This window comes from Bradyrhizobium sp. LjRoot220 (assembly GCF_964252915.1).
Classification (GTDB): domain Bacteria; phylum Pseudomonadota; class Alphaproteobacteria; order Rhizobiales; family Xanthobacteraceae; genus Bradyrhizobium.
This window is the reverse complement of record NZ_CAXUPS020000001.1, coordinates 1821761-1879431: the sequence shown is the minus strand read 5'-3', so window position 1 is coordinate 1879431 and position 57671 is coordinate 1821761. Positions and strand designations below refer to the sequence as shown.

Annotated in this window: 40 protein-coding genes and 1 tRNA gene (1 of these 41 cut by a window edge); 25 read left to right on the top strand and 16 right to left on the bottom strand. The window is 59.5% G+C overall.

The window, feature by feature from the left end; all coding sequences use genetic code 11:
- Positions 1 to 109 precede the first annotated feature (109 nt).
- The 11 genes from ACSQ84_RS08370 to ACSQ84_RS08320 all read left to right on the top strand — a co-directional run bounded on the left by ACSQ84_RS08370 (position 110) and on the right by ACSQ84_RS08320 (position 7175).
- A complete protein-coding gene (locus ACSQ84_RS08370; protein WP_436211127.1) occupies positions 110 to 334 on the top strand; it encodes a helix-turn-helix transcriptional regulator in 225 nt (74 codons plus the stop codon).
- On the top strand, positions 327 to 578 hold the full coding sequence (locus ACSQ84_RS08365) for a DUF6074 family protein (RefSeq protein ID WP_436211126.1): 252 nt from the start codon (positions 327 to 329) through the stop codon (positions 576 to 578). Before ACSQ84_RS08370 ends, ACSQ84_RS08365 begins: the two co-directional genes overlap by 8 nt.
- A 561-nt stretch (positions 579 to 1139) precedes the next feature.
- Positions 1140 to 1571 (top strand): hypothetical protein, encoded by a 432-nt coding sequence (locus tag ACSQ84_RS08360; protein ID WP_436211125.1) that lies wholly within the window; start codon positions 1140 to 1142, stop codon positions 1569 to 1571.
- 125 nt (positions 1572 to 1696) lie between these two features.
- Positions 1697 to 1969, top strand: a complete 273-nt coding sequence (locus ACSQ84_RS08355) for a hypothetical protein (RefSeq protein WP_436211124.1) — start codon at positions 1697 to 1699, stop codon at positions 1967 to 1969.
- Complete coding sequence (locus ACSQ84_RS08350) at positions 1966 to 2367, top strand: hypothetical protein (protein ID WP_436211123.1); 402 nt, start codon at positions 1966 to 1968, stop codon at positions 2365 to 2367. The genes ACSQ84_RS08355 and ACSQ84_RS08350 overlap by 4 nt, the downstream gene beginning before the upstream one ends.
- A 9-nt stretch (positions 2368 to 2376) precedes the next feature.
- Entirely contained in the window at positions 2377 to 2724 is a 348-nt protein-coding gene (locus ACSQ84_RS08345) for a hypothetical protein (RefSeq protein ID WP_436211122.1), read from the top strand.
- A gap of 103 nt (positions 2725 to 2827) precedes the next feature.
- Entirely contained in the window at positions 2828 to 3451 is a 624-nt protein-coding gene (locus ACSQ84_RS08340; RefSeq protein WP_436211121.1) for a hypothetical protein, read from the top strand.
- On the top strand, positions 3448 to 4401 hold the full coding sequence (locus tag ACSQ84_RS08335; RefSeq protein WP_436211120.1) for a S49 family peptidase: 954 nt from the start codon (positions 3448 to 3450) through the stop codon (positions 4399 to 4401). Before ACSQ84_RS08340 ends, ACSQ84_RS08335 begins: the two co-directional genes overlap by 4 nt.
- A complete protein-coding gene (locus ACSQ84_RS08330; protein ID WP_436211119.1) occupies positions 4398 to 4598 on the top strand; it encodes a hypothetical protein in 201 nt (66 codons plus the stop codon). Before ACSQ84_RS08335 ends, ACSQ84_RS08330 begins: the two co-directional genes overlap by 4 nt.
- Positions 4595 to 4927, top strand: coding sequence for a hypothetical protein (locus tag ACSQ84_RS08325; protein WP_436211118.1), 333 nt, complete (start codon positions 4595 to 4597; stop codon positions 4925 to 4927). Before ACSQ84_RS08330 ends, ACSQ84_RS08325 begins: the two co-directional genes overlap by 4 nt.
- Positions 4928 to 5219: 292 nt before the next feature.
- Complete coding sequence (locus ACSQ84_RS08320; protein WP_436211117.1) at positions 5220 to 7175, top strand: lipase/acyltransferase domain-containing protein; 1956 nt, start codon at positions 5220 to 5222, stop codon at positions 7173 to 7175.
- 657 nt (positions 7176 to 7832) lie between these two features.
- Here ACSQ84_RS08320 and ACSQ84_RS08315 read toward each other — a convergent pair.
- The 3 genes from ACSQ84_RS08315 to ACSQ84_RS08305 form a co-directional block, all read right to left on the bottom strand.
- Positions 7833 to 8372 carry a hypothetical protein gene (locus ACSQ84_RS08315; RefSeq protein ID WP_436211116.1) on the bottom strand — a complete coding sequence of 180 codons (540 nt, stop codon included), beginning with the start codon at positions 8370 to 8372 and terminating at the stop codon, positions 7833 to 7835.
- A 147-nt stretch (positions 8373 to 8519) separates the two neighbouring features.
- On the bottom strand, positions 8520 to 9266 hold the full coding sequence (locus ACSQ84_RS08310) for a DUF4393 domain-containing protein (protein WP_436211115.1): 747 nt from the start codon (positions 9264 to 9266) through the stop codon (positions 8520 to 8522).
- Positions 9267 to 9292: 26 nt separating this feature from the next.
- Positions 9293 to 9577 carry a hypothetical protein gene (locus ACSQ84_RS08305; RefSeq protein ID WP_436211114.1) on the bottom strand — a complete coding sequence of 95 codons (285 nt, stop codon included), beginning with the start codon at positions 9575 to 9577 and terminating at the stop codon, positions 9293 to 9295.
- Positions 9578 to 9821: 244 nt separating this feature from the next.
- On the opposite strand from ACSQ84_RS08305, the gene ACSQ84_RS08300 reads away from it, so the two are divergent.
- Positions 9822 to 10205 (top strand): hypothetical protein, encoded by a 384-nt coding sequence (locus tag ACSQ84_RS08300; protein ID WP_436211113.1) that lies wholly within the window; start codon positions 9822 to 9824, stop codon positions 10203 to 10205.
- Between the two features lie 285 nt (positions 10206 to 10490).
- Here ACSQ84_RS08300 and ACSQ84_RS08295 read toward each other — a convergent pair whose 3' ends face one another.
- The 11 genes from ACSQ84_RS08295 to ACSQ84_RS08245 all read right to left on the bottom strand — a co-directional run bounded on the left by ACSQ84_RS08295 (position 10491) and on the right by ACSQ84_RS08245 (position 18147).
- The gene (locus tag ACSQ84_RS08295) at positions 10491 to 10796 is read right to left on the bottom strand and encodes a hypothetical protein (protein WP_436211112.1); all 306 of its coding nucleotides are present in this window, start codon (positions 10794 to 10796) and stop codon (positions 10491 to 10493) included.
- Between the two features lie 125 nt (positions 10797 to 10921).
- Entirely contained in the window at positions 10922 to 11122 is a 201-nt protein-coding gene (locus ACSQ84_RS08290; RefSeq protein WP_436211111.1) for a hypothetical protein, read from the bottom strand.
- A 43-nt stretch (positions 11123 to 11165) separates the two neighbouring features.
- A complete protein-coding gene (locus tag ACSQ84_RS08285; protein WP_436211110.1) occupies positions 11166 to 12800 on the bottom strand; it encodes a recombinase family protein in 1635 nt (544 codons plus the stop codon).
- A gap of 56 nt (positions 12801 to 12856) precedes the next feature.
- A complete protein-coding gene (locus ACSQ84_RS08280; protein ID WP_436211109.1) occupies positions 12857 to 13057 on the bottom strand; it encodes a hypothetical protein in 201 nt (66 codons plus the stop codon).
- A gap of 634 nt (positions 13058 to 13691) precedes the next feature.
- Positions 13692 to 14354, bottom strand: a complete 663-nt coding sequence (locus ACSQ84_RS08275) for an SOS response-associated peptidase (RefSeq protein WP_436211108.1) — start codon at positions 14352 to 14354, stop codon at positions 13692 to 13694.
- Positions 14347 to 14619 (bottom strand): hypothetical protein, encoded by a 273-nt coding sequence (locus ACSQ84_RS08270; protein ID WP_436211107.1) that lies wholly within the window; start codon positions 14617 to 14619, stop codon positions 14347 to 14349. The genes ACSQ84_RS08275 and ACSQ84_RS08270 overlap by 8 nt, the downstream gene beginning before the upstream one ends.
- The gene (locus tag ACSQ84_RS08265; protein ID WP_436211106.1) at positions 14616 to 15029 is read right to left on the bottom strand and encodes a hypothetical protein; all 414 of its coding nucleotides are present in this window, start codon (positions 15027 to 15029) and stop codon (positions 14616 to 14618) included. Before ACSQ84_RS08265 ends, ACSQ84_RS08270 begins: the two co-directional genes overlap by 4 nt.
- A 53-nt stretch (positions 15030 to 15082) precedes the next feature.
- Positions 15083 to 15973, bottom strand: a complete 891-nt coding sequence (locus ACSQ84_RS08260; protein ID WP_436211105.1) for a TIR domain-containing protein — start codon at positions 15971 to 15973, stop codon at positions 15083 to 15085.
- Between the two features lie 93 nt (positions 15974 to 16066).
- Positions 16067 to 16156, bottom strand: a tRNA-Ser gene (locus ACSQ84_RS08255).
- A gap of 69 nt (positions 16157 to 16225) precedes the next feature.
- Complete coding sequence (locus tag ACSQ84_RS08250; protein WP_436211104.1) at positions 16226 to 17359, bottom strand: tyrosine-type recombinase/integrase; 1134 nt, start codon at positions 17357 to 17359, stop codon at positions 16226 to 16228.
- 62 nt (positions 17360 to 17421) lie between these two features.
- Positions 17422 to 18147: a hypothetical protein gene (locus tag ACSQ84_RS08245; protein ID WP_436211103.1), complete on the bottom strand. Its 726-nt coding sequence runs from the start codon at positions 18145 to 18147 to the stop codon at positions 17422 to 17424.
- A gap of 58 nt (positions 18148 to 18205) precedes the next feature.
- Here ACSQ84_RS08245 and ACSQ84_RS08240 point away from each other — a divergent pair, with 58 nt between their 5' ends.
- Genes ACSQ84_RS08240 through ACSQ84_RS08225 form a run of 4 tightly spaced genes read left to right on the top strand, consistent with a single transcriptional unit; the run spans position 18206 to position 21988 of the window.
- On the top strand, positions 18206 to 18532 hold the full coding sequence (locus tag ACSQ84_RS08240) for a hypothetical protein (protein ID WP_436211102.1): 327 nt from the start codon (positions 18206 to 18208) through the stop codon (positions 18530 to 18532).
- Positions 18529 to 21159 carry a DUF3631 domain-containing protein gene (locus ACSQ84_RS08235; RefSeq protein WP_436211101.1) on the top strand — a complete coding sequence of 877 codons (2631 nt, stop codon included), beginning with the start codon at positions 18529 to 18531 and terminating at the stop codon, positions 21157 to 21159. The genes ACSQ84_RS08240 and ACSQ84_RS08235 overlap by 4 nt, the downstream gene beginning before the upstream one ends.
- Positions 21156 to 21443 (top strand): HGGxSTG domain-containing protein, encoded by a 288-nt coding sequence (locus ACSQ84_RS08230; RefSeq protein WP_436211100.1) that lies wholly within the window; start codon positions 21156 to 21158, stop codon positions 21441 to 21443. Before ACSQ84_RS08235 ends, ACSQ84_RS08230 begins: the two co-directional genes overlap by 4 nt.
- Positions 21440 to 21988, top strand: coding sequence for a hypothetical protein (locus ACSQ84_RS08225; RefSeq protein ID WP_436211099.1), 549 nt, complete (start codon positions 21440 to 21442; stop codon positions 21986 to 21988). The genes ACSQ84_RS08230 and ACSQ84_RS08225 overlap by 4 nt, the downstream gene beginning before the upstream one ends.
- Before the next feature lie 130 nt (positions 21989 to 22118).
- Here the strand turns inward: ACSQ84_RS08225 and ACSQ84_RS08220 are convergent, their stop codons facing one another.
- Both ACSQ84_RS08220 and ACSQ84_RS08215 read right to left on the bottom strand, forming a co-directional pair.
- On the bottom strand, positions 22119 to 22508 hold the full coding sequence (locus ACSQ84_RS08220) for a hypothetical protein (RefSeq protein WP_436211098.1): 390 nt from the start codon (positions 22506 to 22508) through the stop codon (positions 22119 to 22121).
- Between the two features lie 50 nt (positions 22509 to 22558).
- Positions 22559 to 23680 (bottom strand): hypothetical protein, encoded by a 1122-nt coding sequence (locus ACSQ84_RS08215; RefSeq protein ID WP_436211097.1) that lies wholly within the window; start codon positions 23678 to 23680, stop codon positions 22559 to 22561.
- Between the two features lie 1042 nt (positions 23681 to 24722).
- Between ACSQ84_RS08215 and ACSQ84_RS08210 the strand changes: the two genes are divergently transcribed.
- The 9 genes from ACSQ84_RS08210 to ACSQ84_RS08170 form a co-directional block, all read left to right on the top strand.
- Positions 24723 to 24959 (top strand): helix-turn-helix domain-containing protein, encoded by a 237-nt coding sequence (locus ACSQ84_RS08210; RefSeq protein ID WP_436211096.1) that lies wholly within the window; start codon positions 24723 to 24725, stop codon positions 24957 to 24959.
- Between the two features lie 1037 nt (positions 24960 to 25996).
- Positions 25997 to 27580, top strand: coding sequence for an anti-phage dCTP deaminase (locus ACSQ84_RS08205; protein WP_436211095.1), 1584 nt, complete (start codon positions 25997 to 25999; stop codon positions 27578 to 27580).
- Positions 27581 to 28327: 747 nt separating this feature from the next.
- A complete protein-coding gene (drmD, locus tag ACSQ84_RS08200) occupies positions 28328 to 31486 on the top strand; it encodes a DISARM system SNF2-like helicase DrmD (protein ID WP_436211094.1) in 3159 nt (1052 codons plus the stop codon).
- Positions 31487 to 31488: 2 nt separating this feature from the next.
- Positions 31489 to 35478 (top strand): Eco57I restriction-modification methylase domain-containing protein, encoded by a 3990-nt coding sequence (locus ACSQ84_RS08195; RefSeq protein WP_436211093.1) that lies wholly within the window; start codon positions 31489 to 31491, stop codon positions 35476 to 35478.
- Entirely contained in the window at positions 35478 to 38951 is a 3474-nt protein-coding gene (drmA, locus tag ACSQ84_RS08190; protein ID WP_436211092.1) for a DISARM system helicase DrmA, read from the top strand. Before ACSQ84_RS08195 ends, drmA begins: the two co-directional genes overlap by 1 nt.
- Before the next feature lie 13 nt (positions 38952 to 38964).
- Positions 38965 to 40869 (top strand): DrmB family protein, encoded by a 1905-nt coding sequence (drmB, locus tag ACSQ84_RS08185; RefSeq protein ID WP_436211091.1) that lies wholly within the window; start codon positions 38965 to 38967, stop codon positions 40867 to 40869.
- 49 nt (positions 40870 to 40918) lie between these two features.
- The gene (locus ACSQ84_RS08180) at positions 40919 to 42733 is read left to right on the top strand and encodes an ATP-dependent nuclease (protein WP_436211090.1); all 1815 of its coding nucleotides are present in this window, start codon (positions 40919 to 40921) and stop codon (positions 42731 to 42733) included.
- Positions 42720 to 44540 carry an ATP-dependent helicase gene (locus tag ACSQ84_RS08175; RefSeq protein ID WP_436211089.1) on the top strand — a complete coding sequence of 607 codons (1821 nt, stop codon included), beginning with the start codon at positions 42720 to 42722 and terminating at the stop codon, positions 44538 to 44540. The genes ACSQ84_RS08180 and ACSQ84_RS08175 overlap by 14 nt, the downstream gene beginning before the upstream one ends.
- A gap of 1095 nt (positions 44541 to 45635) precedes the next feature.
- A protein-coding gene (locus tag ACSQ84_RS08170; protein ID WP_436211088.1) for a beta strand repeat-containing protein crosses the window boundary here: on the top strand, positions 45636 to 57671 show its 5' portion. It continues 1356 nt past the right edge of the window; 12036 of the gene's 13392 nt are visible here — the first part of the coding sequence; it begins with the start codon at positions 45636 to 45638; the stop codon falls past the right edge of the window.

The window sequence follows — 57671 nt, the reverse complement described above, 5'->3', positions numbered from 1 at the left end:
GGAAAAAAACGGTGACTGCCGCAAGGCATTCCCGCGCGCCCTGCAGCAGCAGGGGGAACCTTTTGAGTTGGTCGCGCTGCTGAGCGGCCACCAGGTTTGGAGGTTCGCTATGGCCCACGACGACATCATGCTTTCGAAAGAGGTGGAGAAGGACGTCCGGCTTTCGGCGCCCACGATTTGGCGCATGCAAAAGGCTGGGCTTTTTCCTCCGTATTTCAAACTGTCACCAAAGAAAAACGCCGCCCATCGATCCGTCATCGCGGATTGGAAAAGCGATCCGCAGGCGTGGGCGAAGCGAAATGCCGCCGCACGTCTGGAGGGCTCAAATGGCTGAGATAATTCCGTTTCCGCTCGTGCGGCGGCAAGCATTCATCCTGCGTCAGGCGGCCAGGGCCGCAGAGCTCAACCAGCACGCTGGCGAGCGCCACATCCAGCAGCAGGTGAAGTGCCAAGTTGACGCCATGCGTCGCAAAGGCATCGCCGAGGATCTCATCGCACTCGAGGTGAAGTGCATGGAAGTGGCGATCCTGGCCGCGCTTTGGAAGGCCGTGATTGACGCCCCTGGAGGTATCCGGTGAGCCGGCGGTCGACATCTTTCAGCGGTCAGTGGGCGGGCCGCCTGGTGGAAATGCTAGAATCGCCGGCTTATCGCGCGCTCAGCCTTTCAGCCATTCGGGTTATCAATCGCATCGAAATCGAGCTGGCTCACCATGGCGGGCAGGACAACGGGCGCCTGCCGGTCACCTTCGATGACTTCGAACAGTACGGCATTCATCGTCATGCGATCGCGCCTGCAATCCGCGAAGCACAAGCGTTGGGTTTCATTGAGGTGACCGAACGCGGGCGAGCCGGTAGCGCAAATCGGCGGGCTCCCAACCGATTCAGGCTAACATTCCGGCCGACCAAGGGAGCCAGAAACGATGGTACCCACGAATGGCGTAAGATCGAGACGAGCGAGCAGGCTGCAATCCTAGCGAAGCAATCCAGGCTCGCAAAATCAGAATCTCTGGTGGCGAAGGGCGCCGGAAGCGACCCCCGAAAAGCGCACCAAAGACCGGTGGGTCATGGTGCGGAAACCGACACTACGGGGCTCAGTTCGGAAACCACCACTACTATCTATATCTCGGGGAGGGCACGCGATGTCGCATGATCGCTCGCTCGGGCTGTTCCCGATCGAACCACCCGACCGCGCCCACCTAACCGTCGATGAGATGTTTGAGCAATGGTGGAAGCAATATCCGCGGCGAGTCGCCCGGGGCGCTGCCAAGAAAGCCTTCAAGCGGGTGCTGGCTCAAAAAATCGCATCACCGGATCAGTTGCTCGCCGGTGTCATGAGGTATGCCGCCGAGCGAGTGGGCGAGGACCCGCAGTACACTGCGCACGGCGCAAGCTGGCTTAACGCTGAGCGCTGGCTCGACGAACCGAAGCCGCAACATCGCAGGCCGATGAGCACGGCGGACTCGATGGTCGTCGGCATGATGTCAGGCATGGACGAGCACGACGCGCGGGCGCTGGCCGCGCAACTCGATGCGATGTCGATGCCGCGGCGCAGGGACACGGACAGGGAATGAACGTCGACCCACCCCCCACCAAGTTCCCGAAAGCCAGTAGGGGCTCCAACCGCTTTGGGTTGCACGCGCAACCCCTGCGCGCGCGGTGATGAAAATCTCCAGAAATGCACATTCGGAAAAAACTGATGGCTAAGAAAACAAAAAAACGCCGACCCGGAAGGCCCACGCGATTGGACGCGAGCCGGGCAGCTCTGGCCGGAATCGACTTGGCTGCCGTCGATCCGCTGGCGATTCTGCGCGCGATCGCGGCGGACGTCAGCGCACCGGCGTCCGCCCGGGTTGCGGCCGCAAAGGCGCTGGCCAAGACGATTCCCCAAGAGAGGAAACCGGCGGAGCACTTGGAGGGCGACCTGGTATCCCGCCGTGCGCTTCGTATTTTGAACGGAGGAAAGGTATGACCGACCACGATTCCGTCCCGATTGTCGGGATCCACCGCGGCGTTGGCCTGCACGACTGTCAATCTGAGGAGAGGCTCGTCGTCGTACGCAAGGCCATCGACGAGGTTTTCGATATTGCGGATATCCGCAAGCTGCTCGATGTCGCCGGCGATCCGTGCTGGCCCCCCGAGTCGCGCATATTTGCCGGGGCAAAACTGCAGGCTATTCACTCGATCGCGACGGACCGACGCGAAACACGTCCCGGTATCGATCTCGAATACGTGCGCGCCCTTCTTGCCGGCGTCAACAGCAAGCAGTGGCGCGATCCAAACCACTATTGCTCGCTGCTGGATTACGGCCGCTGGGGCGCACCTGGCACGAAGAAGCCCGCTAAGCGCGATGTACCTTTACAGCGATGAGGTGAACAAATGACGCCGGCGGTCGTCCAGCAACTCCTTGCGATCGTCTTGCGGCACATGTCGCCCGACGACTGCGCCCGGCTGGCCGCCGAACTCCGGAAACGATCGCGCGCCGGCATGGCACGGCAGCAGGCCGGTCTGATCCGCGCTTATCGCTTTGATTGGTGCGGCGATCTCACCGATCGGGGCGCCGCTCGGCAGATTGAGCGCGACCTCGCACGCTTCGCTGAAAGCCCGCTGCGGAACAGGGTCGTACCGGACAGTTCGGACCGACGGCGTGCTGATCTATTCGAAATTTTGTCGCACGGTCCCATTCTGGGGTCAGAGCGTATCCGCCAAATTCTCCGCGCTGGGTAAACCTTCGCACTTTTGATTACCCGCAAATCAAAGCACTGCTGATACCGCGGGGCGTACTGGCGCCGTTGCGACCGGGATCGAACCGTAGCTTTTGAGGTGCACCGTGAGAACAGCAGCAGCATTGGCGGCGTCACGCCCGGATCCGCCCGAGACCGACGCAGCGACGATCTCGCACTCCCCCGAATACGCGGTCGCCCTGGAACGCTGGCGAGGGAAGCGCGCTGAAATGCGTGCGCTCAATTCACGAAAGGAAGATCTGACGGTGGCCATTCATCTGGCCTCAGTACCGCGGCCATTCCCGGAACGGGTAAAGCCTCTGAGCGAAAAGCACGCGGAACTTCTCCGGCAAATTGAGCGCAACCCCCGCCGTGTCCAGATGGAGCTCGAAGATGTCACCGACAAGATTCTAGAATCGCAGCCAGAGTATTCTGCCGAACACGAGTTGCTCGAACAGGCAAAGCGACTAGAAGCGGGACGCATCGCGGCGCTCTTTCGCGGGCGACATGTCACTGCAGTACGATCGCTGATTTCGGCGGTGGAGCAACTCAGCCAGGCGATTGAATCCGAACGCGCCGTACGACGAGAGTTCGCCCGTGTATCACCCGAACCGGTTAGCGCTGCCTTGTTCGACTGGTCAAGCGATCTGAGAGGAATGTCTTTGCTCGAATGGCACAGCGTTGCGGCGACCTGGGCGCGCCGCATTCGGCAATCGGATATTCTAAAATGAGTGCATTGGATCCGCTTCGGGACGCGCTGCGATGCGTGGCCGGCCAGTTGGTCGCGCTGGACCAACGTCATGCACCGATGTTGACCAATATAGTTGCCGAATTGGCACAAGGCATCGACGTATCGGACCAAACGTTGAAGGGGTTGGGCCGCGGCGAATTCGAGTCGTTTTCGTTCCGGTCAGCGCCGCAGATGGTGCCGCTCGCGGGCGGCTCGGGAAAGTCGTTGGCCATCGTGTCCGTCAAAGGCTTAGCATTATACGAGCTCGATTTTCCTCCGTACGCCTTCTCGACGCGGGTATTGGCGCAAACCCTGACGGAGCTTTCAGAAGACCGCTCGGTCGGTGCGATTGTGCTGGATCTGAATACACCGGGCGGCCAAGTCACCGGCACTCCAGAAGCCAGTGATGCGGTCTGGGCCGTAGCTAAACGGAAACCGGTCGTTGGGATCGTTAATCCACTTTGCGCCTCGGCCGGTTACTGGATCGGAAGCCAGTGCTCGAAGCTGATCGGGGTCCCCTCCGGTGACATCGGCTCGATCGGCGTCTTCATGTGCCACGTCGACTATTCTGGAGCCCTTGCTCGAGCCGGTGTGAAAGCGACTTTCATTTTTGCCGGTGAACACAAGACTGAAGGCAACCCAACGGAACCATTGAGTGATAAGGCTCGAGCCTTCCTCCAATCCGAAGTCGACCAGACCTACGCAGACTTCCTGGCCGCCGTCGCTCGCGGGCGAAACACGAGCAGCGCTGTCGTCCGGTCCCAATTCGGAGGCGGTCGCTGCTTCTCGGCGCCCGTCGCGAAACGAGTCGGAATGATCGACGAGATCAACACGCCAAGTCTAGCTCTGCAGTCGGTCGCGTCGCTGGGTCGGATGATTGCATTTGTGGCACCGCTCCAAATGACCGCCGAGGCCAGACGCAGGCGACTTGCCCTGGAGGCGATGTCATGAACCTGATCGCCACCGCCCGAAGTCATCTGCTCCTCGAGCTCGGCAGGTCTGCACCGCGGGATCCCGTGCTGGCGGCCGTGCAGCGTCAAAAGCTGGCAAAGCTCCGCGCCGAACTGCAGTTCGAAAAGAACCGAGCCACGTTTCTCAGGCGTTGGCGTGCGATGGGTCGTCCCGTTCTGCATCCGAGGGCGCCATGATCGGCAGTGTCTCATACTACAACTCGAGCCGGCGCTTCGTGCTGCTGACGCCTGTCGGCAAGTCGCGCGAATACGACATTTTTGGATGCGATGTTTGGTTTTTCGTGGCCGGGCTCGGTGCTCCCTATCTTGGACAGATCGTTGAGTTTGAAGTTTCGCCCGACACCAACGGAAAGATCGAGGCTGTCAAGGTTCGGGCCATACGACTGCAGCCGCCAATCACCGAGCCGGGTATAAAACTCTGTGGTTCCATTGATGGCGGCGCTGCGGCCGGCGGCCGCGAAAGTTCTCCTTCCGCGGCCGCCGGCAATAGCCCGAGGGCCGCCTGATGTCCGGAGTAGCCCTCTCATCTTTGCGAGTTTCGTCGGACTTCGACGCGTCCGCCTATATCCGCGGTGCTGCCCAAATGGTGGCTGCGGACCAGCAGATGATACCGTCGAAAAAGGTCCGACGAACGGCCATCAAATCTAGGACGGCTCTCGTAGCGCGGAACTCCGAAGTTAGACATTCAGACTCAAATTTCAGAGAACCTGCAAAGTGCGGTTGAAATATGGGAGGTAGACAACTGAACGGATACAAGCACATACTGATGAAAGGATATTGCTGGCGGAGGGCATGAGGATGGCACGGAGATGGCTACTCGGAATTGGACTTCTTGCGATTGGATCAACGACGCCAGCAAATGCGCAGATCGTCCCAGCGAATGAGCAAGGAGGTCGATACCTGGCCGCGAGCGTACCCGAGCCAGTGCGGGTTGACTTCTATGCCGAGCAACGCGCTGCAAAGCGGAAGAATGCACCGCGCATCGTGTTTGTACCAGGCATCCTCGGTTCTAAGATTGACGAGTGCCGAACCGATGGCAGTCAATGTAAAAATATTTGGGGAACAGCCGGGGCCGTTGGCCAGCGCGACCTTGATTTGAGTATTCGATCTGATCGGAAGTACCGCACCGATGTTGTGGACAACATTTTTTTTAACGACATTTACGGCACTACACTCGACTTCATTAGGGAACAAGCGTTCCCGTTAGTCGCTGACGAAGCGAACGACCCGCTTCTGACAATTTTTCACTATGACTGGCGACAGTCGAACGGCGATAACGCCAAGCTTCTGAAAGATAGAGTCTGCACCGTACGCGCCAACGCTAAAACGTCACCGATCATTATTATCGCCCACAGTATGGGCGGCCTTGTCACCAAGGTGTGGACAGCACGTCATGCCAATGAAAATTGCCCTGACGGCGTCAAGCCGGATGTCACGCAGATCGTCTTTGTCGCAACTCCGCACCTAGGATCTCCCAAAGCGATCAAAGCGATCGCAGAGGGCTACAACATATTGTTTGACGAACTCACAGGCCTGAAACGCTATTTGGGAATATTTGAGCGAAACTATCTGCTCGATGCGGTTAACCAAGCTGGAATCTCGTTCCCTAGTATCTATGAAATGATGCCCATACGAAGTAGCGAGTATTGCAACAAGAAAAAGCCAGCTCTGCTAAAAGCAGCAGTGCCTGTCGTGGATGACGATGGCAACCCACTAAATCTTTTCGATGTTGATACTTGGCGGCGCTATGATTTGCTTCGTCGCATCGGATCGGCGCCGGTTCGCAAAAGTTACTACGACAATGAGCTCGCACCGATGCTCCATCGTTCAGAGCAGCTGCTGTGCGAGATCGCGGATTTCGACCCGTCGCAGACTACTAATGTAGTCTATCTTTTCGGTCGACAGAATGCGCCGGGAACCTATGGTAGATTCCAATTTCGCATAAAGACAGCGGGTATCTTTAGCTCAAGCGTCGTTCAAGGTGACGGCACGGTGCCCATGTATAGCGCGCAAAACTTCCTCGTCAGCAGCACGTCGCAGACGGAGGAAGTAGAGGCCGATCATACGTCGATTGTCAAAAGCGAACCCCTACGCAAATTTATCCGCGCCCTGTATGGTAAAGCTGTCAAGAGCGCAGCCGTCCAAATAGCTGGCGCGAACGAACAATATGCCTCGCTACTGGTTGCCGAGGCGGTAGGCACCGGAAACTTGATACCTGTTTCGCTTGATCCTAAGGCATGGTCTCAAGGCGATGAGGAAGTCGCTATCAAAATTAACACAAGGGCGCTTGATGCCTTGGGTTACAAGACCGCCGCCGTGGCAGACCAAGCAGCACGAACCACAAATGCCGCGGAACGTATGCGGCTTTACGCGGTGGCGGCATCGAGCACAAAGGAAGTATCAGAGCGCTTGCCGTTGGTCGCGGAATTGGCGCGCTCGGCCTACGGTGCTGGTCAGTTTAAGGACGCTATTGGTACTGCGACGTTCATCACCACGACAGCTGAGAGCGCGATACCCGCGACCGACCCGAAGAGAGAAGTCCTACTCAAGGTGGCACGAGAAGTGGAGGGATGGGGTTATCTGCGAAGTGGCGAACTAGGAAAGTTTAATGAAGTCGCATCTTCTTATGCAACAAAATACAAGGTTAGAAATAGCGATTTCAAAGAACCGCTTTTTGCGACGACCCGTCGTGATGAAGAGACAGCATGGAGTTTCGACGAGTTCCGGCCTGTCATCAAATTGCTACAACGATAACGAGCGCAGTCAATTGCGGCCACCGCGAGTTAAGCTGCTATGAAATTGTCTAATGCGATGATCACCCGGTTGTCGCCAATACCTCGATCACGCTGAATTCGGCCGGATGCGTGACGCTGTCGGGCGCCTCGACCGTCACCGTCTTCTCAAGGGGCTACGGTACCGGAAGAAATTCGAGCACCGTTGGCGCCGGCGACTGCCGCGGCCGTGCGCTCGCGGGTCGGGATCGTGATGATCCAGGCTCATTCGCGAACCGATTGACCACAAGTTGGTTCGGTGCAAATTCCGCGATTCTCGGAGTTGCGGGGGGCGCGGAAAGTCGACCCTTAAGGCGGCCCAAATTCCGCAGATCACATCATCAAACGCGGTCCAGCCGATCAATGTGACCCTGACGTCTTATGTCCGCTACTCGGGGAGTGTCCCTGTCGAACAGTCGCTTCAAAACGGGATTGGCGGTTTCGGTTCTACAAATCCCATATCTGACGGCGCTCCATCCGCTCCCGGTAACAATAGTATCGCCGTGACCTCCAACAATACGGGCGGCGCCGCGCACGCGATCGCATCTCCCATGCTAGTAGCCGACTGCATTGTTAGGGTGACGCCGTGGACGAGGCTTCAGCAGCGCGGGCGTTTCATTTGCTCGCGTTAGGCCGTACTTCAACGGCCGGCCAACATACAGGCATTCGCAATGTCAAAATCGAGGATGGGAGGACCAAATCCATCGGCCAAAAACTCAAATGGAGGGATACGACGCTCAGTATCAAAATCGCGCGCTTTCAATTCACAATTCTTGCGTGTCTTGTTGTCGACGTACTCGTCAAGTTTTAGATACTTTGCCATCGCAGCACTTTTTGCAGCGACGCAGGCCTCCACGTCGGAAAATGGCCGCTTATTTTTCAACCCGGTTGCTGCGCAAATGGCGCGAATTGCCGTCCGATTGTGAACCAAAAACTTGCTGACTCGGTGACCCTGTTTGACGGTTTCGGGTGAGACAGCGGGTTCTCCAGCACGCTTCTTCCGCTCTGCTTCGACCTTTGCGCCTTTTTGAAAGTCGGCCATCTTCGATCTGGCGTCGTCCTCACCCAACTTATATGCTTCTTGGATTGCGCGATCATAGTCGGTTTCTTGTGCCGACGCTGGCCCCAGAACGACAGCACAAACAAACGTGAACAAAAGAAATCGAGTCGATGGCTTCATCGTTCAGCTACTCCGCGATCGGAATGACGTTATCATCGCTCGCTAACATCCGTGTTGATCGCGCAGTGCGATGTCCGGGTTGTCCCATGAACGCCGCGTCAGCAGCGGGCGCCCGCGCCATCGCTTTGGTAAGAAAAGCGCGCTCGCTCATGTGGTGGGCGGACGCGCTGCCTTCATGAATTCAAGCCCGAATGCCGTCAATTGGTAGCGCGCAAAGCTGCGCGACCCCGTTTGGAAAGCGCCAGGAGACCCTATTGGTTCTTGGTTTTTGAACTGCTGAATGGATGCTAGGCCCAGCTTTTCCAGATGCTCCATATAGATTTGGATCTTGTTTGGATTCCTCAACTCGTTTCTTGGCAGTTCGTCTAATTCCACTTTTGGATTTGAGAACCGATTTGTCTCGCGATTGTAATCGAGGGTGTATTGATAGAGGTAATGATCATCTAGTTTTGCGTAGATCGATTTGAGGATGATCGCTTCGTCCATTGAAAGCTGCTTTATGAGCGGAGCGTATGCGGGGTGAACTCCGTCGGCCGCCTGCCTGTCAAAGGCCTTTGACAGCAGTTCATTGTACATTTCGGTGATCAGCGTTTCCTCCGGCTCATATTTTATTGCCTCGAGGACGGGACCTAAAATTTGGGGCGCGGGAAGAACGCGCCGCTCCTCCGGTATCCCCCGCACCGATCGATCCAAGAATTTGACATAGCGATCTTGCAAAGCTGCGGTGAACTGTAGCGGAGCCAGGGCCAGGCGAATGGTTTTCACGAAATCCGTTAGCGCCGAACCCGTTTCACGGACTGCTGGGGATAGGCCGTCGTGATAGGCTTCTTTGATCGGAACCTGCTTGACTAGTTCTGTCGCAACAGCAGTTGCTAGATCTGTCTCAGTCGCCATGGAAGGCACCTTTCGATGTTTTTTTATCAGCCTGGCTTCTGAGGCTTGCCGAGGGTGCTGGAGCGTATTCCCTCGACGATTTGGAGAGCCTTGGCCGCGTGCGCGGGGTGAGCCTGGTCCCCGTACTTCAACGCGATTTGCTCAACGAGATTGGCGGCATCATCAAAGCCCGCGCTCAGCGCCTCCTTGATCTCCGGCGAGAGGGCAGCCAACCGCGGCAGGATACCGAATAGGATCGATTGGAGGGCTAGTGTCTCGCCAGCCAACGCGTGAACCTCGTAGAGCGGATCCATTGGGTTTTTGTCGGCCATCACTTCCCCTTCGCCTTCAGCCCGAGCTCGACAAGCCGACGGATAGCCTCTGAGCGATTTGGTTCGTCGGGCTGGTCAGCAGACCACTTCTCTATCGCTTTGGTGAGGTCTGGCGGCAATCGCAAAGCCGTTAGAGGGTCTTTGCCCGTAGCCGGCCGCCCACGCTTCTTTTTGGGTATAACCTTATTTGACTTCGCCATATAACTGTATAACCTAAAATAAAGCCAGAGGGAAGGTTGCGACGATGGAAGGACACCGCCTAATTTGGACGCCTGACGGCCCTCGTTTCCTGAGTGCACCGGAATTCCTCTGCCAAAGCTTTACCTGTGACGCGGATCCGCCGGATGGTCCGGTGCGGGATGCGCTCGAGCGCGCAATCGAGGCCAATCTCGAAGATCCTATTGTCGACCGGTTCATCGCTTTCCTGGACGGGCTGGACGGCGACGTCGAACTCGAGCCCAGCATGGGTAATCTGCCGCCAAGGGTGGGGGACGAAACAGAAGATTGCGGCGATGACGAATACGCCCTCGGAAGTCTCGACGCACTCGCCGATCAAAGCGAGTGGGCAACGGATCGTGGCGGTCATCTTCGGATTGATATCGACCGGGAACTGGATGCGGCGGAATAGCCCGCCGGTTCATGCCGGCGGGCACCCTCCATTTTTCGGCTTATCAAGGCTTCGTCGGCTCGCCACGCTTGATGCCGGTGCCGCTGCAATGCGGGCAGGGTCTATATGGCGGCAGTAGGTGGCCGAACTTCGCCGGTGTCACTTCAACCTTCTGGCCGGTTCCGAAGCAACTCTTGCAATTCACAGCGTCTGACATAGTCATCTCCTGATTCGCGCCCGGGATGGGCCGCGCCGGGATGTGATCAGGCCTGCATTATTTAGCGACGCACCAACCGCGCGCGGCGGTCACTGGTCTCGTTTCAGCCTCCGCTTCCCCCAATGATGCTCCTTGGCATCGGGATTGAACTGTCGAACTTCATGGCGATGCAGCGCCTTCAGCGTAGCCATCCGCGCCAAGAACATCCAGGCGATACCGCGCTCCGCTGCGTAGGTCAGCAGCTCCGCCGCGGTGGTGACAGCAGGCATGTCGCGCTCGGCTTCCGGCACAGTTTCGGCGAGATAGGCGACTGCCTCGCGCAACGTGCGCAGCTGTGTTCCATCTGGCGCCATGATCGGTTCGTCAAACGCTCGCTGCCAGCCCTTATCCGCCACTCTCGTTCGGCTCCTGGCACTATGGTGGCGGTGGCGTCCAAAGAAACCCCAGCGCGATCACCGCGAGCAGCCCAACGATAACGACGGCGGTAATCGCACCGGCTGTTATCTTGGCCATTTCATTCTTAACGGGCACCGGCGACCTTTTTCACGACCTGATATCCGTTGACCGCGAGATCCTGAAGGATCGCTTTGGCGACGTGCTTGCTCTGATCCGGCGCGATCCATTCATAGTCGAGATTGGGCCCGCCATCGCCTTCGGGATATTTGATGAAGGCGGTGTGGATGGAGTTGGTAATGAGAATTTCGACCGCTTGGTCTGACATGCCGCCTCCAAAGTGTTTGCACCCAAAATATGCTTGTAACTCTTCAGCAAATTACTGTCATAGGTCTATGTTTTTTTCGTTTTGGCGAGTGCGACGCTCGATGGGAGCGGTTGCACCATCTGCGTGCGCGCCGAAGAATGGCCTTCACCAGCGCCTGCTGAGTCTCGAAGCGCTGCCATCGGTACCGCTGCCACGACTGGTCCGAAAACTTGACGGAACGCTCGGTCACCTTGCCTGTCTCAAACAGGAGATAGTCGCGCACGGTCCTGTGATCCTTCATCACCCTGATTACGACAATCCATCCCGGTGGCAGATAGGTGCGCCGGTTAAATGCCCAGCGTAGCGCGTGCGCCTCGCTCTTTGGCGTCAGCTCGCGTGCGACGCGAAAAGAGACGCCACGCGACTTGTTGATGAGGAAGCAATCGCCGGCACTGTTGGTATCGACGCGTGCCTCGGACTTTTTCAATGTGGCGGCGACGTCAGCGGTAATTTGCGAGAAGACAATTGACCAGTGACGCTGGGAATCCATCCAGTCATAGTCGCGTTTTGGAGTATGACCAATGAGGGCATATGCCTTTCTGAGCGTGCCGAAATAGTCCATGAACGTATGCGACGATGGTAGGCCCGGCGTGTCGTTGATGATCTTGGCGGTAAGACGGCCGTGTTTGTGGAGGGCGCGCCGCAAGCCCACCAACATTTCTTCCCGCGGGAGGCTGACCCATCGTCCCTTCATCTTTTCCTGGACTTGCGCAAAAAGGTTTGGATCGATGATAGCTTTCAGCGCATTGGTGCACCTGACCCATTTGTGCTGTGGGTTGTGCACGCGCTTCTGCTTGAGGTGACAAGATTGGCGGTTAAAGACGAGATTTCCGACATAGATCTCATTCTGGAGAATCCAGTGCACGGTCATGCGGTTCCACGGCTTGCCTTTGTTGTTTGGAATGCCCTTCTGATTTAGCTCTCTGGCGATCTGGGTCTCAGATCGCGTGGTGAGAAAGCGGTCGAAAATCCATCTCACTGTTTCGATCTCTTCGGGCGCGCCCGGTTGGAGCTTGACGCGGTCGGTGTGCAGATATTTGCGCTCACCGCTTTTCAGATGCAGTTTGAATTGCGCGTTTTCGTCGATGAGCGTCCGGCTGAGACCGTAGTTGGCCGGGCCGCCTTGCTTAAAGCCAAGGCTGGCCAGCCGGCACTGGCCCGCATGAACTTTTGCCGACAGTTCCCGGCTATACTCCGCAGCCATCACCCGCTTGAGATTTTTCACAATGCTGGACAGGAGGCTGCCGTCGTTGTCGAACTGCTCCGCGCAATAGGAGATCTTTACTCCTGCCCTCCTGCAGAGATATTCGTAATGCGCGCTTTCATCGACGTCCTGGAAGCGGCCCCAGCGGCTCACGTCATAGACCAGAATGTGACCGAAGTCCGCGTGGCGGAGATCGCGAAGCAGGCTCAGCAGACCCGGCCTGTTCTTGAGTTGCAGGCCGCTTTCTCCGCGGTCTCGGTAGGTGCGCACGATCGCCAAGTTGTGAGCTTGGGCATAGGCCGCGATCGCCGCGGCCTGGTTCACTAGGGAATACTGCTGCAGGTCGGTTGACATGCGCACATACTGTGCGGCGCGAAGCGCTCTCATGCGCTCCGCCAGTTCCGCCCCCCTGCGCACGACAAGCGACTTGCCCATCAGCGGATGTCCGGTTGGCCAATGGGTTTTAGCAAATTGTCGACATGGGAACAACGCTAGCCGCCAAGCTTGAGCCAGGCCTGGAGAGCCAGCGCGGCGACAAGGAAAGCCGACGCCAGTAGGCCTAATTGCCCCGGCCGACGTCGTGCAAAATAAAGACTGATCACGGTGATGAAGGCCGCTAGTTTGCGGCCGAACGCCCGTTCCAGGCGAGGAGCATTGGCGAGCACAATTCCCACTTCGGATTCGTTAGACATGGTTTCTCCTCCGGCACATGCGATTGCAAGGCCGCTAATCAGTTGCTGAGGTAGGGTCAAAAAAATGCCGCCCCGGGGCAACCGAGCGGCATTGAATAGATGGACCACTGATTTGCCCGACGGGGCAAGGGGCAGTTTCTGGAAATTCTGAGGGGATTCCGGCTGGCGGTTTACGTGACTTTTTCGCAACGATACCCTAAGGTTGAGCTGCCAGTGTTGCTTTCGGGGGTAAGGGATGCGTTTTCTATTCGCAACGGTTGTCTTACTGCTTGGCCCCCTTTTGGCGGGTTGTCTCTCCAACAAGACTGCGATTGACGCGTACGACGAATGCTCTGCCCGGAGCCTGCCATTCCGTGAAATGATCGCGTGCGGAAAACAGAAGAGAATTGCAAACTGCCAGGGATCGTTTGATGGATGCTCTGCCAGCGGCAATGCAGTCATGGCATACGGGGATAGCCTCGCCACTTCTGTCGAACGACGTGAGATGACGGAGAGCGAAGCGCAACGACGTTGGATCGATTTCCGAACATCTCAAGGCCAACTTGCAGCCCAGCAAGCCGCGAGCGGACCCCGTACGTGCATTCGAAGCGGCGACACCGTCACCTGTCATTAGCGACGAAAACTTCGCGCTTATTCATGCCAGTACCCGATCTTCTTTATCCGCGCCGCGCGCGACAATCTTCAGCGCATCATCCGCCAACGGTCGCTGCAGCACCTTCGCCTCGTCCCAAGGCGCGCGCATCCAGATGTCGCGTTCTTCGTCGGTCTTCAGGATCACCGGCATGGCCTTCGGGTGAATCGGTTCAACGACCGCGTTCGGCGCGGTCGTCAGGAAGCCATAGACCAGATGCGGGCCGGGTATCGGTTTGGACTTCGTGCCCCGGTCACCCTTGAATTCGGTCCAGATGCCCCCGAAGGCGAACAGCGGCCGGTCATCGTTGATGGCGAACCAGACGACGTCCTTCTTCTTGGTCTCAGGGTTTGGCTCCGGCGCGTACTCGGCGAAGCTGTTCACCGGCACCAGGCACCGGCTCTCCGGCTTCAGCCAGCCACGCCAATGCGGGGACGACGTGTTGCGGATGTTGGTGACCGGCGGGCCGCCGAACTTCGGCGGCGGCGGCATGCCCCAACGCATCGAGACCAGCTCGGTGCCGTGATCCGTATTGCGGACCACCGGCGCGGGATAGTCGGGGAACACGCCGGGCATCGGCGGCAGGTTGCCAATGTAGCGGTTCACGACGCGAAACAGGGCGGCGATGGCGGCTTGGTTGGTTGTGATGGAATAGAGGTTACACATCGCGAGCTTGCTTTAACTTCTGGGGCAGCACCATCACGATAGGTATCTCGCGTTTAAGAATGGCACCCGCGATGGTCGAGATATGCAAGGCGAACGTCTCCTCTATCTCCGCTGCTCGATACTCATCCGCAGCGTATGCGTACAGAACAGTGCCATCGAACTCATCGAACTGAATGCCTCGAAAAAGTCGATCGAAGTTATCGGCCCCAACAATCAGGGCCATGCGGGCGGCTATTGCTTGATCTTGAACGAGTGAAATCTTCATCGTTCTCCTGGCCACCACTTTGAGGGAGGATCTGTCGCAGATATCTTGGTGGGCCGCAGCGCGATCAGATGGCTGCGCTTGTACGGATGGCGTCGGACTTCGGAACAGTCTTTGCAGCGCATGTAGCGCTCGAGCTCGTGAATTGGCGTCGCCTTAGGCCGGCGCACGACGTTCAGCGCAACTGTCTGGTGAGTATTACAGCCGAGGCATTTGACCTCAAGATAGAGGTAACCGGCGTTGAGGGCGTCGCCAAGCGCAGGGGAGGGCTGGGCAGGGCCCTGAAACCCAAGCATGCGCATATTCCAGGCTCGACAAGCGATCTCATCAGCGGCCTTCCGCGCGCGGGCGGCGTCCTCCGCCGCGGCCCTGATGGATGCGCCATAGATCGTCTCACGTGACTTGGTGCCCATAGGCCAAGAATGCGCCCGGGTAGCCGGTATCGGCAAGCCGCTAGGGCTTGCGGCTAGCTAAGTGCTGAGCCCCAATTCAGATCGGTATATCCAGCGGCCTGAAGTTCTTTGAGCAAATCGGTTTTCCATGCGCCTCGATCATCGACTGCTGTATAAACGACGCCCGCGAAATCCGAAGGAACTTCGACTTCTCCCTTACGCAAGGCGCAGACGTGCGACCTTCCAAGTTTTCCCGCAAACCAAAACATCTCACCGATAACGTTTTGTCGTGCTCGCGGTTGGAGTTGTTCGGGCGTCGGACCACCAACATCATCGGGCGTTAACAGAACCACAGCAAACCCTGCGGCCGCACCATGCTTTTCAAACTTTTCGATAATGGTGCGGCCACCGTTTGGCTGCTCGTGAAGGACGACTGGATTCAGACCAGCGCGTCGTAGGACGTCGGAAACTTGGTTTTTGAACTGAACGTCATGGCCGTGAACAATAAAAATGTCGCGGGACGGCTCCTGACGCGTCGTCTCTGGAACTGCCTCCATGAGAGTTAGTTGGCCGGCTGACCCATCCTGCTCGATCTGATCGGCAATTTGCTCCTCGAAAGATTTGATGGCCTGATTGAGCAACACTAGCGCTCGTGCCTTCCCTCGCACTAAGCCTTCGATCACCTTGTGATGCGGCGTGCCGTTCATGTTGATTCCGGCGGTATCGAGAGTCGCTGCAGGGCGGTAGAGCCGCCCGGTGGGCGTATCGTGTCCAAACGTCTGTGAAAGAGCTTCGGCGATCGAAGCTTCCAAAGCGTCGATGTTGGGATCACGTCGATCAGTGACCTTTTCCGGCTCGAATGCCTCAACATCCTTTATGCGCCTGTGAAACCGGGCAATGCCCGCACGCATTTCGGCTGGCGAAAGCCTAATGTCTTGAGGAGCAGGAGGAGGTTTTTTGGCCAAAGTATCGGATCCCAAAAGCTAGGGCTGTTGCTAGGGCTGGATTGCTTCGCTTAGAAATAAGTCCAACGTATTCAATGAGTAGAAGGCTTCCTCTGGCGGAAGGGGTGGGATTCGAACCCACGGTACCCTTGCAGGTACGCCGGTTTTCAAGACCGGTGCCTTAAACCACTCGGCCACCCTTCCAAACCATTGTTATCGCTGTCGAAAACAACTTCGGAAGAATGGGCAAAAAGCCCGTTGCTACTGAAATTGCTACTGAGGTTTCTGAGCTGCCAGCGACAGGCGCCTTATAGCAGGGCCGAACGCCAAGTCGAGCCGGGCCGCTGCATCTTCCTGCAACGTGCCGATGACGTGGGAGTAGAGGTCGAGGGTGATCGCGATCGAGGAATGTCCGAGGCGCTCTTGCACCACCTTGGGATGGATGCCTTCCACCAGCAGCTGGGTGGCATGGCTGTGCCGCAGATCATGAAACCGCAGCCGCGGCAGATCCGGTGAGCGCCCCATCAGGTAGGTGAACTGATGGGTGAGGCTGGTCGGCTGCAAGACCTGGCCATCCTCGCGGCAGCACACCAGCGTCTCACCGGTCAGCCTGACGCCCAACCGGAGCAGATTCTCGGCCTGCTGGCGCTTCAACCTGCGCAATTCTTCGACGGCAAAGGCGGGCAGGGTGACGGCGCGGGCCTGCTCGTTCTTGGGCGCCTTGAATCGCAAGCCCGCCTTGGTCTGCTCGACACTTTCGACCACCCGCAGGGATGCCCGATCAAGATCGACATTCTTCCAGCGCAGCCCCAGCACCTCGCCGCGGCGCATTCCAGTCGCAAGCGCCATCAGCACTGGCCAGTAGGTGTGGGTGTGCTTGATGGCGCCCAGGAACTCTGCCGACTGCTCGGCGGTGAACACCGCCATCGGCTTGCGCTCGACCTTCGGCAGCCGTTTCTTGAACACGTCGGCCGGGTTGCGGGCCAGCACCTGCTGCTCGACCGCGCGCGACAACGCCGAATTCAGAATGCGATGGATATGCCGGCGGGTGCGGGGTGCCAAAGGTCCTTCCTTGCCGTCGCGCCGGCCGCCGGTGGCCCAGCTGTTATAGGCCTTCTGGATGTTGGACGGCGTCAGCTTGGTGAGCGGCAGGTTGCCTAGCGCCGGCGTCAGGTAACCATCGACCACCTCGGCGTATCGTTCGTAAGATTTGGGAGCGACTTCGCCCCGTACGGTGGCGAGCCAGTCCGCCAGCCACTTGGCGACGGTGATGCGGTTGGGGTCGACGTGCTCGCCGGTATCGAGGGTGCGGAGGCGGCGGCGCAGTTCGCGCTCGGCATCCTTGCGGGTACCGACGACGGTCGCGGTGGCGTAACGGTCCTTGCCGGTCGCTTTATCGGTCCCCAAGCTATAGCGGATTTCAAATGATTTTGGCGAGCGTTGGCGGATATGGCCAGTCGGACGCATCGTTAGGATCCTTTCGTTCGCTTGCGACTGTTAAACTCGATCCGGTGCGCGTCTGAACAGAATCGAGCGTCGAGGCGGCGGCCAGAACTCGACCCCACCTCGAAAACCTGGCGGCAGCTAAGAAGCTCGCAGGTACGAAACAAAGCTTGACCGGCCACCTTCTGCCCAAGCTGCAACCAAAGCCCGTCCATCAATGAATTTGCGGTCAAAACCATGCGAAAGCCGTGCTCACGGTCGCTCGCTAAACAAATTTCACCAAGCGGCTCTTCGTCGAGAGCCTCCGCGATTGAGCGAGCAAGGGACGGCGGTGTTCGTCGCCATCCTTTACCGCTTTGGCCGAGAATATCGCGAAAAAGCTTGGCTGTTTCGAGATGAGGATCAACGTCCTCTCCTTCAAGTATTGGCCTGTTTTTGATCTTCGTAAGGCGGCCTTCGGCGAACCCCATGATCTCGGCTCCCAAGGCGATCGGTCCTGTGTAACCGTCTAGATCAACATCAACGCCGTAAGCCGGCACATTCAACAACCCATACTCCTCAACAAACTGCATCAACGAGTCGACCGACGTCACGGAAGCGAAAGCCGACAAGGCGCAGTCGTTCTCTAAGGGTGAGGACGGGAGGAGTTTTCCACCGTTTCCAATAATGCGCGTTCCGTATTTTCCATAGTCATTAAAGCGGTAACCCGCTGAATCTTTGAACCAATTTAAATGAAGTTTCAGAGGGTACATCGATGTGTTGCCTGTGTGACGGATAAGCTACATTATCCGATACAAACAGGGATCGCAAGTGAGTAAGAAGGTCAGCAGCGCAACGATTGGTGACCAAATGAAAGCCAAGTCTGAATTCCTCGAAACACAAGAGCCTCTCACGTACTCGATCCCCTTTGCCGGCAGCCTGGTTGGAATTGGGAAGAACGCCAGTTACGCAGCCGCCCGTCGTGGCGAGATCCCAACAATCCGTTTCGGAAAGAAGCTGCGCGTACCCAGAGCGAAATTCCTGCGGATGCTTTCAGGCGAGGAAGAGGTCGCACGTCCGCAGACGCTGAACGATGCGGATACATCATCTGCCGTCAATTTGCGTGCGCTGGCGCGAGGCAGGAGCGAAAAATCGTGAGCGGTGAGTTGAAGCGCGTCTGCCCGTTGGTCATTCAGAACTGGGCCTCCGACGTTCCTGATTTTTCGGATGGTTTTGCGGCGAAGAACAATGCCGCCGCCGGCCAGCAGCCGTCGTTGACCGCGGAGAAAGGGACCTTGGCCGCTGATAATGTAGTTCACTCCGAAACATTTGAAGCGGACAATCTCTCTACCGCCATAGAGCTTGCCAGTGCAGGCGTTGCCGTTTTCCCGGCACGGATTTCCCTGAACACTGCTTCCGGCAAGTGGCAAAAAAAACCAATCATAAGCCAGTGGCAGGAGAGGGCCACGACGGACCACAAGCGGATTCGCTATTGGTGGCGCCTCTTTCCCGATGCTGTTGCCGGCATCGAGCTTGGTCAAGCTGGCCTCGTCGTCATTGATGCCGATCGCCACGGTGGCCCCGATGGCGTCGCAGCATTTCAGCTGCTCGCCACCCAGTTTATTCTGCCGGTCGGTCCCGTCACCATGACAGCCGGCGGCGGCTTTCACTTTATATTCCGGCAACCGATTGGTTCTTTGCTGGGAAACCGACGCGGATCACTTCCCGAAGGTGTAGATGTAAGAGGCGCGGGGGGCTGGATCGTGGCACCCGGAAGCAAGCGGCCCGATGGTTCAAAGTGGCAGCCGCTGGCGGACCATCCGCAGTTGGCGGAGGTCTTCCCCGACGGCGTTCCCCGGCTGCCGCAATGGGTTGTGGACCTCATTCAAAAACGGCCGACGAAGACGACTTTGGCGGCCGAATGCGCCGGCGCGAGTTTCACTACCAAGGCGCAATCGCGCGAGACGAAATATGCGCTCTCGGCGCTCAACGGCAGCGTGGCTGACCTCGCCGCCGCCGGCGTCGGAAGCAGAAATAATGAAGCCAACGCGGTCGCCTATCGCATGGGACGCATGGTGGCGCGGGGTTGGCTTGACCGAGCAGAGGTTTTCGGAGCTATTTTGCAGGCTTGTGACACCAACAAGCTGGTCGCGGACGACGGCATCGATGTCGTCAAGGCCACCATCGAAAGCGGTCTCACCGCCGGCCTGGGCAATCCCCATGGGGACCTTCCGGGGCGGTCCGGCCCTCAGCCGCCCGTATCCCCGACGGACATCAGGTCGCAGTTGAAGTTGGTCGAGGGCGAGCGGATCAGTCAGCCCACACTGTCTTCGTCCATCCCGAAGTCTGATGAGGACGAGATCTCCCGTCTCACTGTACTGAGTGATCTCGATTATCACCGCCAGCGCCTCGTGTCGGCCAAAGGGTTGGGGATCCCCCTAGCCAGCCTCGACAAGCTGGTGAAAGCAGCCAAAGCAATTCCCATCGAGAAATCCGGCCAAGGTCGCGCTCTCGAATTGCGGGAGTATGAGCCGTGGCCTATTCAGGTCGACGGTTCGGCGCTGCTCGATGAGATGGTGGGTGCCGTCCGCAGCTACGTCGTTTTGTCCGCGAACGAGGCGACCGCCGTCGCGCTATGGGTCATGCTTTGTCACGCATTCGATGCGTTCAACATTTCTCCGAGGCTGGCAATTACGTCGCCAGAAAAGCAGTGCGGTAAAACCACGCTCCTCGATGTCTTGAGTTGTTTGGTGCCCCGTCCGTTGCTGACCGCGAATACCAGCGCGTCCCCCATTTTTCGCGCCATTGAACTTTCGCGACCAACCTTGCTGATCGACGAAGCCGACACCTTCTTAAACAATAGCGATGAGCTCCGGGGCATTTTAAACTCCGGACATCGCAAGGGCGGCTCTGTTCTTCGCGTAGTTGGCGACCAGCATGAACCCCGGATGTTCTCGACTTGGACTCCTGCCGCCATCGCCATGATTGGGAAGTTACCCGATACATTAGAGGATCGATCAATTTCGGTGCGACTGCGCCGTCGTCGCGGGGACGAGATTGTGCACCGGTTCCGTCCTGATCGCGCCGACCATCTTGAGCAGATTGCCCGCATGGCAACACGCTGGGCTGAAGACCATTTTCAGCGCTTGGCCAATTCCGAACCATCGATTCCGGAAGCGCTGCATAACCGTGCCGCCGACAACTGGCGTGCACTGATCGCTGTGGCTGACGCGGTTGGAGGTGATTGGCCAAAGCACGCACGCCACATTGCTGAGGAGGCAGCTGCTGCAAAGAACGACCAATCAAAAAGGGTTCTCTTGCTCGGCGATATTCGTGCAGCATTCGATGCTGCTGACACGGATAGGCTTTCGACAGAGGAACTGGTTGAGCACCTGATCGGCCAGGAAGATCGGCCGTGGGCTGAGTGGAGTTCCGGCAAACCGATCAGCAAGGCGGCGCTGTCACGCATGTTGAGTCAGTTCAAAATCTATTCCGGCTCAATTCGTTTGCCCGATGACAGGACACCTAAAGGTTTTTATCGTCGGGCATTTGACGACGCATTTGCGCGGTATTTGCCCCAGGATGCCGCCACAACGCCACAAGGCAAAAGCCAAGGGTATTCCGGAGATCTACAAGGTGCCACGTCAGTATCCTCCGTGGCACATCCGAAAGCGCCACAACTCAATGGCAGTCAGGAAAGTGGCGTTGTGGCGTTTCGCGCGCTTGGTGCACAGACTGACGAGGTTCTGCAGCAAGAACACGTATCGAAGGAGGGGGGAGAATGAAAACTACGGACAACCCTATGAACCAGGCACGATTGGAAGCTCAATTGACCCATTTGCGTGCCGCGGACAGGTGCGGTGCCAAAACCCGAACTGGGAGGGAGTGCCAATGTCCTGCTATTCGTGGACGTGCACGGTGCCGCATCCACGGTGGTCGGAGCCCGGGTGCACCTAAGGGGATAAAAAACGGTAACTACGTCGACGGCACGTTCACCGCTGAAGCTATCGAGGAACGTCGCTGGATCAAGTCGATGGTCGCCACACTTGGTAAGGGGGAGCAACGATGAGCAACAAAGGGGACCTTGCCGCTGTTGCGGCAAACCGGCCGGCGCCAGTCCGCGTCCGGTTGCAGCGCATCAATTCCGATATGTCAAAATCCTGCCCACCAGTCGGGCAACATCAGGAATGGTGGAATAGGCTCAAGGCTGCGATGGGTACAGCATCCAGTGATTTCGTGAACGCGACCTTGGTTCAGCTTCAGGCCGCTGCACGGTTACCGAACACCGGTGTTTCCGAGACCGCGGTTAACTCGGCGCTGAGCCTTATCGAGAATGCCAACCCTCGGGACGAGATGGAGTGCGCGTTGGTCATTCAGATGGCCTGTACGCATTCGGCGGCGATGGCTGTCGTCGGCCGGATCAGTGGTGGTCACGGCAGCGATCGCCACGTTGCAATAATGGCGTCGGCGGCCTCGCGATTGATGCGAACTTATGCAATTCAGGTTGAGACACTTCGCCGTCTCAGGAATGGCAGTTCCCAAATCGTGCGTGTCGAGCATGTCCATATTAGTGAAGGGGCACAGGCGGTAATCGGCCACGTGTCCACCAACTAAAAACAGTGCTCAAGCAGTGCCACGAGGCCACCTTGCACGCTGGCCGGCCGTCGACTAAGACCTACCCAATGACTGCGGCTTTCCTGTCATCTACGGGCCGCAGCAGGAGGGGCCGTGTCCGCCGCTTCATCTATAGTTGAGCGGCAATCGCTCGTGAAACATCGTCAGCAAGATTAACCCAGGTGATGGCGCCGCTCGAGTGATCGCAAAGCACCGGCGTTGCCAGCCGTCTGACATCCGTGAGTATCCAGGGGGTATTCCACTTCGAAACCTCGCCGGAACGAAGCATCTCGGTCGGGATCTTGTGCAAGTGGCGGGTCTCCAGCATCTCAGACGGGGTAAGAGCCCATCCGACATTGGCAAGCGTAGCAACTCCAGAGACCACGCCTTTCCCCTCGTGTATCAGGGCAATCGCGCCGCGCACTTGCGTTGGGCCCGATCGCATTTCCCACGTTTTACTGCCGTCAAGGATGTAGCCGATCGATCGATCGGAAATGATGAGACCTTGGACGATATGCATCGAGCGAGCTCCTTCGAGATTAAAGCGTGCGCTGACGGACTTGGCCTTGATCAGTCTCGTTCAACTCTGAGAATGCCACCCGCTCTCGTAGCAAGGAATTTCAGCAACGGGACAGGAGCGCCTTCGGGAAGAGGAAGAGGGTCGAACTCTTTTCCGACTGCGTGAGCTAAAATACGCATCCCATCGGACCAACCCGATAATTCGATCATCGCTCGCGGATCGAGTCGGTCGCGTTCTTGCGCCCATCCCAGGAAAAGGCCACCCAATGAGATCAATTCCTCGCCCGACAATGTGTCGAGCAGTGGTGCGGGAGGTGTCGCATAAAAATGACGGATTGCTTCCGCTTCCGTAGCACTAACCATGCGGCTAAGAGGTTTTCTGTCCCGAACAGAACTCCGAATATCGGACGCTAAGTGGTTCTCGCGCCGGCGTTGCTCCGCTTCGACTTCCAACTTTCCGGATTCAAGAAGGTATTTCATCTCTTGTTCGAGGAGATTCCGCTCGTTGCCTCTAACAGTCCGATATTTAGCTAGCGCAGCGGCATAATTTCGTGCGCAAAGCAGAATATAATGATTTGGGCCTCCTAAAGCTTTAGCTATTGCCTGCTCGCGGCGCTTCTGTGAAATGATCTCCTTTGCTTGATCGATGCTGAGTTGCTGTGTCAGTGACTTAGGTAGCAATTGCAGCATAGTTAGGTGTTGCTCCCAAGCCTCCAACGTCTCGAAAGGTCCTGGGTCGTCTATCAAATGAGTCATCAGCGGCACTTCGTTTGCCCCGGGATAGCCGGCGTGGGAAAAATCGAAGGGGGGCACGGGTTCATTTTCGAGCATTTCAGCTAGCTTTTTCGTTTGTAACGCACTCAACCTGAAATCCTTATTTGCTATCAACAAGGCCTCGCTCGCACCCTCGATCGGTGGCATCGCCGCCCTCAGCGATGGGTTCTCGACCAGGAAGTTCGCGATTGCCTGCCGCTCCCACAGCAGGGGCATGACCTTGAGATACGCCGCGACCAGAACCGGATCGCAAGTTTCCTTGCTTAGCCGCTCTTCCTCGCGATTCAAGGCCACGTCCATTTCGCTTTGTGGTAGCGCAAAAATTTGCCTTGCCCAGTCGGTCACGAGTAGCTGGCTCTCGGCTATTTCGTTCCAATATCTCGCTGCGGCTTGGTGCATCGATCCACTCGCTCCCAAACACAATATAGTTTCATGCCGACGATGCGGGGATGGCTCACCGAAAACTAAACTGCTGTAGCCTTTGACGGCCCTTAGCGGTCGCCAAACTGTCGCCTTTGAAAGCGAGTGTCGGCTGTCGATCCGAGCAGCATAAATTACCGCTTTGCTGGCACCGGTCGGGTTGGCGATGGAAGGGCAATATCAGCGGGCGTGCCACGTTGCTCTTCTCGATGCCCCGGTGACGAATTCGCAGTATCCGCTTCCACAGACAGCCTTTCGTTCTCAAATGTCTTGATGGTCCCAACGATAAATCCCGCGTTGCCACAGAAGCATTGATGAAAGCGGCCGTCTTTCCTAATTTGGGCAGTCCCGTCACATGCCAGGTGGCCTCCGGCGCATGAAACGAAACCAGGCGCATCGCAATAGGGGCAGGAAAATCCGCTCCAGTTGTATTCATTGGCGTTGTTCGTGCTGGTGGAGACCGCGATGGGCGTTTGTCGATCGTTTGGCAACCCGCTCATCGGCTTCGCGGTAACGTGGTCGCCTTTTCGTCCGAATATTCGGGCCAACCAACCGCCTCGCGGAGCCGCCGGTGCCGGCGCCGGCGGAGCATGGTGAGAATTCAGGACTGAGGAAGACGCAGACGGTCCGACTTCAGGAGAGAGGGCTGCTTTGGCGGCTGTCTCAATTTGTTGGACCATGAATTTGTGGAGGGGCGAGCGCCTAGACGATATGACGTTGAACTTGGCGCCGCTGGCCGAACACCTGAACTCGACGCTGCTCAGTTCAATAGTTTCCGGATGAAACCATTCAGAGCCGCACAACGGGCAAGTGACCGTTCCCCGCTTATTGTCAGGGACTCGCAGCTTTTTACTACAGCCGGGACAAGAAAGTATTGGCAACGCTTTGCTCCGTCCACCGCTGTATCGGCGAGCTTCTCAAGACGTTTAAGGCGCAGGAGCATCCGCGATTGCAGCTATTGGGTACGAATGTAACTTAAAAGCGGTCGCCTTAAAAGCGTTACGGGGACGAAATCCCCTGCGTGAAAAAGACTCACAAAGGGCCGCTGCGGGACGTATTGGCGAGGAATATGCGTCGCCTTCGGGCGGAGCGTGGTCTCAGTCAAGAGGCGCTGGCCCATGAGAGCGGCATCAACCGCACCTACCTCAGCGGGGTCGAGCGGTCCGAACGCAACGTCTCGATCGACAACATTGCGCGTATTGCCCGCGGGCTGAAAGTTAAAGCATGGATGCTGCTGGATGATAACGCTAAACCATAGATTGCGCCTATCTTGGGCTTAGGGTACTTCTCAAGCCGCATCCTTCCGCAACCAGAGCGAGCAAGCAAGTTACAATTCCCCGTTCGCCGCACGCTGGCTAGCTGGAAAGAGGAAACCCCGTACCATTGCAGGCGGATCGGCTGTAACCATGAACGCCATGGGGCCGGTGATTCCGTTTAAGCGATCGGGTGTGACGTTCGCGTTGGCGACGGCTGCCGCCGCGGTGGTTGCTTTTGTCGCGACTATGGCATTCCTAAATTGGAAGGCGGCGCCGGCTGTCCAACATCCCGCCATTCAGCAGAACGAAGTCACAATCCTCCGACCCGAGCTACGTCCGTCGGGTCCGATCGATGTCATTGACGGCGATACCGTGCGGCCACGAGGGCTTCACCTATCGCCTGGTCGGCTTCGACACGCCAGAGCGGGGGGACAAGGCACGATGCAATGACGAGCGCCAACGAGCTGAGAAAGCTACCCAGCGCCTTCGAAGCCTCATAAGCGCGGGCAGTCCCGGCTGACGCGGGTGGCGTGCGCCTGCCGGCCAGGGGAGGAGGGCACGAGCCGCTGCAATTATGGGCGGCTTTGTGGAGTGCTGACGGTCGGCGGACGGGACGCCGGGCAGATCCTGATTAGCGAAGGTCTTGCACAACCGAATGTGTGCAGCGGGACTTCCTGCCCCAAGCGGCAGCCTTGGTGCGACGGACGTTAGCAGCGGCTGAGGGGCGGCAACAAGGCGTCGTAGCCCCATTGCGCGCTTAGGTTGCTTTTACGACTGTTGGTCGTTAAGAGTCTGATTCGGAAACTGATTTTCGTTCCGGTCAGTGCTCTGACCTTGGGTCGCCTGCTGCGATGAAAAAACCCGTTCAGACCTCAATTCCCCTGCACGCTCCGAGGCTCGAGCTACATCTCTCGCCAACCAGCCGGGCTTCAGCTTTAACTCCGACATGCAAATCTCCCTTTTACCCATAATAGACGAATCACCCAGCAATTGTAGGCTTAGATCCTTCTAATCAGTTGATTATCCAAAGGCGTATTGAATGATGAGTAACGAGGCAACGGTAGCAGCAAAGCTCGGTTCCACGGTTCCCACATTGTCACTTCCTATTGAAGAGCACCCGGAACTTATATTCGGATTGGTAGGCCCGATCGGCGTCGATCTCGAATCAGTAACGGAATGCCTCTCCAACGCGCTGGCCGACGTCGGCTACGATTCCAAAACCATCAGGATCACCGAGCTAATGAAAGAGGTGGGATTAGGGCTCCCTCTCGATGCAGCAGGCTATATCGATTCGTACCGGCAGCGAATTGACTATGCGAACAAAGTCCGAGAGGTCCTCAAGCGCAATGACGCCCTGGCCATCCTTGCAATCAGTGCCATCCGTGAGTTTCGGTTCGAGGCGACCGGAAACATTGACGAGCCAAAACCGAAGCAAGCATACATCATACGGCAGTTCAAGAGACCGGAAGAAGTCAAACTGCTGCGAAGCGTCTATGGTCGGCAGTTCATCCAGATATCGGCATATGCGCCGACCTCATATCGAAAGAGGAGAATCGCAACAAAGGAAAGGCAATCAAAACGAAATCTCATCTCGCTTGTTGATGCGGAAAACGCCGCTAACTCGTTAGTTAAGCAAGACGAGATGGAGCAAGATCATGGTTTCGGACAAAACGTGCGAGACGCATTTCCGTTCGGTGATTTGTTTATCGAAGCTCCTGATAAGAAGTCTTGCAAGGAAACGGTCACGAGATTTGTAACTGCTCTATTTGGCGACAACGAGGCATCACCGACTCATGATGAGTACGGAATGTACCTCGCCAAATCGACTTCGCTTCGTTCTTCAGCCCTGACTCGGCAAGTAGGTGCGGCGATCTTTCGACATTCCGGCGAGGTGATTTCGCTCGGATGCAACGAGGTGCCGAAAGCTGGCGGGGGCACGTATTGGAGCGGCGATCCCTCAGATATGCGCGATTTTGTAGGGGGACGAGATCCGAATGACGAAAAAAAGACAGAGGTCCTTGTCGATCTCGTTGATCGGCTGATGAAACGCAAACAACTCTCGCCTCAACTCGTAGGTAACGAGGATGCAGCAAGCGTTGCGGCGAAACTACTGCTCGACGACTCAAAAGACGGCGTTCGCGATTCGAAAGTCATGGACCTGATTGAATTCGGCCGCGACATCCATGCTGAAATGTCCGCTATCACCGATGCGGCTCGAAAGGGTGTGCCGATCGAAGGGGCGACTCTCTACTCGACTACCTTTCCGTGTCACCTGTGCGCAAAACACATTGTTGCTGCGGGGATAAAGCGCGTCGTATACATCGAGCCGTATCCAAAGAGTTACGCCGAGGATTTGCATTCAGATTCAATCGAGCTTGATGCTCCATCCGACAGCAAGCGCGTAAACTTTCAACGCTTCATTGGTATTTCGCCATATCGCTATCGTGATCTCTTCGAGAAAGGGAAACGGAAATATCAGACCGGCGAAGCCCGAAAGTGGAGCCGCGGAGAAGGACAGCCGATGTTGGAAATCATTTACCCGACGTACTTCAAAGCTGAGACGTTCGTCGTAGATCTGTTGAGTGGCGCGCTGAATGGTCCAACAACAGCGACCGGACGATAGTCGCTGCAACGCACAACGCCGCTCAAGCGGAATATGATCGCTTGGCGGCGTCGGCCTAGCCCCGGACACTCAGATTTTCCGGCAAGGGTGTGTCTGTTACTGCAGTACAAACTTCGATGACATAGCCGCGAGGCTGGTCATCCAATCTGAAGAACTCGAGTCTCAAAAAATACGCCGCCGGGTTCGAAAAGCGTTGCCCCGGCGGCGCCTGTCTCAAGCTGAGCCCTGCAATCCCCAGCGAGGATGTCTGTGCACGACCTGTGCCAAGGTTCGATGACACAGGTTGGGACGATTTCTACCCGCCCGTTCAGATTGCTGTCCGGCTTAACTAGCCGCCGGGACAGTTCAGCGCGTCCGATAGATGTCGAACGCGTGAGCCAAGAAAACACTGTTGCTGAATAAGATGCGGGGCATCATCCCGGAACGGGTCAACGCCGGCCTAGCGCGTGCGCGGGCAAAGGGCACAAAACTAGGTCGACGCCGGTTGAATCGTCAGTCGAGGTCCAGATACGGGAGCTCAGGGCTAACGGGGATGGCATCCTCAAGATCGGCCGGAAGCTGGGCGTCGGCACCAGCGTCGTTCAACGAGTCGTTCGTGGAATCCCGAAAACGCTGACCGCGTAAGCCCGACGAATTGGGGATAGTCAGTGATGGCAAAACGCGCGATGCCCGGTTGACCTTCGGAGCGGATGGCACGACAGTTATCCCTGATTGAAAAACCAAGGTTGACACGTTTTGGGAGAGAAAATGGGGTCCGTGCCGCAACGCGGTGATTTCGTTCGTGTGCGTTCCCGTCGCTGGCTCGTGGAGGACGAGCGCCCGATCGATGGCCTGAAAACCCTTCGTTTGGCTTGTGTCGATGACGACGCCCAAGGCGAGATAGCCGAGGTCTTGTGGGATGCCGAGATCGACGGCTCAGTTCTTGGCGATGAAGGCTGGGCTAGCGTTGCCAACTTGGGAACTGATGACCCCAGCGTCTTTTCGGCCTATTTCCGCACGCTCCGCTGGAACACCGCCACGGCGGCTGATCGCGACCTGTTTCAGGCTCCGTTTCGCGCAGGCATCCACCAAGACGCCTATCAGCTGCTTCCCCTGCGGAAGGCCCTTCGCCTGCCTCGCGTCAACCTGCTGATCGCCGACGACGTGGGCGCCGGCAAGACCGTCGAGGCGGGGCTGGTGTTGCGCGAAATGCTCCTGCGCCGGCGCATCGACTTCGTCGTGGTCGCAGCGCCCGCTGGTATGGTGCGCCAGTGGCAGGAAGAGTTAGACGCCAAGTTTGGCCTATCCTTCACCATCGTCGATCGTGATTATCTGGCTACGCTGCGTCGGGAGAGGGGCTACGGCGCAAGCCCCTGGGCCTCGGGCTCGCGCTTCATCATTTCGCATTCACTGCTAGCTGATGAGACCTATGTCGGCGGTCTTCGCGATCTGCTCGGCAATTTCCGCCCCCGGGCGCTTCTTATCCTGGATGAAGCGCATCACGCCGCGCCCGCGAGCGGCTCACGCTATGCCATAGACAGCCAGTTCACCCGCGCCGTCCGCGGGCTGGCCGAGCGCTTCGAGCATCGTCTGTTCCTCTCCGCGACCCCACATAACGGCCATTCCAATTCGTTCTCGGCACTATTGGAAATCCTCGATCCCCAGCGGTTCACCCGCGGCGTGCCCGTGAAGCCACGCGATCTCGATCCCGTCATGGTGCGGCGCCTGAAGTCCGATTTGCGCCATTTCGGCGAAACCTTCCCGGAACGCAAGGTCGAGTCCATCAGCATTTCCGGGCTGCCGAGCGATGCGCCGGAGCTGGTTCTCTCAAGTATGCTCACCGCCTACGGAGAGGCAGTACGCGCGCGCGCCAGCAACCTGCCGCCGAAGGAGGCTGGCTATGTTCGCCTCACGTTCATCGGGCTTCAGCAGCGGTTGCTTTCATCGATCGCGGCTTTTGCCAAAACCTTAGAGGTCCATCGCAAGGGACTGCTTAGATTGGATAAATCGGCTTCAGTGGCCGCGGCCGAAGCATTCGTTCGTGGTGGTGCTGAGACCGAGGACGATCCCGAAGATGATGAAACCGGGGAAAGTCTGATTCAGGAAGAAGAAGACCAGGCCGCAGAAGCTGCCGGCGCCTTGGCGGCAGGTATTTCAGACCTCACCGTCATCGACAAGATGTTGGAGATAGCCCGCAAGCACGCACATCGGCCGGATGCTCGCATCGAAAAGCTCGTCGAGTGGATCCGCGCGAACATGGCTCCAGAGGGCGGGTGGAACGAGCGCCGGCTGGTCCTTTTCACCGAATACGAGGACACGCGCCGCTGGCTGGAAAAGCGGCTGGCTGAAGGTCTCGATGACCTGCAACCCGACGATCGCATTGCATCGTTTACCGGTTCGACGCCAAGCGACCGCCGAGAGGAACTGAAACGTCGATTCAATTCTGATCCAGCCAAGGATCCGCTTCGGATCCTGATCTGCACGGACGCGGCGCGGGAAGGCATCAATCTCCAGATGCGCTGCTATGACCTCATTCACATCGATCTGCCGTGGAACCCCGCGCGGCTCGAACAGCGCAACGGCCGGATCGACCGCAAACTGCAACCCTCGAAACAGGTCTGGTGCCGCTATTTTGTCTACGAGCAACGCCCGGAGGACGTCGTACTTCAGGCACTTGTCCGAAAGACAGAGCGCATTCGCGACCAGCTTGGTTCTGCCGGGCAGGTCATCGGATTCAAACTGTCCGAGCGGCTGGAGCGTGAGGGAATCTGGCGGGCTCCGGCCCAAGCGCGTGAGATCGATGAAGCGCTCGATGAAAATCTCCAGACGACCGCCATCGCCGAGATGGACGACGAAACAACGGCGCGGCGCGAACGTCAGGCTAAAGAACTCGACGATCTCCACGACATCTTTGAGCGTTCGCGGGTAAAAGTGGGCGTTGATCCAAATTTGCTGCACGCGGTCGTCGCTAAAGCGATGTCGCGCGCCGGCACGTCTCTCGACGCGGTTCGGGTCAGTGATTTCAATGGAACTGCGCTCTACCAGCTCGATCCGTCGGATCCCGCGTTTGCTGGCGGTGGGTGGCCTGACGCTCTCGACGATCTTAGGATCCGCCGCCGCAAACGAAACGAGCGGCTCAAAGACTGGCGCGCCACGACACCTCTGCGCGCGATCTCGTTTCGGCCCGCAACCACCAAAGAGGGTGCGGATGCCGAAGGTGTCCTCCAGGTTCATCTTGAGCATCGACTGGTACGACGTCTTTTGTCTCGGTTTCTCAGTCAGGGCTTTGCATCGGGTCTGTCTCGCGCCACCGTCGTGATAGGGCCGGGTGCGCAGCCGCGGGTCGTTCTGATTGGCCGGCTGGCGCTCTATGGGCCGAGTGCAGCGCGACTTCACGAGGAGATCATCCTGGTGACGGCTGCCTGGACGGAGGCGGGACGTGGGACGAAGCCGCTGCGGCCGTTCGGAGCGATCCGCGAAGAGGCCACCATCGATCAACTCGACAAAGCGTTCGCGAACCCTCGCGAGCCTTCGAGACAAATTGTCGAGCGGATCCGGCGGTGGGCCGTTCAGGACGCCGCCGACCTGGAAGCGGAATTGCGCAGCCGAACCGAGGCGCACAAAATCGAAGCCATCAAGGATCTAACCGCTCTCGGCGAACTGGAGGCCAAATCGCTCCAGCGTCTGCTGGAAGACCAGCGCACTCGGGTATCCAAAGCTGATGCCGAGCCCGATGACGCACAGCTTTCCCTCTTTGAAGCCGAAGCCGAGCAGCGGCGGCGGGACCGTCGCCACTGGAAGGCCAAGCTGGAAAAACTGACCGCGGACATCGCGCAGGAACCCGCTCGTGTCCGCCGCAGCTATTCAGTAGTTGCCGACCGGCTGGAGACGATCGGCCTTGTCTACCTGTGGCCAGAGGGAAACTGAGTATGGCAGGTGTCGATTTGAACGAAGAATGGCTTGGCCATGTCCAGCCTGTCGGCCTGGTCGTTGCGCCGGTGGTGCTGGCCCGCCATGGCCTCAATCCTGAAACGCAAACGCGCGCCGACTCGGAAGAGGTGCGCAAGCTGTTGTCCTCGCAGGAGGACGGCGCGAGTGCGAAGAACCGTGAACCTCGTGCTCTCCATGACGATTGGGCGTTCTTTGAGAAAATTCTGGGTTGGCGAACCTCACTTGTTGCTGGCGCGCCCGGCGGGCCACCCGTGCCAGAGGAGCTTTCGCTCAGGATCGACGAGAGCGACACAGAAATCGCCCCGCACTGGGCGGTGGCAGAACCGGACGGTGGATGGCAGATCCTCGTTCGGATCGAGGCGTCTGGCATAAAGGCGAAAGAGCGTGGCGCTATTGAAGGCTGGGAGGCTTCGCCGCATCAACGGCTGGAGCGCCTGCTTCGTGAGAAAGAAGTGCCGACCGGTCTGCTGATCACCGACGAGGAACTGCGATTCATTTACGCGCCGCGCGGCGAGACCAGCGGCTGGATGTGCTTTCCCCTGCGTTCGCTAGGTGAGGTCGGCGGACGCCCTATGTTGGGTGGTCTGAAGCTGCTTCTCTCGTCCTTCCGTCTGCACAATGATGCGCCGAACCGGCGTTTGCCGGCGCTTCTGAAAGCCAGCCGCGATGCCCAGGCCGAAGTCTCGACGAAGCTGGCATCCCAGGTGTTGGGCGCGCTCCACGAGCTGCTGCGCGGCCTGCACGTCGCTGATGCCGGTAGGATCGAGACGCTGGCGGCGACACGCCAGGAACATCTCTACGACGGCTTGCTGACTGTGCTGCTTCGTCTGGTGTTCCTGCTTTACGCAGAGGACCGTGATCTGATCCCGTCGCGCACCGACGCCGCCGCCCGGGCCTTTTACGATCAAGGCTACGGAGTCCGAACGCTTTATGCGCGTCTCCTGGACGACAGGGCGCATTACCCCGACACGATGGATGAACGACGCGGCGCCTGGCCTCGGCTGTTGGCCTTGTTCCGGCTGGTTCATCAGGGCGACAGCACCGGCAATTGGATACGGGGCAGGGGCGGGAAGTTGTTCGACACCGCCGAATTCCCCTTCCTGCAAGGGCAGGAGCGAGTATCCGATCTTCCATCCCCCGCTGCGGTTTCAGATGGATGCATCTTGCGCATCCTTGATCTTCTTCTGAACCTGGATGGCGAGAAACTATCTTACCGCACCCTCGACGTGGAACAGATCGGCAGCGTCTATGAAACCGTCATGGGCTTTACGATCGAAACCCGGACGGGGCCGGCCCTTGCCATCCGCGCCGGCAAGAACGACCGCACGCCAGTTTTCGTCGATATTGACGCGCTGGTGGCAAAAAAGGGGCCTGACAGAGCGAAATTTCTCAAAGAGGAGGCTGGTCGCAATGCGTTGAGCGACAAGGTCAGCAAGGTCCTGTCAGCGGCTACTAATGCCACCGCGGTAGCCGAGGCACTGAGGCCGATCGTCGACGAGCGCGGTTCGCCGGGCGGTGCACTTTCTCCATCAGGGTCACCGCTCTTGCAGCCGACGGACGAACGACGGCGCACGGGAAGCCATTATACCCCTCGTTCTCTGACAGCGCCGATTGTCCAGTATGCGCTTAAGCCGGCTTTCGACCGACTGGGGCCGGATGCGCGTCCGGAAAATGTCCTTGGGTTGACGGTCTGCGATCCGGCCATGGGATCTGGCGCATTTCTCGTCGAGGCTTGCCGTGCTCTCGGCGAGCTCCTCGTCAAAGCATGGGACCGTTGGCCGGAAACACGGCCGAAGATTCCGGAGGACGAGGACGACCAGCTTCATGCCCGGCGTCTCGTCGCCCAACGTTGTCTCTACGGCGTAGACAAGAACCCGCGCGCGGTCGATCTCGCTAAGCTCTCACTCTGGCTCGCGACGCTTGCCCGAGACCATGAATTCACCTTCCTCGATCATGCGCTAAAATGCGGTGACTCCCTCGTGGGTCTAACAACGTCTCAGATTGCGGCGGCAAACTGGGACGAGTCTAAACCGGGCCTTCCGCTGTTCCGGCAACTCGTAAAAGATCGCGTGACCGAGGCGATGACGGCTCGCGCAGAGATTCAGGCTGCGCCCGACGATACCACGCGCGCCGTCCAGGAAGCTAGGCATCGTGCTGTCGAAGGGCGGCTGGCGCCGATCCGCACCATGGGTGATGCGGTGGTCTCAGCCTTCTTCGCCGCAGATAAGCCGAAAGCGCGGGAAAAGAAGCGTGCCGAAATCGAAAGCTTTTTGACCGGCTCGCTCGAAGCACAAGTGGAAAAGCTCGAAGTTGCTGCCGCGAGTCTCCGAGACGGCAAACATCCAATACCGCCTTTTCATTGGCAGATCGAATTTCCTGAGGTGTTTGCCCGGGCGAATGGCGGGTTCAACGCTATTGTCGGCAATCCACCATTCGCCGGCAAGAACACAATTGCAGCGGGGAGCCGTGCGGGATACGGGTCGTGGCTGCAAACGTCGCACGAAGGCGCGCATGGCAACGCCGATCTCGTTGCGCACTTTTTCCGCCGTTCATTTTGCCATTTGCGGGAAGGCGGCGTGTTTGGGCTGATCGCGACCAATACGATCGGCCAAGGCGACACGCGCGCGTCTGGCCTCACCGCCATCCTGCAAAAAGGTGGCACAATTTTGCGCGCTACGCGGCGCTTGAGATGGCCGGGCGAGGCCGCAGTGGTGGTATCCGTCGTCCACATCGCGAAGGGCGCGGTGACTTCACCTGTGCTTGATGGCCGGCAGGCGCGCCGCATTTCGGCCTATCTGGTCGAGGGTGACCTCGATACCTCGCCGGTCGCGCTCGCAGCCAATTCTGGCAAGGCTTTTCAGGGCTCAATCATTCTCGGTATGGGCTTCACCTTCGACGATGTCGCCGCGGCGAAGGGTGAGGCCGAAGGCTTAGAGACGATGCGGGCGCTGGTCTCCAAGATGCCACGCAATGCCGAGCGCATTTTTCCTTATATCGGAGGGGAAGAAGTGAATGGCTCTCCAAGCCACGCGCATCATCGTTACGTTATTGATTTTGCCGATTTTCCTTTGAAGCGTGAGGCCATGGATAAGACGTGGGTATCCATGACCGGACGTGAAAAGGAAATATCGTTGCGCGACGGGATTGTTCCCAGCGACTATCCAAATGCAGTTGCGGCAGATTGGCCCGATCTCCTTGAAATAGTCCAACGCTTCGTGGCGCCTAAGCGGGCAAAGGATGAGCGCGAAGCTTATCGTCGCCGCTGGTGGCGTTACGCAGAGCGTAGGTCAAATCTGTACAAGACCATCGCCCAGCTCGATCGTGTTTTGGCTACCAACGCCCAAGCCGCGCCCCAGTTTACGATAGGTCTAATAGATGGGAAGGGCGTGTTTGCAAACTCACTCAACATTTTTTCATTTTCAACTTTCTCAGCGCTTGCAGTACTTCAATCGTCTGTGCATGAGATGTGGGCTCGGTTCTTTTCATCCTCGATGAAAGATGACCTTCGCTATAATCCATCAGACTGCTTCCGTACCTTCCCACTCCCGGTATGCTTCGACACAAGCTCGTCCCTCGAAGTCGCGGGGGAAACGTACCACGCCTTCCGTGCGAACTTGATGTGCGAGCGCAATGAAGGTTTGACAAAGACCTACAACCGTTTTCACGCGCGTGACCAGAACGCGCATGACATCGCCCGTCTACGTGCGCTCCATGCCGCAATGGATGTCGCCGTCCTGCGCGCCTACGGCTGGGACGACCTTGCCGATCGAGCCAGGCCCGAATTTATCGAACAGGACGCCGATGAGGGCAAGGCGCCCAAGACCCGCCTGGACTGGACGGCGGAATTCAAGGACGAGGTCCTCGCCCGCCTTCTCGCCCTTAACGCTGAACGCGCCGCTACCGAACATGCGGCAGGTCTCACGGCGGTTGTCGACGACGAAGAAGAAAATGAAGAGGTCGATGCTTGATGACAATCACCGCAGGTTCGCCCGTCGCCAGCGCCGAAACGATCCGTCGGCAGCTCGTCGACGTGCTTCGTCGCGATCTTATTGGACCAGATCCGTCGGACATTGACCTCCACCACGAGCGGCTCACCGACAATCCTTCCCGCTGGTATCTCGCTGGCTTCCTTGCAGCCGCGCCCGAAGGGGCGGGAGAAGAAGCGGATGGTACGGAAGATGTGGGAGATCCACTCTTTGGGGATGATGAAGGCGCGGATCCTGAGGCGGGCGGCGGGCGGGCCGCGGACGATACGCCAGATGATGAGCCGTCGGCTCGGAAGAGCAGGGCGCCTTCCTCCTGCGGGTTGACCGTCATGATCGATGCTTCAGTCCGTGAGATCGAGGTAACCCTAAGCTGGGGCGATTATGTCACCCTTCCGCCCTTGCCCGATGAAGTCTTCCTCGACGAGAAGGCCCAGTTCGACCCCGCCTATCGGAATGTCCAGTGGCAGCGGATGCCAGGCAAGGAAACCGTGCCTTTGACCGTTCCCGAGAACGGTCGCGGCCAACGAGTGATCGTGCCTAATTCCGCTGGACGGCAGCACCCTGGTGGCGGCTTGGTTTTGGAAGCTCACGCCCGTCCATATTCTCTCGAACAGCCCGATGGCAGCAAGAAGCATCTTCGGGCCGTTACCATTATGGTTGTGAACCGCCGCAAGAGCACGGTCCGCCGCTTTAGTGACGTTACTTTCGCGTTTCAGGTCCGGCTTGAGGTGCACTGCCCAGTCGGCCTGCATCCACGCGGTGACCTAACGGGCTATGGCTCCACGGATCCAGACGCAGCTCTCGCCGATCTGCACTACCGCGACGTCGCGGAATTTGCCGTCGGATGTAATACGTCGGCGGGGTGGAAATTCGAGGAAGATGGTCGGGTTTGCACCGCCCATACCGATTTTCTTCCCGCAGCCGAGGTCGAGCGCGTCGAGCCAAACGAGCAGATCCTAGACGTGGAATTTGGGATGGAAGCCTTGGCGGCACTGGCGGCTGGTGGCCCCGATGTTCTGGCGGATGCACTACGGCATCTGCCGCTCCACCATGAGACCTGGATCGCGACCCAGGATAGCGGGATTGTCGGAATTCCGGGCGCGTCGCGACAGGCCACGGCGCGTCGCTTGGTTGCCGCGGCCCGGCAAGCACGAGATAGAATTGCGGCAGGCATCGAGCTTTTGCGCACCGATCAATATGCGCGTCTGGCGTTCCGCGCCATGAATGAGGCTGTCGCGCGCGCCGCTCGTCAGCGTGACGCCGGCGCTGGCGGCGATCCGAGTGTACAGCGCAAACCCACTTGGCGTCCGTTCCAATTGGCCTTCATCCTCCTCAATCTGTCTGGCTTGCAGGAACCGTTGCATCCCGAGCGCGAAATCGTCGATTTGCTGTTTTTTCCGACGGGGGGCGGCAAGACGGAAGCCTACCTTGGTCTCGCAGCCTGGACGATCGCGCATCGCCGCATCACCAACGGTGGAACGCTTGGAGCGGGCGTCGCCGTGCTCATGCGCTATACACTACGCTTGCTCACGCTCGACCAGCTTTCGCGCGCCGCGGGTGTCGTCTGCGCGCTGGAACTGATGCGGGGCGAACCTGCCTGGCAGAACGGCGAAAAGAAGATGCTGGGAGACTGGCCGATCGAGATCGGCCTTTGGGTCGGTTCGGCGGCGTCTCCAAATCGGCTTGGAAAGACCGGGGACGGTCGAAACGATACCGCGGTTGCGCGCGTTCGACGTTTTCGTAAGGACGGCCGCGAAGCACCGGCTCCCATCAAGGCTTGCCCTTGGTGCGCTGAGCCGTTTTCGCGCGACAGCTTTGCCTGTCACCCCAATGACAGGGCACCGCAGAGCATGGAGATCCGATGCGCCAACGTTGCGTGTCCGTTCACCGGGGGAAGGTCGCTGCCCATTCTGACTGTCGACGAGGTTATTTATCGTCGTTTGCCCGCGTTCGTAATTGCAACGGTTGATAAATTTGCGGGCCTACCCTGGCTCGCTGAAGCCGGGGCGTTTTTCGGCAATGTCGATCGGGAAGATCAGTGGGGTTTCTACGGTGCAGCTGATCCGGTAGGCGTCGGTCGAAGGCTCGATAGCGGAGCGAGTCTCTTGCCCCCCGCATTGATTATCCAAGACGAATTGCACCTCATCAGCGGTCCGCTCGGGACGGTCGCCGCACTTTACGAAGTGGTGCTTGACCGTCTGGCAACTCGGCGGAGAGAGGGCAAACTCATCCGGCCTAAGGTGGTGGCCAGCACGGCCACTGTGCGCAGGGCGAGCGCTCAAATTGAAGCCCTGTTCGATCGACACCGGACCGAAGTCTTCCCGCCACCCGGACCGGACAGGCGCGATAGCTTTTTCGCCAAAACCGTATCGCCCGCGGCGAAACCAGCGCGGCTCTATCTCGGGCTCGCAGCGCCTGGAAAGGGTCCAAAGCTGATTTTCATGCGGGTACTCACGACGCTACTCGCCGCGGCGGAAAAGGAGGCGCAGGCGGGAGGGGATGCCGACACCTATCTCACCGCGCTCTGCTATTTCAACGCGCTTCGCGAACTCGGCGGCGCACGCAGGATCGTCGAGGACGAGGTACGGACACGCCTGGCCACCTATGGCACCAAGCGGCGGAGGGATGTCCCACGAGATCAGCCGTTCGCAGACCGGCGTTTGCGAGAGGTTCTGGAACTGACGTCGCGTGAGAATACCGACAAGGTCGCGGCGGCCAAAGAGGCGCTCGGAAAGCCTTGCTCCGATCTGAAGAACGGAGTGGACGTGGCCTTGGCTACGAACATGATTTCGGTCGGCCTGGACATCGGCCGCCTTGGGCTCATGGTCGTGCAAGGACAGCCTAAGGCTGCCGCTGAATATATCCAGGCGACGAGTCGCGTTGGCCGCCAAACGGACAAGCCTGGCCTGGTACTGGTGCTCCTGAATGCGCACAAACCGCGCGACAGGCTCCACTATGAGGGCTTCCGGCATTTCCATTCCTGCTTCTACCGCGCCGTAGAGGCTACCAGCGTGACCCCATGGGCAGCGCGTGCCATGGATCGCGCGCTGGCCGCAGTCGTCGTTGCTGCCGCACGCCATCTGATTCCGGATCTAACAGCCGACGGCTCGGCCGGAGAGGTCGGCGGTTACAAGACCGCACGAGCGGAGATCGTAAAGATGATCCTCGACAGGGCGCCTCCCGGCGACGTCGTTGGAGGACACGCCGCGCTTAGCGCAGCAATCAATGTGCTCATTGATTCGTGGGAAGGGCTAGCCACTGATCGAAAGAACAATGCGGAGCGGCTCTTTTACAGTTACCCGAGAGAGAAGGCGCTCCTCCATGATCCGCTCGACCCTCTGCTTGCATCACTTGATCCGGAGTTTCGACGATTTACAGCAGGCCGGTCGATGCGTGATGTCGAACATGTGGCGGCCTTGAAGGTCACCGATCCCTATGGCCAGACCCTGATCTGAAGCGAGCGCACCCATGGCAGACAACAAGGTCCGGCTCAGTCAGATAGTCGGTACGTTCGGGCCCGGCTCCATGCTCGATCTTCCAGAGCGATCGGTGCTTGTCCTGGGCCTGGATCATTGGGAGATGTTTGGAACGGGAACGTTCAAGGTCATTCAGGAGCCGCGCCTCCAGCGACTGCTTCACCTGCGCCTCAAGGACGATGCTCGTGTTGTCGGCGACCGTCCCCCGGAGTTCAGGACGCCGCCAATCGACGTTGGCGATCCAAAACGTATATCGCCGGCGGTCAAGGTAACGGTTTTCCCGAGGTGGTTCGCTTGCGATGCCATTGCTGGTGACCCACCGAACCGTCGGCGGCTCGCGCGCTTCCAGGATCTCGAACCGCCGAAGCGGCTTGAATATAAGGGCGACGATGGAAAGCGTAGAAAGGCTTCGCCAATCCGCTTTGTCTGCGGCTGCGAAAATGGTCATCTTCAGGACATCGAGTGGCGCGGGGTGGTCCATCAAAACTTCCGCGGGGAAGCTGGCGGAACCGCCGGCCCTTGCCGCAGAGAGATGTGGCTTGAAGACTCTGGGACCAGCGCCGATCCGCGGGACACCCGTATCTCATGCGATTGCGGAGCGTCCTTGTCGCTGGAGGAGCTATTCCAGCCCGGTCGTCTTGGCTCCTGCCCGGGCGAACGGCCATGGATCATCGATCGAGAGGCCGAGCCGTGCAATGCGGAGAAGGGCCTCCGATTGCTCACGCGGAGCGCCACCAACACCTATTTTCCGCAGGTCGCGCGGGTGATTTCACTCCCTCAGACCGTTGACGAATTGTCGCGGCGAATTGAGGTAGTTTGGTCCATTTTGAGCGACTGTAAGACGATCGGCGATATTCAGGCCGCACGACGCTTCAACCCGGAGGTGAGAGCGAATTTGGCCGACTACTCCGACGAAGAGATACTCGCGAGCGTCCTTTCGATCGCCAGCGGAGGCAATAAGGCCGATGTGGTGGACGTCGAGGATCCAAGGATCGCAGAGTTCAAATTGCTCGCGAGCGGCAACGCATTGATCGGTGAGAACACGGCCGGCGCACACCTGCACGCGCAGACCCTCGACCGATCGATCTGGGATCCTGACTCAGATCCCGCGTTGAGCGGCATTAGTTCGCTCGTCGCGGTACATAGATTGCGAGAAGTGGCTTGCCTGTATGGTTTTACGAGATTTGAACCTGCACCTCTGGCCAACGAAGATCTGGAGGACGTAGGTCTCGCTGTGAACGGTGCTGCTCTCGGGCAAAATCCTGATTGGCTCCCTGCCGTAGAACAATTCGGGGAAGGGTTCTTTATTCGGTTCTCTCCGGACGCGCTGGCCCAGTGGCTAATTCGGCCGGCTGTGCTCGTGCGTGCTCAGGAGCTTCAGGCAGGCGCCACTGCTTGGATAGACGCAAAGCGTGCGAGGGGCATGGCCGTAAGCGCGAACGTTCTCAACGAGCGCGAGCGGCCCGAATACGTCATGGCTCACAGCCTGGCTCATGCCCTCATGACCGAAGTGGCGATCGACTGCGGCTACCCGGCGAGCGCCCTGAAGGAACGCATATACCTTCTCCCGCGGCTTCCCGGTCAGCCGATCCAGTGCGGCATCCTGATTTACACAGCGAGCGCGGGAAATCAGGGGACACTGGGCGGTCTCGTCGAAATCACCCATCGCTTCGCCAAGGTCTTGAGGTCCGCCCTTGAACGCGAGCGCCTGTGCTCCGGTGACCCAGTATGCGCAGATCATGCCCCCGCAAGAGCGGACGATGATCGGATGCTCCACGGTGCCGCCTGCCATGGTTGTCTGCTGATCTCCGAGACGAGTTGCGAGGCGCGGAATGTGCTTCTTGATCGCGTGCTGTTGGTCGATACCGTGGGGCCGACGGGAGCTGCATATTTCTAGACTCTTAATTCGCTGCAGAAACTGGATCCGTTGATAGCAGGTGGGGCGATTGCGTATTTCCAGAGTAAAGATCAACAATTTTTCTAACTTCTCGGAATTCGAGATCGAAACCGGCGACAACGTAATTGTTGTCGGCGAGAACAAGGTTGGTAAGAGCAACCTAATCTTCGCATTGCAGCTCATTCTCGATCCTGGATTAGCAGAACGGGACCGGCAGTTGGGCCTTGAGCACTTCTGGGACGGCCTCGGCGAAGGTAAACTCGGAGCGGTGATTGAGATTGTCATCGAGTTTACCGACTTTGAGGATGATCCGCGACTGCTCGCGCATCTCGGCGATTGTATCGTTGATCCAGGCCCACCGATGGTGTCGCGGCTGACTTATCGCTTTCAGCCCAAGGCCGGATTGGAGGGTGAACCCAAAAGCACAGGTGACTACGAGTATATAATCTTCGGCGGACTGGATCCTGATAACGCGATACGTCCTGCACTGCGACGCATGTTACCGCTCGACGTTCTCGCGGCTTTGCGCGACGCCGAAAACGACCTCGCGACGTGGCGTCGCTCGCCACTTCGTCCGCTAATCGAAAATTTAACGGCGGCGCTCAACCAAACCGACCGCGAAGAGATCCAAAATTCCGTAGATGCCGCGCAGAATACCCTGACAGCTCGGGCCGAGATACGACAGGTTGCGGAGACCATGAGCCAGCGGTTGGAGGCGATGGTTGGGCCGGCGCATACAACGTCCGTCGCACTCGGCTTGGCGCCGGCTCGGATCGACGCTCTCCTTCGCGCGCTGCGTCTGCTCATCGACGGCGGCGTACGGGGAGTCGCGGATGCGAGCCTAGGTACGGCCAATTTGATTTTTCTGGCTCTCAAGAGCCTTGAGCTTGATCGTCTCGTGGAAGATGGCGAGCGCGACCATACCTTCCTCGCCGTCGAGGAGCCTGAAGCGCATTTGCACCCGCATGTTCAGCGGTTGGTTTACCGACATTTCCTAACCGATGTTCACGAAGATGATGAGGAGGGCGAGGGAGGTGGCGCCATTGCAACGCGCACGCCAAGTTTGACGACCATCCTGACAACTCATTCGCCCCACATCGCCAGCATCGCGCCGCTGCGTTCTATCGTGCTGCTCCGCCGTGATGTCGCGAATAATCGGACGGTCGGTGTCTCTGCGGCAAAGACGCCGTTGAGCACCACTGACGAAGCTGACCTTCAGCGCTACATCGACGTCACGCGCGGCGAGCTGTTCTTCGCCCGCGGCGTCATTCTTGTTGAAGGCGATGCCGAGCGCTTTCTCGTACCGGCTTTCGCCGAGGCGATCGACATCCACCTGGATCAGCTGGGCATCTCGGTGTGCTCGGTGTCAGGGACAAACTTCGCGCCGTACGTGAAGTTGCTTGGATCAGCCGGTTTAGCTATCCCGCATGTCGTATTGACCGACCGCGACACGGTGGAGGGTGGCACGCCGTTAGCCCGTGGGCGCGTGCAGAAACTGCTGGAGATCTTAGAGCCGGGTCCAGCCTATGCTGATCTCGCCGACGCTGCGATTTTCCGACGCGGTACGCGGCATGGCATTTTCGTCAACAGCAACACCCTTGAGCCGGAACTCTTCGCATCGGGCCTGGCACGTCAAATGCGCACAATTCTCAGATCCGAGTTACCTTTGCGCCAAGCCAGCCGCGTTCTTATTGATGGGTGGGTGGCAGATCCGGCGACGTTGGATGTTGACCGGCTCATTGGCCTGATCGAACGGGTCGGCAAAGGTCGCTTCGCTCAAAGGCTCGCATCCAGTGCCACCGCGCCGCGGTGTCCCGCTTACATCCGTTCCGCGTTGGAGAGGATCCGTGATGCCGTTGCGTAGCACGAGCGCTGCTTACCTCGGGCACGCCGCGGATTTACTCGGCAACCCGGGACAACAGGCGGCTTACGACTCGCGTGAACATTGCGTGGTTTTGGCTGGGCCTGGAAGCGGCAAGACTAAGACCTTGGTCCTGAAGCTAGCTCGCATTCTCGCAGAGGATGTGAGGGCGCCACGCGGTGTTGCTTGCATCACCTACAGTCAAGAGTGCGCAAGAGAGCTTACGCGGCGGTTGGAAGAACTCGGTCTAGGCGATGCACCTAATCTATACATTGGCACCATCCATGGTTTTTGCCTGCGCCACGTCCTGACGCCCTACGCGAGGCTGGCCGGGCTCGATGCGCCCTACCCTCTAACGCTTGCCACTACGCGACAGGTCGAGACCACTTTCAAACAAGTGGCGGAAAGGTTACTTGGCGTCGGCCAGCCCTACAAACTCCACGACATGAGCAAGTATCGCCGCGTACACCTCGATCGCGATGTGCAGGACTGGGAAGCTGACCCCGACCTCGCGCGCATCGCCGAGGGCTATGAAGGTGCGCTTCGGATAGCTGGATTAGTCGATTTCGACGACTTAGTCATCTGCGGCAACCAGCTAGTAGCAAATCATGACTGGGTGCTGTCCGCGATAGCGGCGCGCTGGCCGGTGTTGGCGGTGGATGAATACCAAGATCTTGGCTTACCGCTTCACCGCATCGTCAAGCGGCTTGCATTCGACGGCGGTGTTCGGTTGTTCGCAGTCGGTGACGCCGACCAATCAGTCTACGGCTTCACCGGTGCCGATGGCGCTTTGCTGCTGGAACTGGCTGAGCGAGACGATGTTGAGGCGGTGCGGTTGCAATTCAACTACCGCTCGGCTGGCCGGATCATCCGAGCCTCCGAGTTGGCGTTGGGTGAGGCACGCGGCTACCAGGCTCACGATCCGCGTCGTCAGGCTTTGATCGAATTTACCGAGCGACCCGGTGGCCTTGAGGATCAGGCCAACTACGTCGTCGAAACGGTTATTCCCCAGGCTCTAGCTGACAAAGCTGGACGAGTGGTCGGCGATATTGCGATCCTTTATAGGGCGGCGAACATTGGAGACGTCTTTGCTGAAGCACTTGCTTCCGCCGGTTACGACTATGTTCGGGTTGATAATGCCGCTCCTTACAAGAAGGTAGGGCTTACCAGCTGGATCGAGGATTGCGCCGCGTGGTGCTCAGGTGGCTGGCGCGAAGGCCACCCGAAACTAGGGGGGCTCATTAACCGATGGACGGGGTTTCGGTCGGGGCACGCCAGCGAACTTGAGGCGCGACACTCGGCGAGGGAACTGACGTCATTCCTGTCCGAACAACGCTCCGATGACAGCCTTGCGGCTTCTTTCGTCGCCGCGATCCGCGCCGCTCTGGTAGATCCATTGACGGCCTGCGAACCGAGCCTCGCCGATCAGCGGGAACAGGTGCGGCGAATGGGGGAGGCATTCGCGGCTGGCGGCAAGCTCGAAGCGCTCGACCTCAAAAGTCTCGGTGGGCGCGACGGCTCTCCGGCACACGTTAATCTTCTCACGCTGCACTCGGCCAAGGGTTGCGAATATGACGTCGTGATCATGGTCGGGATGGATATGGGCGCCATGCCATGGCGACGTGAGACGGCTTCCGAATTGCGCGAGAGCCGCCGTCTGTTCTACGTCGGGCTGACTCGCGCACGGGATGCCGTGCACATGCTATATTCCGGCTGGATCCCAGGCCGCTACGGCACGCAGCGCCTCGGCCGTTCTCCTTTCGTGGAGGAACTTGAAGAGAAGCTAACCGCTTCAGAGGCAGCGGGCTGACCGTCTCAGCGGCTCTGACCGGTATCTCGTACCAAAACTCGCTGAAAGACAAGGCTGTGTTAACGGCGCGCGATTGCTACTGAAATTGCTACTGAACCATCAGGTACGAGCGAAGAAAGAAACGGATAGAGAACGCTCACGACGTCAGAAATGCCAAACAGATCAATACAATATGGATCGAGGAGGTTCGAGGAGAGACATCAATGGTAGAATTTCAAGACCGGTGCCTTAAACCACTCGGCCACTCTTCCGTTGCGGCGGTATCAATCAGTTAGAGGCTGGAAAAGCAAGGCGGTCGTCTGACACCCCCTCGGATCGTGGAATCGGCTGCGGCCGAAGCCGAGGACCTCGGCGCGCCGGACAAATTCTCTTGACGAGCGTGGCGGTGGTCGCACCGCTTGGTGCCTGTGGCGCAAGATTCCCCCAATGGCCGCCGGTCCAGATCGCGGCCCATTCTGTTTGGTCGAGGCGATTGAAACGCTGGATCGGTGCAGCGACCCAAAAGGATTCAGTTTTGACTTTGCGGCGTGCCGGCTTTCGGGTGCCGGATGGCCCGAAAAGGCATGCACCAGTAGCGTAGCTAGCGGGCTTACCCTCGATAGCCCACGCGTCGGCACTGATGGGTCGAAAGACCAACAAATGAGACATTGCACGCCCGCGACCGTCCAAAGCGTCGGATACACCAAGAAATGCCGGAAAAGTGGCTCGGTTGGCGTCGCAGATAGAAAGATATCAGAAAAATTTCAGAAAGCTGCAGCCCCGTATCAGGACGCCTGCGTGCGCATTGTGGGAGATTCAACCGCTGACTCGGTGCCTGCCAAGGGCCTCGCGTCAGCCAATTCTGATCGCATAACGTGGATCAGCAAGCGGCCGGAAGCGGCGATGCAGGGGTTTACTAAGATCAGGTTAGGTCCATCGACAGGTTTCCGGATCATCTATATCGATTGGTGACCCGGCAGAGCGGAATGAGCATTTCTGCTCAGACATTACGAGCCGCTGATTTTGAGCCAAGGCGATGCCCGCGCCCGGAGGTCCCCGGGGCGTTTTCTCAAGATTGCCGTTTTCTCTACGTCTCTTTTTTTGAGGGGTTAGACTTTGCCGCTTAACGCAAACCCGCATTTCTACGATTCGTTCGGTGGTTTCGATACATCCACGCTCTATAACAATGACGCCTTCGCCGCCTCGGCGCTGACCAGCGGCACGGGGGGCAAGGCGATCGCCGACGCCGTTGCGGCGATCAATGCGCCCGATCACGCCGCCGCCACCAACAGCGCGATTGCGCTGATTAATAAAGTCGCCAGCGACAACGGCGTCAGCCCGATCACCTCGCTGGTCACCTTCATCCATCAGTTGGTGGCTCTCAATCACGACACCAGTTTGGTCCAATATGTGCAGACCGCGTTCGTTGCGCTGATCGCCGCAAACACCGTCACCGCAACCAATACGGCAACCCAGGCAACCGCCGCCGCTATCGCTATCGCCCAGAGCGGCGATACGGCGAATGCCGTTGCTGCCGGCGGCGAACTGTCGATTATCCTGTCCCAGGTTCACATCAGTGGCGGCGGCACAAGCCCTTATCCGCTGGCGATTGACCAGATCGAGGCCGCCGTCGGCAGCAGTCTGACGGTCAATCAGGCCATCGATATGCTAGCCGGGATGCCGCTGGGATATTCCGGCCCGAGCGGCGACTCGCAATCCGCGCTGCAGGCCCTGGTCGGCAGCGACGCTGCCAAGGCCACGCGTGCGATCACGGCTTTCGCTACCGGTTTTGCGACAAACTCCCACGACGAAGCCTGGACTTATATCGGGCAAGTTGCGACGTGGGTTGGCTTCAGCACCACGCAGACCAATGCGGTCGTTGCCGGCCTGATCGGCTCGACGCTGACGGCAGCGCAAGCGGTCGTCTTGCTGAGCCAGTTGCCCGGCGGCGCGCAGGACATCGCAGCGCTGATCAGCAACGGCGACATTACCGCAAGCAACGCCTTTGCGGCGCTTGCCACCTATGCGGCAAGTGCACCCGGTACGCCTGAAAGCTCTGCGGCCGCCAGCGCTCTGATCGCGATTGCGGCGGTGACGCCGGTGGACTTCGCGGTCCAGATGGCCGCGGCATCCGCGTTCGCCGGCCTGATCGGCGTCACCATGGATGCGAATTCCGCGATCAATATGATTGCCAACCACGCCCAGCTGATGCCGGAGGCCTCGCTTTCGATGCTGGCTGCCATCGGCGCACTCGGCAATGTGCTGTCGCAGTCGAACAACAAATATTCGCTGCAACTCATTGGCGACGCCATTCGCGTCGATATGAACAATGGTTTGTCCGCCACGGCGGCCGTTGCGGCATTGGCCGCAGGGTTCGCCTCGCTCGGCCTGTCGGTGGACCAGCAGGTCACGATTCTCGCGGGTACAGGCGGCATCGGCTCATTCAATTCGGGTTTTCAATTCGTCGGCGAACCCGCGCTCAAGGCGGCCGCCGCAGCGCAAATCTATTCGTTGATCCAGGCCAACGGCCTGACTGCGCAACAGCTTGCGGCCGACTTCGCCGGCGCGATGTCGAACCAGAATATCTTCTGGCCGCAGATCGTGGACGTCCTGATCCGCGTTGCAGGTTCGGATACGGCCGTATCCGGCCTGGTCGGTGCCGCGCTCACGAATCTGATCGGGCTTTCGCCGTTCGCGGGCGCGAGCGCCATCTCAACCGTCATCACGGCCATTCATGCCGACTCCGTGTTCCCGACCCAGGTGATCACGGCTGCCCAGACCACGGGCATTCTGATCGGGATGGCCGGCACGGGCGCCGTTGCGGTGCAGGTCGCTGCGGGAGCTGAACTTGGCTCGCTGATGCAGGGCGCCGGGTTCGGTGCCACGTCCGCGGCCGCCATTACGGCGGCCTTGACCGCCAGCACGCTCACAACGAGCCAGGCCACGCTGTTTCTGGCCGGCGCTGCCGGCAATTCGAACTCGATCCTGATCAAGGGTGTTTCCCAGAACGCCTACACCGACCTGCTGGCGAGCCTGGTCTCATCGGACTACGGGGCCAATTCGATCGCAGCGGTCCACGGCGCGGTGGTCGCCTCCGCCCTGACGGCCGACAAGGCGCTGTTCTTCCTCACCGCGCTCGGAGCCAATTCAACCGGCGCCACCCAGACCGCGGCCGCCAACGAAATCCTGGCGCTTGCCACGGGTGGCCTGGTCGATGCCGCACATGCCGCCGGCGTCCTCGCCGGCGCCGCCGGCACGGTGGGCACCGTCACGGCTTTGTTCCTGCCGGGCTTTACGGTTGGATCGCAGGGTTACAACGACCTGCTCAGCTACCAGAATACGTTCCAGGAAACGATCGGCGCGCAAATTGCGCTGTTGACCACGACGCCGGCTGCCGGCTTGAGCGCGCAGGCCGCGGTCGATGCGATCGATGCCGCGGTCGTCACCACCCACAAATTGACGGCTGCGGATGCCATACGGGTGCTGATGAGCGCCGCGGCTTCCGACGCGGCAATCGAACCGCTTGCGCAGGCGGAGATTATCAATCTGATCGGCGGCAACGTGATCACCTCGGCGGCGGCGGTCGCGGTGCTGCAGGGTATGCTGGCGGGCGCGAGCGCGGCGCTGCAGACGGTCATCAACAACGAACTCGGTATTCTCCTCGCTGATTTCAGCACGCTCGATGCGACCGCCGGCACCGGCAATTCGGCCCAGATCCTGGCCGCGGCGATCGGGATTGACTCGCTGCTCAATGGTTCACCGGGCGATCAGGCAAACGGCCAAACGGTACTGGATCATCTCGGCGGGCGCATCACAGGTGCCACACTGCCAAGCGCCGGCGCCATCGAACTCTTGCTCGATCTTGCGGGACGCAGCCCCAATGGCTTGAGCACGGCGGTTGCGGCGCTTCAAACCCTGTCGACCCCGATCGGCCAGGGATTTGGAATTATCCGCTACGATACGGTCATCAGCACGACCGGCACCATGCTGGCGGCTGGCAAGCTCTCCAGCAGCGCCGCGCTTGCCGTTCTCGGCAGCTTCTCGATTTACAACAACTCGACATTCCCGTTCACGCAGACGGCGCTTGCCGCGGCCATCGGCACCGGCGCAACGCATATTACGATCGCGCAGATCGACGCCGCGGTGCAGGCGGGCAGCTTTCCGGTCGCCGACGCGCTGGGTGCGCTCGGAAAGTTCGCGAAAGACAATGGCGGCTCGCTGCAAACCCAGGCAATTGCCGAGATCAACGCGCTCGCCACCGACCAGACCACCAGAGGTCTTGCCGTGCAGGCGCTGGTCGATATCGTCTATAGCACCGATCCGACGATCCGGAGCGCCGGGTATACCGGGCTGAACAGTTTTCTCACGGCGAACCCATCGTTTGCCGTTCAGGCGTTCGCGCTGGTCGCGCCGCGCGCGAACAGTGGCGACGCTGTCGCAAATAGCGACGCCATGGCCGAACTGGTCATATTGGCCTCCACGTTCGGAGTGGGGGCGGGTAACCCGCTGGCGAGCGACATTACCACTCCCATTGCCAACCTGATCACCGCGTCGATCGCGCAGCAGGGCGGAAACATTGTCGGCGAGGCGCCCTGGCTTCAGGTGCTGGTCAATCTGCTCGACGTTCTCGGTGTCGAGCAGGGGATCATCAATTTCCTGTTGCAGCGTTCGAACACCGATCTGCTCAATGGCGAAGCGTTCACCGTCAACACCATCATCCGCGATATCGCCGTAACCTACGGCGACAACACCGGCCGGCTCAACACCACCGTCAACGAACTCTATCAGTTCCTGTTCTACATCTCGCCAGCCGACATGGTTGCCGCGTTGGCGGGCGCTTCGGGCGCCGAGCAGACCAACATTTTGACCGGACTGCTCGGTCTCTACAATCAACAGGGATCTTCGCCGGCGCAGCAGGCCGCGATCGATGCCTTTAGTTTGCGCCTCACGCAACTGCATCCCACGGCCAGCACGATCGGACCGCTCTACCAAAATGGGTCGTTGACCGCCGAGCAGGCGATGGCTTTGTTGGCGCCCATCATTCAGTCGTCCGGCGTAGCCGACTTCCTGACGGCTATCGTAACCGTGTCGCCTTATATTCCGGCCGGTGCGATCGTATCGGGGCTGGTCGACGCCGTCACAGCTGGCGACATCACCTCCACGATTGGTCTTGAAGCGCTGATCGCGATCGGTGCGGGTTCGGCGCCTGCCTTGCAGCGCGCCGCGGAAGCCGGTGTTGCCGACGCGATTGTGCAGCAGAAAGCGATCGCCGCGAATCTGTCCGCCGATATCGCCTACGCGCTCGGGCAGGGTGCAGCTACGGGTGCCCAAGCGGTCACCTTCCTGGCTAACGTCTATCTGGCGCGGCTGCAAACCGTTGTCGCGCAATCTCTCCTTCAGCCATCAGATACGCAGGCGACCGCAGCGCTGAAAGCGACGATCCTTGCTCAGTTGGCGATCCATTCCGCCAGCGGCGCCAATCTCACGGCCGTCGCGATGGCGGCCAAGGACAATTTTGCCAATGTCAACGAAATCGCCGCGGTAAGCGACCTGATCGTTGCCCTGTCGTCGATGGCCAGCGATGCGTCGTTCGTGACCGCGCAGATCGCGGCCGCGGTTCCGACCATTTCTGCTTATGATGCGGTCAGTCTGTTGGCCGGGGTCGCCGGGCAGTTGGGCGGCAGTTACCTGGCGGCGACCGGCGTGTCGATTTCCTCACTGGTCGCAAGCGGTGCGATCACGGCGATGGACGCCGGCGGCAGTTTGCATTTGGCCGTCGTGAATGGCGCGCTGTCCACGGCGCAAGCCAACGCGATCGGAGTAGGTGCGGCGGCTGGCGGCAATCCATTCGTTGGCGCGGCGTTGATCGCGAACATCGCTCAATTTAATCCAACCGCGGCGTCTACCGCGGTTCGCGATGCCGTTGTTGGCAACACGCTGCTCACCCTCCAGGGCCTTGATGTCGCCGCGGGCTTCGCCAAGGTCGGGCTTGCGAACGCATCCGCGCTCCTCGTGCAGGCGCTGGTGACGGCCGGCCGGACCACCGTCCACGCCGCGATCGTCGAATTCGGCACCCTGATAGGCGCGACTGCGACGACGATCACAGCGGACCAGTTCGTGGCCATCCTGGAAGGGTTGGCGAATGGTACCGACCTCGCCGGAAGAACCGCCATTGGCGCCGATCTCGCCGCGGTGATCGGCGGCGGCGCGCTCACGGTCCAGCAGGCGGTCGCGGCTTTTAGTGCCGGTGTTACCAATAACGTTATCGATTTCGGTTTTGCACTGGAAGTTCTGATCGGCGCATCGACCGGGTCGCTGGCGGGTGCCATCGGCAAGGGATTCGCACCGGCCATCGTGAGCGACGGCGATACTTCCACCGCGATGACGAGCATCAAGACGGCGATATCCGCGGGCAGGCTGACCGTGACCCAAGCGACGAAGCTGTTCGCCGGATTCGCGGGCGGCGGAACGCAGGCCTTGAAGGCCACCGTCGGTCTCACGGCCGCCGAACTCGCGCATGACGGTGCCGGAGCGCCATTGTCGGCCTTCGTGTCCGAGGTGGCATCGGGGAGCCTCACGGCCGCGGATGCGGCGTTCGTTCTGACCATCTTCTACAATCGCATGGCCAGTTTCGAACTGGCCGATACCCAAAGCGGTGCTTCGGCCCAGGTCATCGCCAACGACGTGGCGAACCGCGCCCAGGCCGTGCAGCAGATTTCCAATCTGATTGGATCGGGAGCGATCGCGACAGCGGCGGCGCTCGACCAGGTCGAGGCGGCGTGGACGTGGCAATCGACGAGAATTCCGCCGTCTACGCCGGATCAGATCGTGGCGCTCATGCTTGCCATTCCGGCGGTCAACGAGTTCTCCGGCGTCGCCAGCGTTGCGGTGGGCGAGAAATTCGCAAGCCTGGTTGCGAATGGAGTTATCAACGGCAGCTATATGGTGTCTCAAGCCCACACCATATCGGCGACGCCCGCGATCGATATTCTTGCGGTGATGGCGCAGGCCAGCGCCACGCCGGGTTCGCTCCTCAACGATATCTACGCCAAGCTCATCACGCTGGGCACGCCGACATTTGTCGCGACCACGATCGGCAATCTGATTTCGCCGACAGGCCTGACGCATGCCGCTGGCCTTTCCGTGCTGGCGCAGCTTGCCGCGCATGGCAACGCCGCCGTCAAGGATGCGGTGCGTGCTGAATTCACCTTGCTGATCAACGCCGGGACCGTGACGGCGACGGAGGTGAATACCGCGTTGTCGGATCCTCAGCTTCCGGGCACCGATGCGCTCTTGCTGCTGATTGGCGCCGCCAACACGACAAATATACTGGCGCAGGATGCGTATTTTTCGGCGATTCAGACCAAAATTGCTGGCCTGCTGACGTCACTGGGCGAGGTTGCCGGCGTTCAGGCGATTATCGCCGCACTCGATGCATCCAATCTGTCCGGCGGGCAGATCGTCGACGTGCTGGCCAAGTTCCTGCCCGTCAACGGCAATACGGACAGCTTGATCGGCAACGAGATCGGCAAGCTCGAACTGGCCGGGCGGATATCGGAAACCGATGCGGCTACGATTGTCGGCCGCGTCCTCGTCACGCTGTCGCCGAATTCGCAAGCCGCCATGGCGCGTCTGCTGGCGTTTGCAGGATTCTTCGTCGGCGAAACCGCAGCGCAGGTCGCGGCAGGCACCGGATCGGCAGCGCTGCCGGCCGCTCAGGTCGCGACGATCCTGGCCAACCTTGCCGCGATCGACGCCGCGAGCTTCAATCAGCCCAGCCTGAACGCGATCTATCCCTATCTTGGTGTCGCGGCGGGCGCGATCGTCGTCGGATTGGTTTCACCGCAATTCACCATCGCGCAGGCGCTTGCCAGCATCACCGGTGCCACCGGCATCGACGCCAATAACCGCGCACTGGTTCTGTTCGGCGTCGCCAGCATCGGCTCGGCATCGCAGCAGATCGAAGCCGGCAAGGCGCTCGCCACCGTCTACCAAAGCGGCGGGCCGTTCGATCTGCTCGCCAACAGCGGCAAGCTGATCACGCTGCTGACGCCTGACCGGGCGACGGTGCTGCTCGCCGGAATGGCGGTCGGCGGAACGGCAGCGACCAGGACTTACGCCGGAAGCCTGTTTGCCGCTCTGCTGCAAACCAACGGCAACCAGCTTTCGGTCGCTCAGGTTACGACCGCCCTCGACGGCAGCGTGACCGCACAGGCGCTGCTCGCAACCGATGCGGCCAGCGTGCTGGCGCTGATTGGCGCGGGGCTGGCGGCCAACGGCGCGAACAGCGACGTTATTCGTGGTGGTCTCGATACCGAATTGAACAGCCTTGTCTCGTCTGGCCGTCTTTCGGTCAGCGCTGCCGTCAATGCGTTGGTGACGCAAGCGGGCGCGGGTTCCGTCGCGCTGCAGGCCGCCACCGGCCGTTTGATCGCGTCATTGCAGAGCGCCGGCCTGGCCACGTCTACGACGCTGGTCGGGCTCGTCGATGCCGCGGTCGGCACGAGCCTGACAGCGGCGCAAGCCGTTGCGATCTATACCGGTGCTGCGATCGTCAACACCGGATCGTTTGCCCCCGTGCTTGGCGACAAGATCGGAGCCATGATCGAGGCCGGCCAGATCGGCGTCGCCAACGCGATGGCGGCGATCCAGGCCGCGGACGCCGCCTACGGCGTCAGCGCCGGCGCCGGCGAGGCCGCGCTTCTGCTCGCCGCCGCGGGCCATGTCGCCACCGGTCTTCAGACCGCCGCGGGGCAGGCGATCGGCGCGCTGCTTACGCGCGGCGCCATCGCGGTTGCCGCGACGATCACCTCGATCGATGCGGCGATCGGTGCCAGCAGCGGCGTATCGGCCAGCCAGGCCGAGGCGATCCTGATTGGCGTGGCGGCATCGTCGCCGTTCCAGGCCCAGGTCGCAATCGGCGTCGAATTCGCCGCGTTGATCGCGGCGGGCAAACTGACACCGGCGACCGTGATCCAGAGCGTGGATCAGGCCATGTCGTCCGGGCTGCTTTCGGCCAATCCGGCGTTCGCGGTGCTCGTCGCGATGGCCGCGACCGGTTCGACGCTCGCGGCATCGGTGGCAAGCGAAGTGGCCAGCCTCGTCAGCGGCGCGCGAATGACGGCTGATGAGGCGCTGGCTGCGCTGTTTGCCGCCGCCGGTGGCCAGGATTTCAACTTCACGTCTGCCCAGACCGACAAGGCCATTGCGGGGATCGCTTCCTCACTGGTCGGCCAGAGCTTGACCAACGCCACCCAAGTCGCGGCGGATCTGGTCGCGGCGCAGTCAGTGTCGCACACGATTTCGCCGAACCACGCGCTCGGCGTGCTGGTGGCCTTGGCTGCCGGCGGTCCGGCCGCGGCCACGCAGACCTATGGCGCTGCGCTGCCGGCATTGCTTGCCAACGGCGTGACGGGTGCTGCACTCACCGCCGCCGTCGCGGCGCCGTCGATCTCAGCTGATAACGCCGTCCTGTTCCTCGCTTCAGCCGTTGGGGCGGCATCGCCGGGGCAGGCCAACAGCGTTGAAATGGCGAGCGGCGCGGCCCTGGCGGCGATCTTGAACGCCAGTGGACTGACGGCGGCGCAAATCGTCACCGATCTGCAATCGGCCGTCGCGAGCGGCGCGCTCAGCGCCAATCGCGAGGCGGCGCTGATCGCGGCCCTGGCGACCGGCATCTCCTTGCCCGGAAATGCCGCCGTCCTGGGCGCCGAACTCGCCCGGCTGGTCACCAGCAATGCTCTGATCGCCTCGCTGGTATTCACGGACATTCTGTCGATCACGGTCAACGGCTCGGTGCCTGCATCGTCGATTGCCTTGATCGAAGCGATGTCCGCGACATCAGATGTGACGCTGCAGAAAGACGTCGGCGATGAAATTGCAGACCTGATCCAGGGCGGCACCGTCAGCGCCGGCGCCGCGCTGGCTGCGTTCGATGCAGCCGGGCTCACCGCCGCGCAAAACGGCCTGGCGCTGTTGGCTATTGCGTCCGGGTCCCCAAGCGATGCTTCCGTTATGGTGGCGGTGGGCCAGAAACTGGCCAGCCTCGCCACCTCGGCGACGGAAACCCAGCTGCTCGGATTGTTCGAAGCCGCCATCAACGAACAGTTCCTGGACGGCGCGCACGCGGTATCGATCCTCGCCGCCATCGCCACGACAGGTCCTTCGTCGAACCCGGCCACCAAATACGAGGCGGCGACGGCGGCCACCAACATCCTGACACGTCTCTATGCCGACAACATGTTGCAAGGGGCCTATGGGACCGCCGCGTTGATCGCCGGCAGTGCCGGTGTCGATGCGCATAAGCTGGTTTACTGGCTCGCCAGCCTGGCCGCGTCACCTTCGGTCATCAGCGATGGGGCTTCCGTGGCGCTCGCCACGATGCTTGGTGATTCCGTGCTCACGGACGCTGCGATGGTCGCCGATATCGTGGCCATTGCGACGTCCGCCGGCGCAACTAATTCTCCGGTGCCGACGATTTCCAGGTCCACCGAAGTCGCCGCGCTTGTCGGTTTGGTCAAGAATTACGGTGGTGCGGCGCTGGTGCCGCTCGCTGCCACCGCGATCGCTGCGGCAATCGCCTCCGGATCGGTTACCGCCGCCGCAACCTTCAACCTGGTGGACGCGGTCGCGCTCGCGCCAAACCAGGGCAGCGTCGTCCGCGCCATTGGGCTGTTGATCGGGATCGCCAACGGTCTGCCCGCGGCGCAAATTGCCGACGCCAACGTGCTGGTGTCGTCTCATATTCAGTCCTACATCACGAACGGCCAGATTTCGGCCGCGGACGTTCTCGCGGCCGAATTCCAGGCGGCAAACGGCTCCACGTCGATCGCGATAGCGGTTGGCGGTTACATCGCGAGCAACGGGTCGTCTTCGGCGATCACCAAGATATCGGATGCCCAAACTGCCGGTTCGCTTACCGCCGCCGCTGCGGCGGCAGCGTATTTTGGTGTCGCCGGCGCGGCCAACACCGGACTTGCCGCAGACATAGCGGTGAACCAGGCCAGCATCACGGCGCGGCTCGCGCAGTTGCAGCCGAACGTCAATTACTTCTTCACCGACAGCAACGGCGTCGACTATAGCCCAGACTCGCAGCTCAACTTGTTGCTGGTCCAAAAGCGGGGCATCCAGACGACCTATGCCGGCATCCTGACGACGATCGACAACAAACTCGCCACGCTGGTCAATTCCAACGCCGTGACGGCTGCCTACGTTATCTCGACCATGCAAATGGCTGACACGATGTCGAGGTCGCAGAAGTTCGACCTGCTGTTCGCCATGGCGAGTAGCGGCAGTACGGCTACGCGTGAGGCCGTCGGCGCTGCCTTCGTGACCTTTGCCAATACGTCGACGATACTGAACGACGCGGTCTGGCGCGGCGCCCTGACCCGGGCCGGCGTGGACTTCGCCCAAGTCTACAACGGCACGATGACGGTTGCGGCTGCGATCAAGGACATCGAGCAGTATGCACTTGCACAGCATGCATCGGTTGACGCGGCGCTCGGCGTGCTCGGCAGTCTGTTCACCTTACAAGAGCTTAACGAACGCGCGAAGCCGTCCGGCAGCCATAGCCAGATGTATGCCGAGATGGTCAACGACTCTCAGGCGGTGACCGATGAGCTCCAGCTACGTTACCAAAGTGGTGCGTCGTCAGCGGAGCTCGCTTTACAGGTCATCAGGGGCATCATTTCGCGAGATGCGGCGCTGGGTCAGTTTGCCACTTTCGACCAAAACTTCCCTAGTTCTTTTGATGGATCGATGATCTCGGCCAAGGCCAATTTTCTGTATGACCTGAGGATCTTGCAACTGGGCGCATCCAATCTCGGCACCCTTGATCCGTCCTATTATCTCACCGTTGGAAATCCGGGATACACGACCTGGGAAGGGCGGCTGGCAAGCAAGTACCATGTCAACGGCTATGCCTACGATCAGGCGTTGCTGACCGACATCAATTACCTGCCGTATCTGAGGTCGGATGCCCTCGGGACGTCGATCGTTAACGAAGCCCTCAACAGGCTCGGCAGCCGCGTGTTCTTTGGCGCGGCCGAAATCGATCTCGTCAACGAGGTCGCCAACGGCAGCATGACGCCGGAACAGGCGATCGCAGCGCTCAACGCGATGCTGGCGCCGCTGATCGCGGGCCAGGACGCCGACAACGTGACGTTGGCACGGCAACTCGCATTCGGATGGCTGGCGAACAAGGCGGCAGGATACATCGAAACCAACTACGTCACTTTCATCGCCAACGACGGAAAGAAGACGGTTACCTCGCCATTCACCCCGGTTACAGCGCTTTTCAACCTGCTGAACACCTCCGCATACAGAAACGACGTACTTGGCGGGCTGGGCGCGATTGCGTCGATCGCGAACACTACGCTCGTAAACGCCTTCGATCGTGCGTCGGCGTTCAAGGTAGCGCAAACCATTCTGACGAATTTTGCCTCAAGCGATCCAGCTGGGCTCGCTGCTGCGGCTACGCTTTCAGACAAGGTTACCAAACTGGCGATCGACGTAAGCACCGCCGGCGCCTTCTTCGAGTCCGGATTTGCGCTTATGCAAGGAAAGCAGGGGCTTGCCGGTATTATCCACGACAAGGTCGCGGCGAAGCCGGGAGACTATCAAAGCTATATCGACTTGGGCCTCCAAATCATAGCGACCGGTCTTCCCATTCCGGCTCTTGGCCCCGTGCGGCTCGGAGTAAACGGTTTGTTCGGGCCGACAGTTTTAGGACCCGCCGGTTTTGCGTCGCGAGTAATGCTGATGGTTCTCGGCATGAACGCCGTTTCAGGTGCTCTCAATGACGCAGGCCTTGGCGCGACCAGCTTGGGTCTCGCTTCCGTGCTCAATGTTGTTGTCGCGCTTTCCGACACGCTTAACAATACCGCTACGGGCATCGTGTTTGCAGCCAAGCCTGCAGTCAACAACGCAATCACCAGTTTGATTGAATCGTACCACGCGATCGAAACTGGCGACTTATCCGGGATTGGCGATCTGGCCGCGGACCTTGCTACATCGTATTGGGCCGTGGTCACGGGTGGTTCGCTGGAGCATGTGAGGGGGGTGGGAACAAATGCCGGCCACGCGCTAGCCGACCTCTTTACCGGTCATCCCGGCGATTTCGAAAATGATGTCAAGGCGCTCGGTGCCGACGCG

What these genes read in the sequence shown, in the direction of transcription:
- ACSQ84_RS08245 (WP_436211103.1), bottom strand. Translation starts at nt 18,147, where the DNA reads ATGTACCCTCTGAAACTTCATTTAAATTGGTTCAAAGATTCAGCGGGT.
- ACSQ84_RS08215 (WP_436211097.1), bottom strand. Translation starts at nt 23,680, where the DNA reads ATGCACCAAGCCGCAGCGAGATATTGGAACGAAATAGCCGAGAGCCAG.
- ACSQ84_RS08310 (WP_436211115.1), bottom strand. Translation starts at nt 9,266, where the DNA reads ATGGCGACTGAGACAGATCTAGCAACTGCTGTTGCGACAGAACTAGTC.
- ACSQ84_RS08345 (WP_436211122.1), top strand. Translation starts at nt 2,377, where the DNA reads ATGACGCCGGCGGTCGTCCAGCAACTCCTTGCGATCGTCTTGCGGCAC.
- ACSQ84_RS08270 (WP_436211107.1), bottom strand. Translation starts at nt 14,619, where the DNA reads ATGAAGATTTCACTCGTTCAAGATCAAGCAATAGCCGCCCGCATGGCC.
- ACSQ84_RS08225 (WP_436211099.1), top strand. Translation starts at nt 21,440, where the DNA reads ATGAGCAACAAAGGGGACCTTGCCGCTGTTGCGGCAAACCGGCCGGCG.
- ACSQ84_RS08205 (WP_436211095.1), top strand. Translation starts at nt 25,997, where the DNA reads ATGATGAGTAACGAGGCAACGGTAGCAGCAAAGCTCGGTTCCACGGTT.
- drmA (WP_436211092.1), top strand. Translation starts at nt 35,478, where the DNA reads ATGACAATCACCGCAGGTTCGCCCGTCGCCAGCGCCGAAACGATCCGT.
- ACSQ84_RS08335 (WP_436211120.1), top strand. Translation starts at nt 3,448, where the DNA reads ATGAGTGCATTGGATCCGCTTCGGGACGCGCTGCGATGCGTGGCCGGC.
- ACSQ84_RS08360 (WP_436211125.1), top strand. Translation starts at nt 1,140, where the DNA reads ATGTCGCATGATCGCTCGCTCGGGCTGTTCCCGATCGAACCACCCGAC.
- ACSQ84_RS08370 (WP_436211127.1), top strand. Translation starts at nt 110, where the DNA reads ATGGCCCACGACGACATCATGCTTTCGAAAGAGGTGGAGAAGGACGTC.
- ACSQ84_RS08315 (WP_436211116.1), bottom strand. Translation starts at nt 8,372, where the DNA reads ATGAAGCCATCGACTCGATTTCTTTTGTTCACGTTTGTTTGTGCTGTC.
- ACSQ84_RS08275 (WP_436211108.1), bottom strand. Translation starts at nt 14,354, where the DNA reads ATGTGTAACCTCTATTCCATCACAACCAACCAAGCCGCCATCGCCGCC.
- ACSQ84_RS08305 (WP_436211114.1), bottom strand. Translation starts at nt 9,577, where the DNA reads ATGGCCGACAAAAACCCAATGGATCCGCTCTACGAGGTTCACGCGTTG.
- ACSQ84_RS08300 (WP_436211113.1), top strand. Translation starts at nt 9,822, where the DNA reads ATGGAAGGACACCGCCTAATTTGGACGCCTGACGGCCCTCGTTTCCTG.
- ACSQ84_RS08195 (WP_436211093.1), top strand. Translation starts at nt 31,489, where the DNA reads ATGGCAGGTGTCGATTTGAACGAAGAATGGCTTGGCCATGTCCAGCCT.
- ACSQ84_RS08230 (WP_436211100.1), top strand. Translation starts at nt 21,156, where the DNA reads ATGAAAACTACGGACAACCCTATGAACCAGGCACGATTGGAAGCTCAA.
- ACSQ84_RS08265 (WP_436211106.1), bottom strand. Translation starts at nt 15,029, where the DNA reads ATGGGCACCAAGTCACGTGAGACGATCTATGGCGCATCCATCAGGGCC.
- ACSQ84_RS08175 (WP_436211089.1), top strand. Translation starts at nt 42,720, where the DNA reads ATGCCGTTGCGTAGCACGAGCGCTGCTTACCTCGGGCACGCCGCGGAT.
- ACSQ84_RS08355 (WP_436211124.1), top strand. Translation starts at nt 1,697, where the DNA reads ATGGCTAAGAAAACAAAAAAACGCCGACCCGGAAGGCCCACGCGATTG.
- ACSQ84_RS08280 (WP_436211109.1), bottom strand. Translation starts at nt 13,057, where the DNA reads ATGTCTAACGAATCCGAAGTGGGAATTGTGCTCGCCAATGCTCCTCGC.
- ACSQ84_RS08350 (WP_436211123.1), top strand. Translation starts at nt 1,966, where the DNA reads ATGACCGACCACGATTCCGTCCCGATTGTCGGGATCCACCGCGGCGTT.
- ACSQ84_RS08325 (WP_436211118.1), top strand. Translation starts at nt 4,595, where the DNA reads ATGATCGGCAGTGTCTCATACTACAACTCGAGCCGGCGCTTCGTGCTG.
- drmD (WP_436211094.1), top strand. Translation starts at nt 28,328, where the DNA reads ATGGGGTCCGTGCCGCAACGCGGTGATTTCGTTCGTGTGCGTTCCCGT.
- ACSQ84_RS08320 (WP_436211117.1), top strand. Translation starts at nt 5,220, where the DNA reads ATGGCACGGAGATGGCTACTCGGAATTGGACTTCTTGCGATTGGATCA.
- ACSQ84_RS08330 (WP_436211119.1), top strand. Translation starts at nt 4,398, where the DNA reads ATGAACCTGATCGCCACCGCCCGAAGTCATCTGCTCCTCGAGCTCGGC.
- drmB (WP_436211091.1), top strand. Translation starts at nt 38,965, where the DNA reads ATGGCAGACAACAAGGTCCGGCTCAGTCAGATAGTCGGTACGTTCGGG.
- ACSQ84_RS08365 (WP_436211126.1), top strand. Translation starts at nt 327, where the DNA reads ATGGCTGAGATAATTCCGTTTCCGCTCGTGCGGCGGCAAGCATTCATC.
- ACSQ84_RS08285 (WP_436211110.1), bottom strand. Translation starts at nt 12,800, where the DNA reads ATGGGCAAGTCGCTTGTCGTGCGCAGGGGGGCGGAACTGGCGGAGCGC.
- ACSQ84_RS08290 (WP_436211111.1), bottom strand. Translation starts at nt 11,122, where the DNA reads ATGTCAGACCAAGCGGTCGAAATTCTCATTACCAACTCCATCCACACC.
- ACSQ84_RS08220 (WP_436211098.1), bottom strand. Translation starts at nt 22,508, where the DNA reads ATGCATATCGTCCAAGGTCTCATCATTTCCGATCGATCGATCGGCTAC.